The organism is Pseudovibrio sp. W64 (assembly GCF_001623145.1).
Classification (GTDB): Bacteria; Pseudomonadota; Alphaproteobacteria; order Rhizobiales; family Stappiaceae; genus Pseudovibrio.
This window is the reverse complement of sequence record NZ_LMCI01000006.1, coordinates 1-56,528: the sequence shown is the minus strand read 5'-3', so window position 1 is coordinate 56,528 and position 56,528 is coordinate 1. Positions and strand designations below refer to the sequence as shown.

Here is a 56,528-nt window from a genome sequence, read left to right as displayed (position 1 = left end):
TTTCGTGGCTGAGCTGGGTGATGGAACCGACGGCGTCTTCTGGCACATACACATCATAGCCAGCTGCTTCCGCTTCAATTGCAGGATAGGCGAGGCAGACATCCGTCCAGAGACCGCCCATGATGAGCTTCTTGCGTCCGGTTGCTTTCACCGCTTCAACAAACTCTGGCTCTTCCCAGGCGTTAACGCTTGTGCGGTCAATGAAAACGGCATTTGGAGCAAGCTTCTGCAGCTCTTCAATCATCGGGTCATACCCGTTCAACCCCACGGCAACGTGGCTGAAGATGATCGGGATATCGTAGATGACGGCGGTTTTGATGAGGCCGGTTGTGTTGTTGATCAGCGTATCATGATCAATGTTCTTAACCCCTGCCAGGATTGGTGGCTGGTAGTCGATGAGGATGAGTGCAGAGTTTGAGGGGGACAGAAATGGATCTTCATCCGCTGCCCGAACCGGAGTGCCCTGATACCCTTCCGGGTAAGACGCGACACCGTTGACGGTCTTAATCTTCGGTGCGTCGGCAAGGGCAGGCAAACTGGTTGAAAAGAGCGCGATCCCTACCGCTGCGATCACTGGCTTCAATGCTGAGAACATCTGGTGTTCCTCGTGGTTTGAGTTGTTCTTGTGTGATGAACTTGCTGTAGGGGAAAATTAGGCGGGAATTTATTGTTGCACAATCTGCACTAAATGCGTTTTACTGTTTCCTATATGAGTTAATGTGATGAGGCAGATATGGCTGATCTGAATGCAATCGCAGCCTTTGTAGCTGTCGCGGATGCGGGTACATTTTCCGGCGGGGCAGAGGTCATTGGCATCCCCAAAGGCAGCATTAGTCGCAAGATCAGTATTCTTGAGGAAAGTCTCGGTGTGCGCTTGTTTCACCGGACAACGCGCAAAGTCACCCTTACGGACATCGGGCGATCCTTTTATGAGCGGTGCAAGCGCGGCGTGGATGAGCTTTCCGCAGCAACCCAGCTGGTGGATGAGAGCACGGCAACGCCCTCAGGCATCTTGCGCATCGCGGCCCCGGCTGCATTTGGGGAGGGAGCCTTTGGTGATGTGGTGGCGACGTATCTTGCCCGCTATCCCAAAACCAGAGTGGAGTTGTTGCTGAGCGATGAATATGTAGACCTGATCGAGGAGCGGATTGATCTGGCGCTGCGCTTCGGCGAGTTGCAGGATTCATCGTTGATAGCCCGCAAGCTTTCCTCCACCCACCGCATTCTCTGTGCCAGTCCAAAGCTTCTGGAGGTTTTAGGAGAGCCGAAAAAACTGGAGGATCTGGCAGAGTTTCCTTCCATTGTTCACGGAGCCACATTGGGGCAGACCACATGGCGCATGGTGAACAGCAAAGGCACAGAGTTTTTTGCACGGCATAAACCAAGGTTGGCTGCCCAAAGCATCTCCATGGCATCCAGCGCTGCCGCTTTGGGAATTGGCGTCGCCCTACTTCCGGAAAGAGCAGCCGAGGAGGCTCTGCAAACTGGAGCGTTGACACACATCCTGAGAGGCTACACCACCCCAACACAAGGCCTTTACGCCATCTACCCCAGCAGCAAACAACTCTCCCTCAACGTCCGCACCTTCATGGACCTCCTAAGCACCTCCGACCTGCTGGCGAAGTAGGGGAGGTTTTGCAAAGGCTCATGTTCTCTACGTCTTCGCCTTGCGGAATACTGCGGGGGTGGCGCCGGTCCAGCGCTTGAAGGCGACGGAGAAGGCGGCTTGGTCGGCGAAGTCGAGCAGGAAGGCGACCTGTGCGATGCTGTCTGTTCCCACCAGCAAGCGTTTTGCCAGATCGCAACGGGCAGACTCCACCAGAGACTTAAAGTTTGTTCCTTCCTCGGAGAGTTTACGCGTCAGGGTCCGGCGGGTCATGCAGAGTTCTTTGGCAACCTCATCGCCGCTCGGCAGGCTGCCGGGTAAGCGGGAGCGCACCAGTTTGATGACTTTGGCAGACAGGCCGGTTCGGTTTTGCGGCAGCTGGCTCAGTCGTTCCTCTCCATGTTTGAGCAAATGCTCTCGCAAAGCTGTGTCGGAAGTCGCGATCTGAAACTCGAACCCACCAGTGGGCAACCTCACGCCGTTGATTGATTGAACGCCTGTAACCTCGCAGTCTGCCAACTCAGAAAGACGCGCGCAGTGCTCTGTGTCCTCACATTCCAACATGACGGACATCTTTCCAAAGCCATCACCTGCAATTTGCTCTGTGCGCTTGAGCAAGCCAAACACCAGGAACTCGCGATGTCTTGGGAATTGATGCGCGCTGAGAATGTCACTGCTCAGGCAAATGGTGGGCTCAGCTTCACTGCCATCCAGATCAAAGCGAAGATCCGGGTCTTCCAATGCGTAGTATTTTTGCGCGAAGCGAAACACTTGTCCGATGTTGTCACTGGCCTGAGCCAAATACGCCAGTAGTGTCTTCGCTCCCGGTGATGCGAGGCCAGCACGAGCCGCGAAGGTTGGGTCCTCCAAAGCCTCGCAGGCTGTTTCCAGCGCGGCGGCTTCTCGTTGCAGATCTATTCTTGCTGTTGCGTTGCTCAGCTCTTCCACTGAAACACCGACAGCCTCCAGGATCTTGTCAAAGCCGAGAGCCGCGTTTGGCTCCCGCCCATATACTTGCGCTGCATGGCGCAATCGGTAGGCGCTTATGCGTGTCATGCTGACTTCCACTCTGTCTGAGAGGGGCGCCTCAACATTCTTTTGCGTCGATTAGCCTCTCAAATGTCCAGAAATCAAAAATCGATGGCCAGAACTCTAAAGAACGTCCTTTGCTCATACGTTAATTTACGAACATCAACAAACGGTGCTGCCTAGGACGGTAGCTTTCTAATCAAAGCAAAGGACATTCACCGTGAAGTCGATCATCCTTTCAAGCGTCATGGTAGTTGGCGCATTAACCACCGAAGCCTCAGCGGCAGGTGGTGAACCACGCTGGTGGGTTCCACCAGGAGAATCTGACAGTTACTCCATTGTCAGTATTGTTGTTTTCTTTCTGGCCTTTCTTTTGATTGTGCATCTTTATTCCCGCTTTGACCGCTATGCGGAACACAAGGCAAAGGGAACACCGCTTCGCACAACAGTGCCAGTGATGCTGACTGTAGCCCTTGCCTATGAAGTTATGCCGGCCCTGTCTCATTTCAGCATCTTGCTTCCGGCCTCCCTGATCCTTACAGCGATCGCTCGCGATTTTATGCTGTGGTGGACTCCTAAAATGCAGGAGGCAAACAAATGATTGAGCTTCTTGTCACCTCTTTTCCTTTCGTGCTGCGGGTATGGTACCTGCGCTGGAAGGGCATGCCGATTACTCTCTACAACGTGCATTATGCCTTGGTTTTATGGGTGTTTATGGCTCTCGCCGTCTTCTTTGCGGTGTTCTATTACTACCCGAAGTCGTTTACAGGCATCGTTCCTTTTAAGACCGTTCCGGTTGTTGCCGAAAACGGTGGAACAGTCACAGAAGTCTTCGTCACTGGTGGCGACCGTGTCAAAGTTGGCGACCCGCTGTTCAGCACAGAAAGTGCAATGGAAAAGGCCAAAGTTGATCATGCAAACCGCAAGATTGACGAAATCAAAAGCGCTATCAAAACCGCACATCTGGAAGTGGAAACTGCAGATGCAGCGCTGGATGCAGCCAAAACAGGTCTGAATCAGGCTGAGATGACGTTGGCGGACCACGAAGAGCTTAAGATGAAAAACTCTGCAGCCTTCCAGCGAGCCCGATTGGAACGTGCGATTTCGCAGCGAGACACCAGTGTGGCAGATGTGAAAGCAGCGAAAGCAAAACTGGAAGCTGCAAAAGTGCAAGCGCACTCTACTCTTCCATCACAACTGGCAAGTGCCCAGTCCACACTTGAGCAGGCTGAAATAGAACTGAAAAAGACACGGGTTTACAGTCTGGTTGATGGTGTTGTTGAGCAAGTGACCCTGCATGTTGGAGCCCGAGCAGCACAGGCAGCAATGGCTCCGGCCATGGTGATCATCCCGGACCGAACCCAAAAGGAAGGTTCTCGTGTGGTTGCTGGTTTCTCTCAGGTTTCCCGCACTGAACTTTACGAAGGCATGGCAGCTGAGATCGCCTGTGAAAGTAACTTTAACATTGCGATGTTCCACACGGTTCTACCAGCACGGATCTCTCGCATTCAAAAGTCAATCTCCTCCGGCCAGATGGCACCATCCGGCAAGTTGATGGAACCTGGAGAACGCGCCAAACGTGGTCAGGTCGTCGCTCACCTCGATCTGGTCTACCCGGAACACCAGAAGTATCTGGTCCCAGGCAGTGGATGTGTTGTGCAGACCTATACAACAGACCTGAAAGGCGACATGTCAGGCGGTGTAACGGCCCACGTAATCTCAGCCCTCGGCGTCATCAAAGCAGTAGGCCTTCGAGTGAAAGCATGGCTTGGCCTTGCAATCGGAATTGGCCTTGCAGGATCCGCTCACTAAGAGCGATCAGATTAGAAAACCCAAAGAAAACAGTTTTCTCCCGAAGACGGAAAGTAAACCGATCAAGAACTCAAGGATCCGGACTGGTTCCGCTCGGGAGTACCACCGAAGAGAGCAGCCTAACTGGCAATCTGAGCACCTCGTTCTCTTCAAAGCAACCCAGTGGTCAGAGCAGTAAGGACCAGCGGCGAGAACCCTGAAAGCCGAAGCAAAACCTTACGACCACCATTAAAAGAAGAAGAAAAATGTCTATCAAAGCCCTGACAATCGCAGCAGTTGCCCTCTCCGTTGGTTACACAGTGGATTATAACCCAAGACCTTCGCAGCCTGGCACCAAATCCATCTCACCAATCTCCTTCAAAATCGGTGAGGCAAATGCCCAGACAGCAGAGCGCAATGCAGCTCGCCGGACCGCCCGTCGCACATCCCGCCGTGTCAACCGTCGCCAAGACATCGCAGGCTGCACACCTTACAGCGCTTACTACAACTGCGGTGGCGTCTATTATCAAGCCATCGTCGAAAACGGTGCAACAGTTTATGTGGTTGTAAATCCATAAGGGAGACTACCGTCCCTCCCAGATGTCCCACCGTCCTGGCATCATGGGTGACCAACCACAAAAGGCCTCTCATCGCGAGAGGCCTTTTTTCTGTTTGAGGAGCTGGGGCCAGTGTTTGTCATATGTGATCGGTTCTCCCACATTCCTGCTTTGACACCTTGGAATTGCTGGTTTTAGTATGGTTGGAGTGATTGGGTTTATGGAGCTCTGGGATGGTGGATATGGGTGATCTTGCGGGGCTTTGGGAGAGGCTTGGGGGTGAGGAACTCCGGGGCATCTTTATTGGGCTCAATCGGGAGCAGGTTGAGGAGTTGGTTGCGGCGGCGGATGCGCGGCGAGTGGCAGGGCAATCTCTGAGTGCAATTGATGGGCAGCTTGTTGCGATCAAAGGGAATATTGCGCTGAAAGGGCGGGCAACGACGGCTGGATCTGCTGTTTATGCCACCGAGATTGAGGCTGAAAATGCAGCGGTGGTGCAGCAGGTGATTGAGGCTGGGGGCATTCCCATCGGGCCTGCCAACATGACCGAGTTTGCGTTTTCTGGTATCGGGCTCAACCCCCATTATGGCAATGCGCCCAACGGGTTGGATGCTGCGCTTATTCCGGGCGGCTCGTCCTCTGGCAGTGCAGCAGCAATTTCCAACGGCATTTGTGATCTGGCGATTGGCAGTGACACCTCCGGTTCTACGCGGGTTCCTGCTGCCTTTCAGGGCATTTGCGGGTATCGGGCGACCATGGAGCGCTATCCCATGGAAGGCGTTGTGCCGCTTGGAGCGAGCCTTGATGTGCTGGGGCCGATGGCGCGAACGGTTGACGGTATCTGCGCGCTTGATGCGGTGATGAGTGGTAAAACCTTGCCTGAAAACAAGGATGTAGAGGAACGGGCCTTCCGTCTTGTGGTGCCGGATCTGGAAGGGCTGGGCATCTCCGCTGAGATTATGGAGATGTTTGAGCATTGCATCGATACGCTTGTTGCCGCTGGCATCCATATCGTCCGCCGCGATTTGCGGCCAATTTTGAAGGCGCATCTGCTGTTTTCTGAGCATGGAACGCTGGTCAGCGTGGAAGCGCGGGAGCAGATCTCGCAGTTTGTGGACCTGAGCAAAGATCAGATCGACCCGCAGATCAAAGCCCGTCTGGAACATGCTCTGCCCATGACGCCGAAGAAACTGGCCTATCTCAGACGTCAGCGGGCGGTGCTTCAGTCAGAGGTGGAAGCGCAGCTGAAAGAGGACCTGGTCCTGATGCCGACGGTACCGGATGTGCCGCCTCTTATCTCAGAGGTAGAGGAAAGCATTGAGGCGTTCCAGAAAGCCAACGCGCAGGCTTTGCGGCTGACCATGATCACCGCCTTCCTGAACATGCCATCGCTCACCTTGCCGGTTGACCCCGGCAAGCCATCGCACAGCATTTCCATCTGCGGGGCTGCGGTCCATGATGAGCAGGTGTTGGCAGCAGGACGAGCCGTGGAGCATGTGCTGCGATAGCGCTCAATCTATGAACCTCCATGCTCAGGCAGGCTGCTTTCTCACCTGAGCATGGAGACCAACTCTATACCGTTGTTTTCTGGTGTGATGACTTCCAGACTTCTACGGGCTCTTCCGAGCCATCGGAGACTTCGTAGAAGCTCTCTTTTATCTGCCCATCAATGCTCAGCGTAATCAGGGCGAACCCGTTGCGAACCCGAGGCTCCTTATTTTTCAAGGGAGTATGCGAATAATAGTCGATGTGCGGTTTGTCCTCCAAACCAGAGGGAGCTCCATTCGGGATCGCAGCATTGCCAGAACATCTTACTTTCGCAAAACGCCCATCAGTGCCTTTCGCGGTGGGCAGTTGGTCACCGTAGGCGACACCTAAATGCACATGACCCCAGTACCAATAGTCTGGGGTGCCGCCCAGATCTGCAACAGCCTCATCCCATAGTGGCTCTCTTTTCAGGCCGTCGAAACTGATTGGATTATGATGGGTCAGGAGAATAACATCCCTACCGTTTTTATCCCCGACGACCTGCTGTATCCAGTCTCTTTGCACGCTTGATTTGCTACCGCCCAGAGTGCCGTCCATGAAGAGTGTTGAGGCGGACGAGTAGTAAGCGCTGTCGAGGCCCAGCATCATCCAGTCACCAAACTTCAGCGCAAAAAAGCTGGCTTTCTGCTGCTTGTTGAAAGGTGTGTTTGCAGAATCCAGAGCAACATTAAAATAACCGTTCGCGCCGTCATACATTTCGTGGTTGGAATTGAGCGTGAAGGATGTTCCGGCCATTTTTCCATCCGAAAAGCGATCCTCCGGCCACATCTTCACGAGGTTGTCGCTCTCTTGACTGGCTTCTGTGCCAGCGTAGTAAACGTCTCCCACATGGATGATGTAGTCGGGGTTATCAAGCGCAGCGCATTTGCTGATCGCGTCCATCACGGCTTTGGCTGGGCCGCCATCGCTGGTGTAATCACCGGTGCCCCAATCTCCAAGAATTGCAATGCTGATTTCGTTTTTAGAAGTCCCCGCCGCCAGGTCGATGATGCCCGCTGGTGTGGTGTTGAAGGGGGCTTTTTTACTCGGAAAGAGCTTGTAGTAAGCAACATAAGCGAGGCAGGTGGTCCATCCGACATCACCCATCTCATATTTACCGAAGCCCAAAATCGAACCGTCGGACGTGACATAGGTGCCCAGCTCGATTTGCTGCGTGATGGTGCTGTAGTCACCCCGCAGGGGCGCCTGCAACGGTCCACCCGCTTCCCACTCCAGAAATTCTTTAACAACGGCAAGGACATCCGCGTGTTCTTCGGGTGGGTTAAAGATCCAATAGAGGGCCAGACCGAACTCGACATTGCCTCCCTCAAGATCTGTTTGTGGTGGGGCGGATTTCAAAAGGCCTTTTTGGTTGAGCTCGCCAAACAGCATGCGCTCGCTGGCTTGCAAGGCTTGGTTCAGGCTGGGCCCTGCGACGGCTTTCGGCTTTGTATCCGTCGTTTTCAGATGTTGCAGTTGCTCTCTGATCTGGCTGATCTTGTTTTGCAGGTCGGCATTTGGCGTGTTCATATTGTCCCCCAACTGAAGCTGATAGGTGCAGCGATCCCACGTCGAAACCGCTGCACATGAGCATCATTCCCGCAGGCATTAGGCGACCTATGTATCGAGGTTGCAATACCTGCATTCTCACAGCTCATCTGCACTTCTGGGGGATGAAGACAGTCTGAGGTGTGGGTTGGGTGCTCAGCTCGTTGCCTCTGTGAAGAAGATGAGTTTGTTGTGGTCGAGATCTCTCACATAGGCTGAAATGAACGGGCCTCGTTGGTTAGGATCACCCTCATTGGTGCCACCCAGGTCGATGGCCAGTTTGTGGAGCCTCTTGACCTCATCGACAGTGTCGACGCCAAAGCCAACCATTGCACCATTTCCATGTGTTGCGGGCTTTCCATCAATGGGCAGAGCCGTCGCAAAGGCGAAATTCTCATTTTGCCAGTAGGTCAGCCTTTCATTGGCCGCAACTTGCTTCGGTCCGCCTTGCTCGAAGAGTGAGTCATAGAACTTGGCAGAGGCTTCTCTGTTGTTCGTTCCGACAGTGAAATAGCCAATTTTCATCGTGTGATCTCCATGTGTTGAACTCGGGTCACCTCGGTTGTATTGACAAATAGGACATTTAATGTCCTATTTTTTTTATGGCGCGCACAAATTCAAATGGCAGATTAAGACGGATGGAATTGCTGGCTGTTCAGCTGAAGCAGGAAGAGCTTTGCACAGTCAAAGACCTGGCCCTTCAGCATGATGTCAGCGAACGCACGATCACTCGGGACCTTCAGCTGATGCGCGAGCAGGGCTTGCCCATTGATGCGGATCGTGGTCGCGGTGGAGGTGTCCGCCTTGATCGCAACTGGGGCGTCGGGCGCATGAATCTGGCGTATCCGGAAGCGGTCGATCTGCTGATCAGCATCGCAGTTTCTGAACAAATGGATTCGCCCATGTTTCTGGCAAGCCTCGGTTCGGTCAGACGGCAACTGGTAGCGTCGTTCTCGCCGGAAAAGCGGCATAAGGTAAACCGCCTGAAATCCCGCATCCTGATCGGGTCGACAGCCTCCACCTATGTGCAGCGGACGATCAATGCGCCTCCCAAAGATGTCGTGCAGGCACTGCATCAGGCCTTCATCGATCAGGTGACGCTCACGATCGGATATAAGCGAGAGGATGGTGCATCCTCTGAACGGCGGATCGAACCGCATTACCTCATGTTAAATTATCCGGTTTGGTACGTGATCGCATTTGATCATCTGCGCAATGCGCCGCGCACATTTCGGTGCGATCGAATTCTGACGGCGGACATGACGGGGGACCATTTCCGGCTGTTGCCGAAGGAAGAGTTTCAGGAGACTTTAGACAAAAACGGCCTTCTGATATGATTGCACCACCAACACTCATATGAACGCACCCAAAACGCAAGTAACGCAGATTTCACGTAAAAAACGCAAAATCGCGCAAGCTGTTCGTTCTGTCATGCATTCATGAGAAAATTTCCGCCTCAGATCAGCGGTAAGCTGATCCCCCTACTTGAAACACCTCACATACTCGATAAAATCTCTCAGCAATTTTAAGTATTTGTCGTTCCAGAGGATGATCCATGAAACTATTACACTCATGCGTGGCTGCTGCAGCTCTTGTCGCGTTTTCGTTTAGCGCTCAGGCGGAAACCCGCGTCACTTATAAATCAGCGAAAACCTCATCCTCTTATTACCAGATGGCAGTACAGATTGCGGAAGCAATGAAGGAAGCCTCAAACGGGGATATCATTGTTACCGTTGAAGAAAGTCAGGGTTCTGTTCAAAACGTAATGGAAGCTGCGGTGCGTTCGGGCAACTACGTTTTCACCACGCCGCCGGTACTGGTGAAGCTTGCCAAGGGCGGCAAGGCGATGTTCGAAAAACGGGCAAATCCCAAGTTTGGTGAAATCCGTGCACTGTTCCCGATCCCGTCTTTGACCATGCACTTTGTTGTTGGTGAAGACAGCGGTATTGAGAGCTTTGCGGACATGAAGGGTAAGAAAATCCTCATCGGCAAAGGCTCCTTTGGTGCGCGTGAAGGTGCTAAGTACCTGAAACTATTTGGCCTTGAAGGTGAAGTAGAGCTGGCAGATGTAGAACTTTCCAACGCTGTGCCTGCGCTGAAGAACGGCCAGATTGATGGTTTCGTGACCGCAGGTTCCTACCCGGCGCCAAACGTGATTGAGGCTGCTGCTGGGACAGGTGTTGATGTTCTGTCTCTTTCTGATGACCAGATCGCTCAGACCAAGCGCACCAAACTGGTGATCCCGGCTGGCACTTACGCTGGTCAAGACGCTGACATCACAACAACTTCTCTGCCAGTTGTGGCTTACACAACAACGCAGATGGATGATGCAACCGCGTATGCGCTGACCAAAAGCTTCTGGGACCAGAAGGAAAAAATGGGCAAGGGCGCAGCATGGTGGAACGGCGTGGACAAGGATCTGCTCGGCAACATCAGCGGCAAAATCCATCCGGGTGCACTGAAGTTTTATGATGAAGTCGGGTACACAATCACCGACGCGCAGCGCTAAGCGCATTCATCTTATCAAAAATTCAGGCCCGGAGTATATTCTTCGGGCCTTACTCATTCTGGGTTATTTCGTTGAATAGAATTCACCGTTCCGTCTGGCTGGTGCTCGGTCTGGCCACCGTGCTGGTTCATCTGGGTCTGATCTTTTCCGGTCTGGTTCCCAATCTGGTCAGCCGTCCTTTGCACATGGCGCTGGCCTTGCCTTGGGCGCTCATCCTGATGGCACGTAATCCCCTTGAAAAGGTGACGGGTTATGTGCTCACAGCCTTTGGTGTTTTTGCGGCTGGTTGGATTGCATGGAACCACTCGGACCTGTCGGATCAATACGGCTATCTTATTGATGAATTTCAGCTTTATCTTGCGTTTGGGTTGCTGATCACGGTGCTGGAAATGGCGCGTCGAGCCATTGGCTGGCCGCTGCCGCTGGTGGCTTTGATCGCGCTGGCCTATGGCATGTTTGGGCAACATATCCCCGGTGAGTTCGGCTATGCAGGTGTTCCGCTGGAAAGTTTTCTCGGCACCATGACCATTGCTGAAGGGGGATTATGGGGCAAGCTGACGGGAGTATCTGTTGGTGTTGTCGCAATCTTCGTGATCTTCGGCGCGTTTTTGAATGCCGGAGAAGCAGGCGCTGGTTTCATGAATGTGGCCGCTGCCGCAGCTGGCAAACTGAAAGGCGGAACGGCGAAAGTCTCAGTGATTTCATCGGCTTTGTTCGGCTCCATCTCCGGTTCGGCTTCTGCAAACGTGGCGTCTACCGGCGCGATTACGCTGCCGGCCATGACCAAACTGGGTTACCCGCGTGCACTTGCCGCCGCCGTGGAAGCTGTCGCCTCCTCAGGGGGACAAATCATGCCACCACTGATGGGAGCGGGCGCTTTTGTCATGGTGGAACTGACTGGCGTGCCCTACACCGGCATCATGGCAGCTGCGATTTTGCCCGCATTTCTGTACTTCTTCGCGGTCTGGATGGGTATCAATGCCTTTGCCCGGCGCTATGAGCTGAAGGGATTGGCGGCGGAAGACCAGCCGGATACCCGCTCGGTTATCATCACCTCGCTGTTTTTCCTCGTGCCGTTCACGGTGCTGCTCTGGGCTATGTTCGTGCTGGGTTATACCCCTCAGTATGCCGCCTGTCTGGCGATTATGGCTGCGGTTGTGCTGCTGCTGATCGACAAGAACTTCAAGGTAGACCTGCGGAAAATCGGTGGGCGCTTCGAGCAGGCGCTGATGAACTCCGGCAAGCAAGTGGCGATGATCGCGTCAATTATCCTCTGTGCGTCCATCATCATCGGTACCTTGGGGGTGACTGGCCTTGGGGTGAAGATTACCTCACTTATCCTCTCAGGCTCCGGCGGCATGTTGTGGCCAGCGCTGCTGTTGACAGCATTGGCTTGCATGGTGTTAGGCATGGAAGTGCCAACAACTGCGGCCTATGTCATCTGCGTTTCTGTTGCTGGTCCTGCGCTCATTGATATCGGGCTGGAGCCGCTTCAGGCACACCTGTTCGTGTTCTGGTTTGCGCTGCTCTCCACCATTACTCCCCCTGTGTGCGGAGCGGTGTTTATCGCTGCGGGCATGGTCAATGAGAACTGGTTGAAGGTCGCGTTGTTCGCTATGGCGCTGGGGATTGGGCTATACCTTATCCCGTTGGGAATGATAGCAAATCCGACGCTGATCACGCTTGTGAGTTCGCCAGTCTGGTCAATGCTGGCAACGGTGAAGGTGGGCCTTGCGCTCTCTGCAATTTCCTATGGTGTTATCGCACCGTTCTCACCACTTATCCGCGGTGGCCTGATCGCAGGTGGTGGCGTTTTGCTCTTCATCTGAGTGCATAAAAAAACAGGCGCTGCTCTGGGTGAACAGCGCCTGCAAGTGTGATCTAACCCGTTGTCTACTCGGGAGACTAGGCAAACTGGGTTAGATTTGTGAGGTCAAGAACCTCATCGAACACCTGTGGAGCAGCGCCCAAAACAGGATACGGGGCACTTGGGTTCTCAGCCATCGGAAATGGGAGAATTTTCCCGCCAGCTTCAGTGATAAGGCAGTATGCAGCCATGCAGTCCCAGGCAGACATGCGCGGCTCAACGTAGCCAACCAAGCGCCCCGCAGCGACCCATGCCAACATCAATGCACCGGAGCCATAACGAGTGTAGCTCACGCCTGCGGACATCAGGTCTTCGAACATTTTACCGACCTGCGCAGGAGCAACGCGATCATTCGCGCCAACGCCCAGCATGCCGGTCTGCAGGTTAAATCGATCAGTCACCCGAACTGGGGAACCGTTGAGAGTGGTGCCTTTGCCGCGCAGGGCCGCAAAGCGCTCCTTGAGGACCGGAACATCAATGATGCCGATGGCAGCACCGTCTTTGTCGGTCACGGCGATGCACACGCACCACCCCGGTAAGCCATTGAGAAAAGGGGCAGTTCCGTCAATCGGGTCGATGACCCAGGTGTAGCCGGTCGTCCCTTCCACAAAGCCAAATTCCTCTCCAAGCAACGCATCCTTTGGGAAGTGCTTGGCGATCAAACTGCGGATTTTCTGCTCTACAGCTTTGTCAGCTTCAGAAACGACATCCTGCGGATGCCGTTTTGTGTCGATGTTCAGATCATCGCGATTGGCGAAGTGCTCAAGGGCGAGAGCCGCTGCTTCATCCGCCATTTTTTGGGACGCGTTGAAGCGTTGCTCTAACTCGGCAGCTTGGTCCAGAACTGTTTCAGTGGTCATTTTTTACCGCCAATCAGTGCAAGACCGCGTGCATCAAAGTCGATGCCAACAGAGGTGCCGTTTTCCAGCAATTCGTCTGTGTGGTTGTCGATGACAAACAGCAGACCAAGGTCGCTCATAACTTCGTACTGGAAATGATCACCCAGATAAGCCGCGGATTTGATCTTGCCGGTTGGACCGCCATTGACCTCTCTGCTGAGCTTGATGGAGTTCGCACGAGCGGCCAGTTTGCCCTTGCCAATGCTGTGGTTACGGCTGCGCAAGTCAAAGCCTTTGCCGCCAATTTGAACGTTTGCGGTCTCTGCATTTACGTCGCTGATGTCACAGTCGAGGATGTTTGCTTCGCCGATGAAGTCCGCGATGAACTCGGAAGCCGGGCTCTCATAAAGCTCATAGGGCGTGCCATCCTGCTCAATGAGGCCATCACGCATCACAACAATGCGGTCGGAAACTGCGAGCGCTTCCTCCTGATCGTGGGTGACGTAAACTGCAGTGAAATCAAGTCGTTGCTGGATTTCACGGATTTCAGTACGCACCAAACGGCGCAAGCGGGCGTCGAGGTTGGAGAGCGGCTCGTCAAGCAGCAGAACCTGCGGCTCCAGAACCAACGCACGAGCAACAGCCACACGCTGCTGCTGACCACCGGACAGCTCGGAGGGAAGACGCGGTGCTTTTTCGCGCAGGCCGACAAGGTCGAGACCTTTCAGAGCCAGATCTTCCGCATCTTTGAAGCCACTGGATTCCAAGCCGTATTTCACGTTCTCAAGCACGCTCATGTGCGGGAACAGGGCATAAGACTGGAACACCATGGACACGTCACGCTCGTTCGGTGGAAGACGGGTGACATCATCTCCACCAATCATGATGCGGCCAGATGTTGGGGTCTCCAACCCTGCGATCATACGCAGGGTTGTTGTCTTGCCACACCCGGATGGCCCCAGCAGGGTAACCAGCTGACCCGGCTCAATCGTAAGATTGAGGTTCGGGATTGCGGTAAAGTCGCCGTAGTTTTTGCCGACATTTTCGAAGCGGACCTGACCAAATTTGGAATGTGTCATGCTGCGACTTCCTTCAGTTTACCCTGAGCAGGAGATTTTTGAGTGTTTTCCGGACGACGGAGTTTTCTTTCACCAACCAGCAGCTGGAAGATGAGAATGATGGTGACCATCACGAAGATGAGAACGGAGCTGTAGGCAATCGCCACGCCGTATTCGCCGTTCTCAACCAGACCGACCACATAGGCCGTCGCCATGTTGTATTTCGCGCTCACAAGGAAGATGACCGCAGAGATGGACGTGATCGCACGCACGAAGCTGTAGACCAGTGCCGCCTGAATGGCCGGACGCAGCAGCGGCAGGATCACTTTTTTCAGTGTACGCGCGCTGTTTGCACCCAGTGTCAGGGAGGCTTCATCCAGGTTCTTATCCAGCTGAGACATCGCTGCCACGCCGCCGCGCACACCCACTGGCATGTTGCGGAACACGAAGCAGAAAATCAGGATCAGAGCGGTCCCCGTCATCTGCAATGGTGGCAGGTTGAACGCCAGAATGTAGCTGATACCGATCACTGTGCCCGGAATTGCGAAGCTCATCATCAGGCCGAATTCAAAGGCGGATTTGCCCGGGAAGTCCTGACGAACGATGAGCCATGCGGACAGGATGCCAACCGCTGCCGTCAATGGGGCTGCGGCTAGAGCGATCCACATTGTGGTCCAGAAGCTGTTCCACGCAACGCCGGTAAAGGCAAAGCCGTTCTCAAATGAGATGGAGAACGCGGTGATGTAGTGCGCCAGCGTGACACTGTGGTCCAGACCCCAGACTTTCACGAAGCCACCGAACAGGATTAAGCCGTAAACAGCAACGGTGAACAAGCTCCAGAGGGCAACAATAGTGCCGACCGGGATTGCAATACGCCGTGGCAGTTTTGAGTAACGGCCACCATCACCCTTACCGGTAACGGTTGCGAAGTTCCGCTTGCCAAGCCACATACGCTGCGCAAAGAAGGCAGAGAGTGTGAAGCCGAGAAGGATCATTGCAAGAACGGCTGCACGGGATGGATCACTTTGAGCACCAACAACCGCGAAGAAGATCTCTGTTGAGAGCACGCCGCCGTTGCCACCCAGAACCATCGGGTTGCCGAAGTCAGCCATGGACTCGATGAAGCCGATCAGAAAGGCGTTTGCCAGACCCGGCGCCATCAAAGGCAATGACACTTTACGGAAGGTTCTCCAGCGGCCAGAGCGCATGGTCTGACTTGCTTCTTCCAGTGATGGGCTGATGCCTTCAACAACGCCAACCAGCACGAGGAAGGAGATTGGTGTGAAGCTGAGCATCTGTGCAATCCAGATCCCCGGAAGACCATAGATCCAGCGGCCCAGCTCAAGACCTGTTGCAGCTTCAATTGCCTCGGTGACAAAGCCTGTACGGCCCAGCATCAGGGTCAGAGAAAGACCAATCACGAAGGGAGGCGTGATGATTGGCAGGATGCTCAAGGTGCGCAGGCTTTTGCGGAATGGCATCTGCGTGCGGGTTACGATCAGCGCAAACGCAAGGCCCAGGAGGGTGGAGCCTGCCGCTGTTGCAATCGCGAGGAACATGGTGCGCCATGCAATGCCGCAACTTCCGCCAACCAGACAGTTCAGCTTCCAGATTTGCGGATCGGTGATGTTCCGCATGACACCTTCAGTGGTGAAGTTGCCGCGGAAATCCTGAAACGCGCCAGCGAACATGGACAGAATTGGGTAAAATACAAAGGTCGCTACAAGCAGGATCAAAAGCGAGACGGCGGTGAGGACAATTGCGTCGCCTTTGAGAGCGCCCTTTTCAGCCAGGCCAAATGAAATGAAGGTGGTGAATGTGAGTGCGAGCAACACGGCACCGGCGCCAAACGCGGGCTGACCATCGATACGGCCAAATGTTGCTTCCAGCAGGCTCCAGTTCCAGCCACGCAGGCCAATGGAGAGGCCTTCCAGCACCATCCAGAACAAGCCAAGAGCACCGATGATGGCAATCAGTTTGCCACGGTGGCCCGGCGCAGACTTCAGGCGCAGGTATCCGGCAGCACCAACAAGAGCAAACACGGGGAGCAGTTGCAGCTTTCCAAGGAAGAGCTGGAAAAAGCCCGGCCAATAACGCTCTTTGCTGAGAAGATCCAAGACCCATTCGCCGCCAAAAAAGCCGCTGCGAATGTGGAACCAAGGCAATATAAACAACCCAAGGACGCCGCATATAAGTGCGAGGTCCAGCCGACGATTTTCATTTGTCATTTGGAAAAACCAGATTTTTTGGGGAAACGGGGCGAGCGTTAACTCGCCCCGATCTCAATCAGTTTGCAGCAGCGCCAACTTCCATGTCCCAGCGTGCCAGCAGGTTTCTGCGGCGGTCACTGCTTCCGTATTCCGCGAAATCGTAGTCGATGAGACGTACGTTCTCGAGCTTGGGAGCAGCTTCTGGCTGGGTAGAACCCTTGTTGGATGGAATCTGGTAGGAACCAGTTTCCGCCATCAGGTTCTGTGCTTCTGGGGTTAGCACCCAATCGTAGAACACTTTTGCAGTGTCTGGGTTTGGCGCACCGTCAATGAGAGACATTGAACCGATTTCGTAACCGGTGCCTTCACATGGAGCGACAACCTCAATTGGGAAGCCTGCTTCAGCCTGTTTCACTGCATCGTGCATGAACACGATACCGAGACCTGCTTCACCGCGGGCCGCTGCCTTAACAGGAGCGGAACCGGACTTGGTGTACTGCGATACGTTCTTGCCCATAGCCAACAGGTATTCGAAGGCTTCTTCTTCACCCATCAACTGAACGAGAGTAGCAAGTGCGGTGTATGCGGTGCCTGAAGAGTTTGGATCTGCAATAGAGATTTCGCCCTTCAACGCAGGATTTAGCAGGTCAGACCAGCATTTAGGACCTTCGATGCCCTTTTCCGCGAGGATCTCTTTGTTGTAGCCCCAGCCTAGTGCGCCAGAGTACACACCTACTGTGCGGTAGCCAGAAGTTTCAGCCTGAGCAACAGCCCATGGCAGAAGTTCTTCCAGCATTGGCGATTTGTAAGCGACAGAGAGCTGATCGTTTGCTGCCTGCAGATGCGGATCTCCGGTTCCACCCCACCATACGTCCGTCTGCGGGTTGCGAGCTTCTGCACGGATCTTTGCATAAGCTTCGCCTGAAGAAAGACGGATCATGCTGACGTCAGCACCCGACTTTTCTTCAAACTTTGCTGCGAGCTTTTCGCACAGAGCGTTGTCAGCGGAGCAGATGACATTGAGTTCATCTGCAGACGCCGCGCTTGCACCAGCACCCACAATGAGGGTTGCACCCAACAAAGCTGTCTTAATGGATTTCATGTTTACTCCTCCCAAACACGTTGTGTACACGTGTACATAATATAGTCGGCTAAATTTTTGCAATGTCAACTTTATTCCAAGAAAGACTAATTTATTTTCTGGATATTTCCTGATATGCAGATGCAAACGTGTACAATAATCAGCGAAATTTGATGTCGGAAAAAGTGTCTTCAAGAAAGCAGCAGGTCAGGGCTGAGGACGTCGCGCGCCACGCTGGCGTGTCCCGTGTTTCTGTCTCCAGAACCTTTACTCCGGGGGCCAGTGTTTCTGACGCGACGCGCGCTAAAGTATTGAAATCCGCAGAAATACTAGGGTACCGCGTCAACCGCCTTGCGAGCAGTCTCAACCGCTCTGAAAGTGGTATCGTGGCGCTTGTTGCTGCTGAGATTGATACGCCGCACCGCGCTGCGATGATCGCTGAACTCTCCGAAAGGCTACAGGCTGCTGGTAAGGTAACAATGCTTATCAACACCAGTGGATATGAGGAGCGTGTGAAGGATGCACTGCTGCAGGCCATCAGTTTTCGCACAGAAGCCGCGATTATTTTGTCCGGTGCGCCCGATCCTTCCTTAGCCGACACATGTTTTAGCAATGGCATGAAGCTGGTCTTGATCAATCGTGAGGAAGATTTCCCGGGTTCTCTTCAGATTGGGCCGGATAACCGGGCTGCTGGCAAGACCGCGCTGAAGGCTCTTTTGCGTGCAGGATGTAAGCGAATCGCCGTTGCAAACTCTGCAAATGCGACCTGGAGCATTGTGGAACGACAGAAGGGTTTCCTTGCCGCCGCTGAAGACGCCGGGGTTGATGTTCTGTGTGAGGTGGATGGTTTCACATCCTATCAGGCAGGTCTGGAGCTGGGAACGGCACTGCTTGATCGTGAAGACCGTCCGGATGGCATCTTCTGTACCACAGACCTGATTGCGTGCGGTGTCATTGATGCTGCGCGTCAGCGATTTGGCTTGCGTACACCAGATGATCTTTCAGTGATTGGGTTTGACAATATTCAGCAGGCAGAATGGGAAGGATATGACCTGACCACCTTTGCGCAGCCGACGGATCAGATCATCGACAAGTGTCTTGAATGGTGCACCACGGAGCAGCCGTCCAGTGAAACGGTGAAGTTGCCCGCCAAGTTTGTGTGGCGTAACAGCGTGCAAAAAGCGCGTGTGCCGATGAAGTAGCAGAATATCAGGCTTGAGGAACGAGCCTGACCTGCTCATAGGCCTCATAGAATTCTGCAAACATCTCCTGGATGCCTCGTATGGGAACACCAAGGCTGTCGCGCTTGCTGAAGTCAAAGCGCGTTGGCGGTTCCGGGTCTTTGCCAAGTGGGGTCGGGAGCGCTTCTAGCGGCACGTACTCGGCAATCTCCTGGTAAATCCGGCGCCAAGTCCAACTGCCGCTCACAGCAAAGTAGCGTCCGGAGGCCTCTGACTGCTCTAAAGCGGCCAATGACATCCTTGCAAGATCCTGCGGGGAGGTGAGGGACATGGAGCCTGCTGGAACTGTGCTGTGCCAGCCTGTTTTGCCGTGCCGTAGTTTTGCAAGAAAGCTGAGAACGTGACCTTTCAAATGCGAAGGCAGGAGAGGGGCGCCGACCATCATACTTGGCAAGAAAGTGCAAAGCTTCATGCCATGTTGCTCGGTGAACTCTTCTGCCGCTGCTTCCATTACAGTCTTTTGTGCCTGCGCATATTTCCTCTGCTGAATCTGCATCTCGGCATCAGAAATGTCCTTGTCCTCCTGCTTTTCAAAGGAGGGTGTGGCTGGTTCTGCGGAGGCTGTGCTGGAACAGAGAATTGCTGTTTTAACACCTTGCCGATGTGCAGCTTTCAGGATGTTCAGAGAGGCTTGTTCTGCAGGTTGGATGATCTCTTTCAAGCCGCGCTCACGACCCAACTCCGCAGCGGGCGTCCCGTCTACACCGTGTTTGGTTGTTGGAATGCAGGCGATGAACACAGCCTTCGCTTGTGTCATTGGCGCATCGAACCTTTCAGAGTTGGATGTATCTGCTGAAAACAGGTGCAGCCTTTCCGCCGCGCCGGGCAAACGCATCAGGCCACTGACTTTATCAAGCTGGGAAATGTCGCGCATGGTGCCGTTGACACGGTAACCGCGGGCGAGGGCTTCTTTGACCATGTAAGCCCCTGCCAGCCCGCTGGCTCCTGCAACGCAAATGGTTTTGATTTCAGTACCCCTCATCAATCCCTCCAGTTCCAGCAGCCTGATGGCTCATCTGAATGGAACCATGCCAGCAGTACATTCTCATTGCACATCGGAAGTTCTGAGGCAGGTCCTCAGAAAATCTGAGAGGTTGTCCTCAGCAAACCTGAGGAGAGCATTTCAAAGAAACAATTGGAATGTGGGGCATGATTTGAGGTCATCTGGCGACCAGAAAAAGACACCGCGCGATGAGCGGGCCAAGGTGCAGTCAACAACCTCCCCTAGGGTTCCGTCGCTCATCCAAAGGCGCCAATCGCGCGGCACCTCCATCATCTTGAAATGGATTTTACAGAGAGGATTTTTCCATGGTCACCAACGACACTCCCGACAAAGCCCGCATTCTGATTGGGGCGAGTGCATCTCTGGATGCGACTCTGCTGCCCAACTATCTGCGCGAGATCAAGAATTCGATTGATTGCACTCTCACCGCCATGTTCACACCCAATGCCATCAACTTTGTGAACATGGACAGCATCGCGCTGTTCGTGGACCGGGTGATCTGCGGAGATGATCCGAAAGACTGGTCTACCGACAAACCGGGACGCATCGCAGCCGAGCACGATATTCTCGCTGTGATGCCAGCAACGGCGAATACGCTGTCTGGTGTTGCCAATGGATCTTCACTCAACCGACTGACCACCGTCATTCTGGCAGCTGAGTTTCCGGTGATCTTCTTCCCAGTCATGGGCGGACCCATGTGGAAGAAAGCCTCTGTCAGACGCAATGTGGCGCAGATCCGCGAGGATGGTTACGAGGTGTGTGATCCGGTGTGGCGTGAGAATTTTGACCCGCATATGGGCAAGATCCACGGTCACCAGTCCTTGCCAGACCCTGAGGTTGTGGTGGAGCAGATCAAGAAGCATCTGCCTCAATATCAGGTTCGCAGAGAGCTTGAGCTGAGCTAATTTAAGCAGGTTTCCCGACCAACAAAAAGCCCGCCGCTCAAAAGAACGGCGGGCTTTCTCGTGATCCTGAAACAATCAGGATGCGGAGGAAACCGGTGCTTCAATTGGTTTGAAGACCTTGGTCTGAACCCAAAGCGCGACATACATGCCCAGGCCAAATGAGAAGTGCGTCATGAGGCTTTTCAGGCGAGCGAAGTCCGGGTTCGGCCTGTTGGAGGCCATGACACCAGCGCCAAGAGATGGCTGCATAACGAAGAATGGGAACACGATCATCACAACACCAAACAAGATCGCAAGGATCAGGGATGGTTTTTGCAGCTGACGATTTCCAAAAATCATGACGAAGGCTGCAACGAAGATGATCCCGACCAGATAATGCACCGTCCAGCCAATGGCCGCTTCTCCTGCGATAGGTGCAGCGCGGCGGATGCTTTCGTGCGTGAATTGTCCGTCCAGCATATGACCCAGCCAGCGGCCAACCACTGAGAAATTGCTCTGCGGAATGCCAAAGAGGCTATCTGCTGCGATGGCCCAGATATCCATGAAGAGCGTTGCGCCAATGCCAACAAAGAGAATGCGGAGTGCTAAACCAGTTCGATTTTCCATAGTACCTGTTCCTTTAGATCTGCGGGTGCTTTGCCGGAAGTGGCGCTTGCAAGTGCTCCCTTTTCTGAGGTGATAAAAAAAGCAGGCCGCGAGGGGATTGGAGTGCGGCCTGCAAGTGCAAGCTAAGTCAGGAGGAGCTGACCTAGCGGCTGCCTGCACATTTCTTGATGTCGCTGATTTGCTTCAGAGGCTGCAAAGAGGTCTCTGCTACGTAAGAGCCGATCTGGTAGCCCAACATGTCGCCAACAGCGTTGGAACGGCGGTAATGAACGCCGCCGAGGACGCGGGATTCTGACTCTTCCTCGGCAAACTGCTGGAAGCTGACATAGTCTTTGGAAAGACCACCCTTGCCGTTGAAGGTGAAGGCCATTTTGCCGTCACCAAAGACGGATTCCATGATCTCCTGAGCCGCGCTGCCGCTGGTGCAATGCTGACATGGATATTCAGGATGCATTGGTGCTGGCACCAGAGAGCTCCACTCCATATCGGTTTTAAGGGTTGGGTGCTTATAGGTCTTGCCCAGAGCTTCCATTGCTGTTTGCGGACGCCACAACGCGTACTCATATTTTGCGTTGAAACCAGCAACCAATGCGTCTGTCAGGGCAAGGTTGAGAAGCGCCAGTGTGCGGGCTTCTTCCAGCATGGACAGATCACAGGACGCGCTGCTTTTGCGGGCGATCTGGTTCCATGCACCGGAGCCGGAGCCAGCATGAAGCTTGGCGATGAAGACGTTGTCCTCATTAGTCTGCGTTTCTTTGCCGCCCAACTTTACGACTTCACTCAGACCACGCTGATACTGCATGCTCTCCAGCGCTGGAGGTGGCGGCACACGGAAATGCGTTGCAGAGGACAGAACAAATGGTTTCATCTCACGAATTTTCGGCGCAACCATCTGGCGTTTAGACGTTGGCTGATACACACCCGCTTCTGCTGGACCCGGCGTGTAATCTACCGAGAAGTTAGCGTTGTCTGATGCGCGCGCTGCCAGAATTTGTTCCGCAACAGCCTGGCCCAGAGCAATGCCGGACTGGGGGCTCTTCAGGCTTGCAAGGCGCTCCTTTGCTGCAATTTCCAACTCCGCTTTACGCTCTGGCATAAGGGTCGACAGAACGTGTAGGGCGGCCTGAGTGACGGCTGCTTGCGCAGATGCATCCGGGTTGGTTGAGCCAGTGTAGGCGTAAGGAGCGTAGGTGCCGTCAACTGCGTTCGCGGCATCAAACATTGCAGTATGCAAAATTGTCAGGGCGCGCTGGCGTTTGGCACCTGGCCATTTTTCAGCGTTGAAAAGGCCCATGGCGGTGTCTTGCCAGTCAGCAGCCAATTCTGCTTTGGCGGCTCCACCAGTAATCACGAGCGCCAGAGCGCCGCTGTAAGCAATTGTCTTCAACCAAGTAAATCGGGTCGTCATACTAAAACCTCGCAATTTGAAAACGGCTATAGCTAGGGATGGAAATTCGCTTTGCACAAATCGAAAGAATGGAAGGCGGGCCTCAGAATTTGTGTGGGCCCGCCTGAAGGTGCTTAAAGAAATCCGAGCAGGTACCACCACAGCATGTCGATTGGGACAAGCAGGAACAGGCTGATCGCAAACAGCGTCAGACACAGTTTGATCACTGCTTTTGGTGGCAGGTTTCCAACCTGAATGGCGGCGACCAGTGGCGGCGCCTGAAACGGCAGAAACACATTGGAAAACGCCATAACCTGTGTCATCAAAACAGTCTGCAAGGGCAGGCCAGTGGCATCTGCCAGATCCCCGGCAACCGGTGTCATCACAGCTGGCACACCCGGCAGGTTTGTCGCCATGGCAACCAGTGTCGACAGGCCAGTGAGGACGGACAGGTTCCAGATTGGTGTGTCCTCGGCAAAACCGGCTTTGCCGCCAACAGCCTGAACCAAAGCCTCACCCAGTCCGGCAACTGAGATAACTGCCCCCAACCCCATGATGCCCGCAACGAACATCAGGGAGCCATAGCTCAGGTCCTGATTAATACAGGTTTTGGAGGTCAGCTTGGCATTGGGCCAGAAGCAGGCGAGAGCCGCCGCAAGGCCAACCCATGCCGGGCCAATTGGATGCAGGCTGTCCGTCAGCCAGAAGATGAGGCACAGGGCCAGAATGATCATCAGGCGTCGTTCAGGAGCACTAACTGGTGGTACATCCTCTGTGGTCTCATGCGCGTCCTGCGGAAGCTTGTCCGGGAACAGGACCAGCGTCAGACCGATAAGGATGAGTGATTTCAGGATGCCCAGAACCGGGAAGTTCAGACGCAAGTAATCCCAATAGGAAATACTGAGGTCATAGAGACTCTCGCTCATCCCCGCGAGGATCATGTTGGGGGCGTTGGCAGGCAAAATGGTGAATGCTGGAGCGAAGGTCGCAAAGGCCGCTGCACACAGCATACCTGTGCGCCCGTTGGAGCCGGGTTTGAAACCGATCTGTGCAGCAAGGGCGGAGATCACCGGTAGCAAAATCATGATGCGGCCAATGGAAGAGGGCACCACAAACGCCAGCGCCACACTGAAGGCAACAATGCTGGAGACCAACCCGGCATAGCTGTTGAGCGGCAAACGCATCAACAAAACGGCAGCGCGTTTGTCCAGCTTGGTGTGCTTGATGGAGGCGCCAAGCACAAGGCCTGCAAACAGCAGCCAGAAGGTTGACGTCTGGAAGCCGGAGAACACCACGTCCGGCGGGGCAATTCCTATCACGATGGCAACGAAGAAGAAGGCGAGCGCGGTCCAGTATTCCGGCACCACACCTGTTGCCCACAAGCCGAGGCAACCAACGGACAGGACCGCAGCAACGGCCATGCCAGCAGGCAGATAAGCTGAAGCCAAAAGGCCCGCGATTGTGGCAGCAATAGCCACTCCAAGAAACTGCCAGGTCTGTTTGGTGTTAAAGGAGGACTTTATTTTTTCGGGTGTGGGACTGAGCCCGGAGGCCGGAGCTGTGTCGTGCTGGGTGTGATCTGTCATAGCGACCTGTGATTCTGATTTTGAAAAATGAGGTGCCAGAACTATGATTTTTGCGCTTGCCAATAATCCAATCGATTTATCAGAGGCATAGCCTCAGCATTTTCGAATATGCTTATCAATGCGCCCTCAGGAAAGCTGAGGTAGCCTATCTGATAAATCGAATTTACTCGGATATCGTCTCCAAGTATCGATCTGTTGTTAAGGTAGGCTTTGGCTTTGGAGACGTTAAGTGTTTAATTTTGCAACCTATTACGGCTTCAGAAATGAATAATCTGCAGGAAACCACGGTGTCTTCAGGCATCATCATGAACCCGATTGGCTTTGTGCGCTCAGGCTTCTCAGAAACGCGCGAATGCCCGAAATCCAGTCGTCGCAACCCTGCCCAGAGCCAACTGGAAATTGCCTCTCCTTATGCGGATGCGCTTTTGAACATCACGATGGCCTCTCATCTTTGGGTGATGTACTGGCTGCACCACTCTGACGGAACCGCGCTTGTTAGGCGCGCCCGTGGAGAGGAAGCAGCACGTGGTGTTTTTGCCAGCCGTTCACCCAACCGGCCGAACCCGATTGGTTTGAGCTCGGTTGAATTAATCAAACGGGACGGCAACGTTTTGACAGTGAGTGGATTGGATTGCATCGATGGCACGCCAATTCTGGATATCAAACCCTATGTCCCTATAGAAGACCACCAGCCAACTGCGCAAATTGCGTGGCAGCCATGATCCGGAACCTGAGGATGCGCATGTTGCCGTGCGTCCCGCTCAGAAAGTCTGAGACATGCACATCTTTCACCAACCCCTTGTGCGCGCTGTAATTGCAGCTGTCGCGGCTCTGCTGCTGACAATAGCTGCGGGGATTTCTGGTCCCATAAACCAGCTTGTTATAACCGATGCCCGCGGAGACCGCGGGATGTTGGCGCCTTATGTTCATGGCAGAAACGGCATTGGTTACCTCTACACCACATACGTTTTTGATAGCCTGTTGAGCCAGTCGAAAGACGGCGAACTGGTCCCTGCACTGGCGCGGCGCTGGACTGTTTCCAAGGATGGCTTGACCTGTGATCTGTATTTGGATCTGCGTGCGTCCTGGCATGATGGGCAGCAGGTCACAGCGGCGGATGCTGCTTTTACTTTCAGCTACATGAAGGAACATCCGTACGTCTTTGTTTCCGTCGAGAATGTGAGAGAAGCCGAGGTTATCTCTCCTGATCACCTCAAGATCTTTCTCAAAAAGCCAGATGCAGGATTGCTGAACGGGCTCCTGCTTTCCATGCCAGTCCTGCCAAAACATGTCTATCAGGATGTGGTTGAACCACAGCGTTTTGCAGAACCGGATGCTGTTATTGGCAGCGGACCTTACCGCCTTGTTGAGTACAGCAAGGCACAAGGGCGCTATGTGCTGGAAGGCAATGCAGACTATTATCTGGGCAAGCCGAAATTCAAACGCATTGCGATTGTGAAAATGGCGACAGATGCGGCGTTGCGGGCGGCTCATGCTGGGGAGATCGACGTGATTTCCTATCTGCCTCCGGACCGTTTGGAACAGGCCGAAGCGATAGGTATGAACGTTGCCAAGGCGTTTAGCCACCATTCCCTGCGCCTTGGGTTCAACCATAACGGACGCTTCAACGATAAAGCGCTTCGCCACGCGATTGCCTATGCGATTGACCGGCCTGCCATCATCGAAACTGTTTTCCAAAAAACGGCGGATGTTGCAGATACCGGGTTCATTCAGGAGGAGTCGCCCTGGCATTCTGAAGACAAACATCCTGAGTATTCCTTTAATCCTCGGCAGGCCACTGATCTGCTGCTCTCCAAAGGGTGGGACCGAGAAGAAGATGGGCTGTGGTATCGTGATGGGGAGCGGGTTGTTTTACGCCTTCTTGCCAGCAGGCGTGAAAGCAAAACAGCGAAAGTCCTTGCAGAACAACTGGAAACCTTTGGCATAGAGCTGGAGGTTCGCATTTTAGAGCGAGCCGCGCTTCAGGACACTCTGGCTGAGGGCAATTATGATCTGGCCCTCTATGCCTCCGGTACTCTTGGCGATCCGAATGGAATCATGCGCCGGGTCTTTGGACGTAAATGGGCTAACGATGGCTATCAGGGTGAGCATCTGCAGTCGCTGGTGATTGCACAGTCTGTTGCAACCAATAAGACGGAGAGGCAGAAAATTCTGGGCGAATTTCAGAAGGCCTATTCTGAGGAACTACCAGCCTATGCCATCGCAAATCCTCACATGGTGACGGCTTACAACGATAAACTTTCATCCCTCCAGTTTATGCCAGGGGGAGTGGCGATAGGCGTCCCTTCAGCACTGCATAAATCCTATCTGGTTGATTGATCAGCTGGACACCCATTGTCAGCCGCCTCCGGGTGGCTGGCACGAGACAACCAAAAACAGGCAGGCCGTTCTTGTGGTACCTCCGATTATTTTAAACATGCTGTCTGGCCTTGGCGTTCGCCTCCTGGTGTTTGCACTGCTGGTTTTGCTGGTGTTCTTTTTACCGCGAATGCTTCCAGGGGATCCTGTTGAGGTGTTTCTTGCCTCTGATCTTTCGCGCAACCTCACTGGTGCAGAGAGTGCTGAACTCCGCGCTCAGTTCGGCCTGGCGGGGGATTGGCCGCAGCAGCTTGGCGTTTACCTTTGGGACCTTGTCAGGGGGGATCTGGGGTACTCGGTTCCGCATGCTGCCCCTGTCTCGGAACTGCTCAAAGCATCTATTCCCTGGACCTTGCTTTTGATCACCTGCGCTGCGCCGATTTTTCTTCTGGCAGGGGCTGCTGGTGGCATTGAAGCTGGCAAGGCGCCTGGGGCTTTCTTTGACAGGATTGCAACTGGTGTCGTGACAGTTGTCGCCAGCATTCCGCCATTCACCTCAGCCGTGCTGTTGCTGCTTGCTTTTGGCATTGTGTGGCCCGTGTTGCCCTCCGGTGGATCTGAGCCTTTGTTTCCCAGCAGCAATCCGATACAGCGGGATTTTGATATCGCCCGTCACGCAGTGTTGCCCGTGCTGGCACTGTCCTTGCACGAAATCTCCCGGTTTTATTTTTTGGCACGGGGAGAGGCGATCACGCTGTCTCAGCGGCCTTTCATTCTCAATGCCTGCGGGCGTGGCATCAAAGGCTGGCGCTTGCGCACGGCTTATTACGGGAGAAGCCTGTTTCCGGTTTTTCTGGCACGAATGAGTGACGCGCTGACTGGCTTGTTTGGTGCTGTCCTGTTCGTTGAGATTGTCTTCTCTTATCCCGGAACAGGGCACTTGATTTATAACGCTATTTTGGATCGTGACTACGTTTTGTTGCAGGGTGCGGTTATCGTTATGGCTGGTTTGGTTCTGCTGCTGAACTGGGTCATTGATGCTGTCGCAACAAGCCTGGCGCGTAGAGGGTGATCTCATGCTTGGTTATTGGTCACCTATCACACAAAGTGCCGGTTTCATTTCACGGGGAGCGATTGCTGCCTCGGCTGTGCTGGTTATGGCAGGCTTCGCGCTGTCAGAAAGTTTGCCTCATTACAAAACCAGCCCTGATGTTTTGCAGGCCCCGAGCATGGCGCACTGGCTTGGCACCAATGGGATTGGGCAGGATGTTTTTGTCGGCCTTGTAAGAGCTGCTCCAATCACGGTGTTTCTTGCTCTCATCACAGCTACTGCGGCGCTGGTGCTGGCTTTGGCTGCGTCCAGTCTGGCTGCGTTTGGCGGGCCGCGCATACGCAGTGCGGTCTTGCGACTGGTGGACGTGCTGCAGGTGATCCCGTCCATCCTGTTGCTGCTGTTGTTGGCGGCCTGGATACAACCCGGTTTCCTTGGGCTTGTCGTGCTTTTGTCGCTGACTGGCTGGCATGAGGATGTGCGCGTTGCCCTGCCGATTTTGCTGCGGGAGCTGACCCGCGAGAACGTGCATTTTGCGCGGCGGATGGGGGCCAGTCGTAGATACTGTCTGCGCCACCACATCCTACCCGCGATCTGGCCCGCAATCGTTGGTTTGTTTTTGCAAAATGTACGGCAGGCAGCCCTCAAAACTGCCGGTTTCGGGTTTTTAGGACTGACTGATCCAAGGCTGCTGACCTGGGGCAGTATGATACAGGATTCAATGGACTATCTTTATACGGATGCATGGCTCTGGCTCTTGCTTCCGCCAGCGGGTGCGCTTTCACTGTTTCTCGTTGGCATTTTGATTATTGGTGAAGGCTACATGTCAAACGGCAGCCTCAACGGAAGGGAACATCATGATCCGCGTTGAGCAGCTTAATCTTTACTACGGTCGACAGCCCTTGCTTGAAGATGTCTCTTTTGAGATCCACAAAGGGCAAACTCTGGCGGTCATCGGAGAACCCGGCGGTGGCAAGACGAGCCTCGCCCGCTCTCTCATGGGTCTCATTCAAGGGCGCCGGTTGGCAGAAGATGAACAGCCCTTAGCCTCCAGTTATTTCAGCTGGAATGGAGAGGCCTGGCTGGGAGACATGAATGTCCTGCGCTCGTCACGCGCACAATTGCAAGGCATGCGGGGATGTTCTGCAGGTCTGATCGTGCAAGCGCTGTCGGATGCATTAAACCCTCATTTGACCGTCCTGCAACATGTGCAGGAGATGCTGCAGGCACATGGGCTTTATGAGCGGGATGCACTTGAGGAATGTGCCAGAGGGAATATTCCAGAGCGTCTTTTACATCGTTATCCCTCAGCTCTGAGCGGCGGCGAAATTCAGCGTGTTCTGACGGTGCTTGCTCTGGCGAACTCGCCTGAGTTTTTGATCATGGACGAGCCGACCGCCGCGTTGGACAGTTTCAATCGGGAAATCGCCATTCGCTCGTTTCAGGCTGGGAGTGAGGACCGCTGCCAGATGCTGATCACGCACGATATTGAACTGGCACGCCGTCTGGCAAGCCATGTGGCTGTGCTGCGCAAAGGCAGATTGACTGAGATCGGGACAGCTGAAGAGGTGCTCGACAGACCACGCAGCATCTACACCCAGCAATTGCTGAAACTGAGGCGAAACGCGCATAACTCAGCCCCGATCCTGGCAAGTGGAGAAGGGGGGTATCCGGAGTTGGAGGCACGTAGTGGTCATGGATTGACCCTTGATAAACTGCATCACAGCTTTGATGGAAGAGCCTTGCTCTCCAACGTTTCAGCATTCGTGCCGGCAGGCCGGTGTCTTGCGATTTTGGGGGGAAGTGGGAGCGGAAAAACCACGCTTGCGCGGTTGTTGAGCGGTTATGAAACTGTGCAGGACGGCTTTGTTTATTGGCAGAACGAGGAAGGGCGCGCCAAGTCCGTGGTGGCGTTGATACCACAGCACCCGCACCGCGCCATGGCCTGTCATTTTACGGTCTATGAGGTCCTGAAAGAAGCGCTGATGCTGTCTGGTGGAGATCAGTCTGAACTCACGCGGTTGCTGGAGCGGGTTGGGTTGCCGACGGATTCAGACTTCCTGCGCCGCAAAACCAGAAAGCTCTCTGGCGGTGAAGCGCAGCGATTGGTGATTGCGCGGGCGTTGGCGACCCGACCTCAGTGTCTGGTGGCTGATGAACCCACCTCAGCGCTGGACATGCAGGCGCGCAGTCAGGTGCTGGAAATCCTGCGCAGTGTGATGCGCAACAAGAAGATGGCTCTGGTGCTTTTCACCCACGATCACGCCGCCGCCCGCTCGCTGGCAGACAAGGTCTGTCATTTGGAGCAGGGCGAACTCATCTGCACCCAAGCGCCGGAAACGAACGCTGCAAGCTGAAAAGAAGACCAGCACGTTTTGGCAACGTGCTGGTTTGCTTAGGCTGGGGCTGCTGCAGCAGACCGTATCGAGCGCACGCGGTCTGAGAGCCAGTCCAGGTCCGGGTCTGCGATGCCCAACTCTGTCAGGTGGTCTGCTGTGTTCCAGAGGTAGTCACAGTTCGGGCCGCGTTCGCCAGCAGCTGTCGCGATGATCTGAGCTTGTTCTTCGGCGTTAAACTGGCCGTATTGCTCATGCTCGCGGTTGACCACATAGGTGAGCGCCTCAACCTCGCGGCCATCCTGCAGTTTAAGTGTGGTGATGATTTCTCTATACGCGGGATTGAACAGCTCTCGTTTGCGTAAGTCTTCCAGCACCTTCTCTTGCCCATCACGGGGAATGCCCAAAGCCACACCGCTGCAATAAGCATCGGGTGCTGCATCCAACGCCAGAACCAGGCCGTGTTTTTCAAATGTGCCGCGGTAGCGCAGGGAGCACAGGCAGAACCGGCGTTTCCAGCCATCAAGACGGGCGGGCACTTGCTCAACAGGTTCAAAGCCGGGGTGCCAGATGAGTGAGCCGTAGCCGAAGACCCAGAGAATATCTTTCATTTCTTTTCCCTTTTCAGGAGACCATTGAAAAGCACAAAGGGCACCGTGAAAGGCGCCCTTCGTGACCAAATCTCAGCTGATCAATCCATAATCAATTGATAGGATGCCACGAGACTGGTGTAAGGCGGCAGGAACACTGATTTCGGTTCCCCGTTCAGCAACACCGTGTCTTTTGCATCAAAATGCAGATGGATTGGTAGCGGCCCAAGCCAGTTGTTGGAGATCTTGCCAATGCGGTTGCCGCGGACAATCTTGTCCATTGGCTTCACCTGCAGAGTGGCCATGTCTAAATGCACATAACGATACAACGTGCCGGTGGCGCTCTGGATGGTCACACCAAAACGACCTACATGGGCAACAATGCCGTCTTCTGCTGCAACGGCCCAGTGCTTGCTGGCTTCACATGATGCCGGGCGAATGTCTTGCCCCTGATGGCCGCCTGACGCGCAAACTGGCAGATCGGCCCTGCGGAACTCGCAAAAGTTATCGCGCCATGGGTAGGAATAGTTCACCGGATCACACTCGGACCCGCCATCAGCCTTGAAGCCACCCGGTGCATAAGCGTGAGAGTTGGCATAGGCTGGGCCGGATTCCACCGGAAACCGCATGTTTGGGAAAAAGATGGCATGGCTTGCAACACCCTTGCCGGTGTCTGCAATCAGGTCACCCGGCTGCATAAAGCGGGAGGCGTCTTCTGCCTGTGCGGAGAAGCCGAAGGTCAGGGCTAGACAGAGATAGATAAATCGCATCATTGGTTTGCTCCATTCACAACAAGGAGGGTCTGAACGACGCTTTGAAGAAAATCAGGCTTACGGCAGCGCGTGTCTTTGATCGGGTTGTCGCAGGTCAGGCGGATTGTGTAATGCGCCCCGTAGCGGTTCAGATTGTAGTCTGCCCCGTTGCCGATGGATTCATGCGCCGTCGCTTTATGATGCTCGGTGAGATCTTCCGTTCCGGTCAGCACACTGTGAGACCCCAAAATGCTGATCTGTGCGCCTTCCAGAGTGTAAAACGCAGCATAGGATGAGTTCTGGCTTCCGAACTGTGGTATCTCCATCTTCGCATCACTGCCGAAAATCAGGACAGGCAGCTCAATGTAACTGAGCTTGCCAGTTGTAGCGGTGACGAACTTTTCCACGGTGGCTGGGTCCCGCGCGAGTGACCGCTTTGCAGCGATTTTGGCTGCTTGCCAATCGATCTTGGTTGGCACACGCTCAACACCATTCTTTGCCAGAGTGGGAGCGGCGGTTGTTGCTGCCAGAAGAGTGGCCGCTAATGCGACTTTGGCGAATTCCATAAAAGTCTCCTGTAAATGCAAAAGAGTGCAAAGCCCCGGCAATATCGGGGCCTGCATCAAATCATGCTGTTTCAAGCAAGCGTTCTTCGCGCACGGGCGCTGCTTCTTTTGCCGCTTTCGCCTCCAGCCGTTTCATCTGGCTGATGATGTTGCGGCGGTGCATTTCCTCAGTGCCACCCACAGCGCAAAACGCCAGTGCATCGCGCAGGAAGGTCGAAACCTCACCCTGATGATAGCCTTTGGTGCCGTAGAGCTTGAGCAAGTCGATCGCACCACTGGTGATAGCTTCAGCCCCAACCAGCTTGGCAATGGAGCAGGTCATGCCGGCTTCCGGCGCACCGGACAGAAGCTGCTGGAGTGCGCCATAGGCCGTCCACTTGGCGGATTCTGCGGAGATGCGCATGTCGGTTAGCTTCTTCTGCACGTACTGGAACTCAAGCACCGGCACTTCGAAGGTCTGACGCTCCTGAGCGTAGCGCATCGCTTCCTTCAGCATCGGCTCAATCATCCATGCAGAAACCAAACCGTAATACAGCCTGCCGAGGGAGACGAAGGTGATCAGGTTGCGCAGGCCCTTGCCGGGAACGCCAAGCAGATCACCGTAATGCAGCGGGATATTGGTGAACTTCATCGGCCCGGTTGGCAAATCCAGATTGCCGAGCTTCTGGTCGTAGTCGCCAACTTCAAGGCCCTTGGTGCCTGCATCCAGTAAAATGAGCGAGATACCGTCACGCGCATGACCATCCAGCTTGCACACGACAAGCGTGAAATCCGCCACGGGCGCATGGGCAATGTTGTACTTGGCACCATTGAGCATGAACGTCTCATTTGGTCCCGGTGTCAGCACAGAGGAGGTAGAGCGCACATCTGTGCCCGTATCAGGGTCTGCAATCGCAGTGGCGCTGAGCTTCCCTTTCAGGATACGGCCAAGATAATCCTTCTTCTGCGCTTCTGTGCCGAACAGGTTGAGTGCATGAACCATGCCTGCCTGCGCGATGACAGAAAGCAGAATACCCGGCGTACGCACGGAGCATGCAAGACCTTCCAGAGCAGCGGTAAAGTCCCACCAGTCCGTGCCTGCACCGCCGTACTCAACCGGGACGATGATCTTCCAGAGACCGGCTTCTAAAAGCCGGTCCCATGTGTCCTGATCAAATGCTTGCTTGCCAGCGTGAAGCTCTGAGTGGTCAATCTGGCTGCCAATTTGAGCATACTTTGCTCGCAGAGCCTGTTGACGTTCATTCCATTGTAGATCCATCAGAGATCTCCAGATTTCAAAAGTGACGGATCTTAAGCTGGCTGATGATGAGCGGCAGGTTCTTGCAGAGCTGCAACCGCAGTCTTGAACTCATCCGGCACCGGATAGGTTGCCTGCTTTTCGTAATCAAACATCACGTGAGTGGAAGCTGCATTGGCAACCACGCGGCCATCTGCATCACCAAGACGCATTTCATGCTGCATCTCAAAGCTCTTGCCGCCAAACTTTGTCACACGGCTCAACACAACCAGATGGTCGCCGTAAAGAGCCTGAGAAACGTAGTCGCAAGAGGTCTTCACCATGATGTGCGGCAGCTTTTCAGACTTTGGCAGCTTGAGCAGATCATGCATGTATTCCAGATAAGCGGACTGCATGTAATCGTAGTAGATCGGGCTGCTCACATGACCCATTGAATCTGTATCGCGGTAGCGGATATCGATTGGTGTTTCATAAGCTTTCTGTGTCATGAAATTCCCTCCTGTTGGGGTTTTGAAAATCATTGGTGAATGAAGGTTGGGTCTGTGTTGCGGCCTGCAACGGACCATGAATGGTGAAGCCCATAGGCACGGGGCCGTGCTTTGTCAGGACTGTCAGAGAAAACTCGTTGGCGGCGCACAGCGTGGTGATGCAGCCATCAGCCTCGCCTTTGGCGCACACAGCCGCAGCTTGCGCGTTGCTGGTGACGTACTTGCGCTCAATAGAGGCTGGGATCAGCTTTTCCGGTGCCGGATGCGTTGCGCAAAGGGCTGGTGTTTTGCCGGTAGAAGAGGCCAGCACCATGTTGTCGGTGTTCATGATGAACACGTCCATCAGTTTCAGTTGGCCGATGTGCTCGTAAATAATTGAATGAAGATGCGGGTAGGCGACGACACTCAGCAAAACGGACTTGCGGCATTGAGCAACGGCTTCCGCTGCAATTTCCATGGTCGGGTGAAGAAAGACCTCGGCGTTTTTGCAGTGACGCTGTACCCATGTCAGAGCTGCTCTCTCGCAGTTCGTACCAGTCGGCCCCAGAGTGTGAACTTGCCGGACCCAATCAAAGGACAGTGGGGCTGTTCCTTTGGCCAAATAGTCCGAGGCTTCAATATGTGCATCCATAAATTCTCTGATCCTTCACTTGGGAAGAAAGACTGAAAAATGCCGATGCAGGATTTGCGCGAGGCGCTCCCCTGACAAACTGCGTTGGCTTGTCGTTGTTCTTATGCATGGGCAGAGCGGTAGCAGGCGCAGACTCCGATAAATCTCCGTTTGCTCTGCCGGTTTTGAGGTGAAATTTGTTCCTCGCGTCCAGTAATATTTTTTCGTGTGGCCCTATGGAGCCGGAAAGGTTTGCTTTGAACAAGCTGAAAAAACTGATGGCTTCCCTCAGGATAGATGAGGAATGCCTCTACGGAAGTTATCGCTTCTAAATTATTGATAATACAGGAGGTTGCATAAAAAGAAGGCACCGCAAAAAAATGCGATGCCTTCTGAAGGGCTTAGTAATTTGGAGTTGCGCGAAATATAGACAGCGCTAGGCGGCAACAGCTTCACTGAGAGCTTTGCGACCCATGTAATCATGAAGATCCAACATGCGTTCAAACCACAAATTGACAGGGTCACTTGGCGCAAGAATTGGATCTGGGCAGCACACTTTGCACCACTGCAAGGTGCCGAACAGTACATAATCTGCATGCATCGCTCTCTCACCGCCGAACCAATCCTGATTGGTGAGCAGGTCGCGCACAGGGTTCAACTTCTCCGGCAAAGTGCTCAGTTCAGCGTCTCTCCCTGCATAGACCTCTTCGAGAGGTTTTCCGAACCGTTTTTCGCGTGCAGGCCGGAAGTAGGTGCGGTCGGCATCATTCATGATGTTGTACATATCCATCACAGCAATCACCGCCAATGTCGGGTGCAGGACGGTTTTGCAGTAGCTCTCCACAAAGCGGGAAAGCTGAAGACCGCCAGCGCCATCAAACAGGCTGGGTGCGTCCTGATAGGTCTCTTCCAGATACTCGGCGATCTCAAAACTATCGCCTAAAAGCTTGCCTTGGTCGTTGAGCACAGGAACGCTGGTGAAAGATCCGTCTTCAATATTGGAAATGTCGCCAAAGAAAACCGGCTTCAGATCAAAATCGAGGCCCTTGTGCTTCAGGGACATCATAATTTTCCAGACATGCGGGGAGTAATGTTGCCCGGAGGCTCCGCTGAGGCTGTAAAGAAGTCTTTGCATGTGGCTTCTCCCGATGAGAATTAAACAATGGGTTTGCGCTAAAAAATTCCTCAGTATTCCGGATTGTTTTTGTCTTTAACGCCAACTGGGCAGAGCAGCCATCCGCCCAACTGGAAAGCAGGGTGCAGCGACTTCAGCCCATTGCTGAGCTGAAGTCTTGCAAATCTGGTTCTTTTGAAAGTGTCAGGAGGCGATAAGCGCCGCCTCTAGTGTTCGGTCGTCCTGAAACGAAAGGCTCGTGCAATTGTCTGTCGCCAGAATGGAGCGAACCGCTGCAATCACCGGGTCTTCTTTCCGGCAGGACAGGTGCGCAAACAACACGCGGGCTGATTTTTGCACCTGAGAGAGTAAGACGATATCACCCTGGTTCTCTTGTGGGTTTGTTGAGTTGGCATGAACGAGCCCGATACCAACACCGCTGGCAATCAAAGCACGTGTAACCCCCTCATCATCCACATTGATCACCCGCTTGGGCCTGATACCGTGCGTGTCCAGAAGATCCCTTGCCACACGCCCGCAACAGGAGTCGCCACTTGGGTAGATCCACGGCACGCTTTCAAGTGCCTTCCAGTTCACCTCAGCCGCAACGGGCACAAGATCCGCAGGGGCTGCGAGGTAAACGCAGAAATTGGAGATCTCCAAGGTAGACAGTCCGGCGTCATCCTCACCTGTTTCCGTGTAAAATCCGGCGTCGAGGCTGCCATTGCGAATGCCTTCCAGCACCTTCACAGAGGGGCGGTGTTGCAGCTCAACTTCAACCTCGGGGAACTCCTGAGACATAGCCGCAAGCAGATTGCTCACAACGCCTGTGCTGGAGTTGCGGCCAGCGCCGAGGGTCAGGCTACCGGCAAGACTGCCGCGCAAGCGGGATGCTTCTTCCAGAAATTTCTGGTGCCGATCCAGCAATTGATGTGCTTCCGTGAGGAGGCGTTGTCCGTCGGGGGTGACCGCCATTCCACGGGGTGTCCGTTGGAAGAGCGTTAATCCCAATGTTTCTTCCATGTTTTTGATATGCGCACTGACAGCTGGCTGGCTGCGAAAGAGCAATTCTGAAGCTTTGGTTATGCTGCCTTCGCGCGCGACCGTCACGAAGGTTTTGAGTTGATGAATGTCCATCCTTTTCCTTCCAATAAGAAAAGAGTTTCTTGAACGTATTCGGCTCTGAAAAGGACAATAACTATGCTCAGCCGTTGGCTTTGGGCTAGTGTACTGGCACCCGCTAAACGGGTATGCCCTGCTATCACCCTACGATATCTCTGCAGTCAGACCAAGCCTACTTTTGAAGGCCTTTCCTCCCGAGAGATGTATGTCCGGTCATGTTGCCGGGCTGGACGCTGAGCTCCTGATCTCTTTCGTATAGCGAAGTTCGATTCCGCCGCAATAAGTAAATTAATTTGCGGTTTGGATGAATAATTTGATTGCTCATCATCATAAAAGTAGTTTGTTTCCGTAATTTGATTTAGTGATTTTAATTTTGTTGTATTTATTGATGTGAAAATCTGTTTTATGATTATATGGGTTTTATCTATTTAATATGACAATACATAACCAGTAATTATTGTATAGTGCTAAAGTGAATTATTGATAATCACTTAAATGCAGCTCTTTGTTTGCTTGATGGTTTTTTGGGCAGACGGGAGGTCAAGTGACTACTTCCTTGGCACTTTGACGACAATAATGCGGGCAAACTGACAATATGTCGGGAGCATGAGTGTCAGCTTGACTATCTTATCCAGATGGTTTTGGGAGCAAGTTGCTTAGCGGATTTGCATCTTTGTCATCTCGTCACTCAGCCAGTTGATGAAATCCCAAACCGGGGCTGAGGGGATAGATGTTTCTGGCAAGACAAACTGAAAAGCCCGCTGGCAAGGGAGCGTCTCAGCAAACGGTTCAACAAGCGTGCCTGCATTCAATGCATCTATGACATAGAGATCTCTTAGAATGGCAAAGCCACGTCCGGCAATAGCGCTTTGCAGGATTAAGTCCGTGTTGTTGAACGTGAGCTGCTGCACCATCTGGCCGGAAAAGTCAGGCCAACTGGCTTCCAGATACTTCTGCCAGTGGAAGGCCTCGTCTTCATGAATGAAATCAGCTTTGGCAAAGAGCTCAACTGATGCTGAATGCGGTGCCAGACGCTCTCCTGCAATGGTCTCAAGATAGTTTGGTGAGCACACCACACGCATCCGCTCTTGTGGGAGGGGAATAAGCGGCGATGCGCCGAGATCGCCCTCAGGCTTGGGCAGCAAGCGCAGCGCCACATCGAGCTTTTCCTCCGCAAAATCAACGAAGCGATTGGCTGCACTGATCCGGATCGCCACATGAGGATGCGAGGCGGAGAACTGGGCCAGACGTGGTACCAGCATGATGGAGGCGAGAGAGGGCGCAATGCCGATTGTGAGCTGCTTTCGTGCGGTCTGGCTGGCGAGGAGGTATGAGAGGTTCTCTATACCATTGTTGATTGCTGAAACTTCCGAAAGGATATCCTGAACCAGCTCCGTTTGCTCCAGATTGCGCCCGTTCATACGGAACAGTTTGACGTCCCAGCGCTCTTCTAACTGCTTGATATGATAGGATATTGTTGGTTGTGAGACGTTCAGTTCCCGCGCGGCAGCGGAGATGGATTTGTGCCGTGCAACTGCCGCAAGTGCACGTAATTCCTGAAGGGTGGGGACGAAACGTCGGGAGATAGCCATGAATGATGTATAGAGTTTTTCTATACATGGATCAATCAGACTGATTTGTCTTGCTCTGACCCGCACTTATAAACTGCCCAAAACTTTGAGAAATATCCGTCATAATGACGAATTTGGGGGTTAGGATGTTTAAAAATACCGGAAAAGCCATCTTAGGGGCTGCACTATTTGTCTCTGCAAGCGTTGTTGGCATGAGCGCACAGGCGGGAGAGGCTCTGGATGCGATCATGAAGAGCAAGACGTTGCTCGTAGGCTCTAACTCAGATTATCGCCCGAACGCGTTTATGGGAGACGACAACCAGCTGCAGGGCTTTGACATTGACGTTTCCAAAGAGATCGCAAAGCGTCTTGGTGTTGAGGTGCAGTTTGTAACGCCGGGTTGGGAAATCATGACTGCGGGCCGCTGGTCTGGCAGATGGCATATGGTTGTCGGGTCCATGACCCCAACAAAAGCCCGCGCACAGGTGCTGGATTTTCCTGCCGTGTACTACTACACCCCGGCAGCTTTTGCGGTTCACAAAAACTCCAAGGCAACATCGCTTAAGGATCTGGACGGCAAGGTGATCGGCGTTGTGGGCTCGTCCACCTACCACAAGTACCTGGAGCACAAGCTTGAGATTGATGCGGTTGGCGCACCAGCGTTCGAATATGCTGTGACACCGGGTGAAATCAAACTTTACAGCGATATCAACGAGTTTGACGAGCTGTCTCTTGGTGATGGTGTGCGTCTTGACGCATTGGCGCAGTCCGTTCCTGTTATTCAGCAGGCGATGAAGAAAGGCTTGCCGATCAAACAGCTGGGTGATCCGATCTTTTATGAACCGCTGGCGATTGCGATTGATAAAGGCGACAAGGAGCTCAGCGACAAGCTGGCCTCCATTGTTGAGGACATGAAGAGTGACGGCACTTTAACCAAGCTCTCCGTGAAATGGCACGGCGCGGACCTCGTGAGCGTAAAGTAAGATCATGGTCACACTCACCAATGGCGCTTTCAGGCAGGGTCCGGCCCGCCTGAAAGCAGCAGCAACGCTCGGATCACTGGCCTTTGTGATCGCGTTTTATCTCGCGTTCAATCAAGGCGTGATCGGCTCATTCCTTCGCCCTGCGATGAGTGAAGAAACACTTGCCAGCTGGTGGGGGCGTTTTTCTGTATCCATGGTGATTTTCCTGCTGGCGTCAGGGCTGGGGTTTCTCATCCTCAGCCTGTCCCGGCGCGCTCAGCTGATCACTGTGTGGCTTCTGCTTGCTGCAGGTGCTTTCGGGTTCTTCCTGAGCTTTGAGCTGAGTTTTGAGTTTATCGGGCGCAAACTGCCCTTCCTGATAACGACAGGGGCGTTCACCACGCTCTATGTCTCTGCCATTGCGATCACACTGGCCTTCATCTTTGCCTTGCTGGGTGCTACCGCAAAGCTCTCTGGCATTGGGGTGGTTGAGGGTGTTGGGGCATTTTACACCTCGTATTTTCGCGGCGTGCCGTTGCTGGTGCAGCTCTTTTTGATCTATCTCGGCCTGCCGCAGATTGGCTATGTCATTTCGCCCGTTCCAGCAGCAATCATCGCGCTGTCGCTGGTGTATGGGGCGTACATGACCGAGATTTTCCGCTCTGGCATCCAGTCGATTTCGCTAGGGCAATGGGAAGCTGCGGATGCGTTGGGACTGCCGCGTTTGTTGACGTTTCGAAAAGTCATTCTGCCCCAAGCCATGCGGGTTATTGTGCCGCCAACGGGCAACCAGTTCATCGCGATGCTCAAGGATTCCTCGCTGGTTTCGGTTGTCGGCGTCTGGGACATCATGTTCATTGCACGAACGCAGGGACGATCTGACTTCAAGATTCTGGAGATGCTGATCACCGCCTCCATCATCTACTGGGTCATGTCGGTCATGCTGGAATTTGTGCAACAGCGAATTGAGACACATTACGCAAAATCGCTGAAGCGATAATTATTCTTCCATTGATTTTGAGCGCGTAGGTGCGCCGCGAGTTTTCGTGCCCTGAAGGGATACGCTTATGACAAGCAAGACTGGCAAAACCACGCCGCAGAGCGTGGCTGCTGATAAAAGAACCATTGTCGGAATTTTGGCGAATTCCTCAGAAGATGCGGGCCTTGGAACGCAAACCATTGATGATAAATACCTGACAGCCGCATTGCAGGCTGTTGGGGCAATCCCTCTCATCATCCCAACGCTTCTGAAGGACGCAGAACTGGCTCATGTACTGTCGCTAGTGGACGGGCTTATTCTGACAGGCGATGCCTCCAACATTCAGCCTGCGTATTACAACAATGACGGCACCTTTGAGAGCCATGGCCCTTTTGATGACAAGCGCGACACCTCTGCATTTGCGCTGATCCGTGCCGCTTTTGAAAATGACCTGCCACTGCTTGGAATTTGCCGCGGCATGCAGGAAATGAATGTGGCTTTCGGCGGCACAATCCGAAATGACCTTTATGCGAACCATGAGTTTTCGCTGCACCACCCCATCGACTACACGCTGCCACCAAAACAAAGATACGGGGCAGCTCATCAACTCATCCTTGAAGAGGATGGACTGCTGAACTCTATCCTTGGTAAAGGCGACCATCAGGTAAACTCTCTGCACGAACAAGCGGTTGAGATGCTTGGAGACGGGCTGGTGCTTGATGCTCTTTCCGAGGACGGCGTGATTGAAGCCTTTCACCATCCAGACAAAGCGTTCTTCCTTGGCATTCAGTGGCATGCGGAGTTTGAAGCCGTGAGCAATCCCGTTTCCACCCGCATTTTTGCGGCCTTTTCTAAGGCGATGCTGAGCGCAGAAGATGTGAAGGCGTTCCTGTAATTCTTCTCAATTCAAAACGGATTGCAGCTATTTACCTAGGAAAATTCGAACCAATCTCAACTAAGTGTCCTCTGATTATTCAATGGTTCCGCTGAGTGGTTGAGACAGGGTTGTATCATTGTGAAAAGGTTCATTGATGAATGGAAAGGCTATTTTGGAGACCTCCCTCCCTATAGCCATTACCTCCGTGATGTACTGCCCGAAAGGTGGGTCAGGTTCCATGCACTGCCGGATACAAGACGATACGCAGAAACGCCGGAAGAAGCCGCAATTGTCTTTAACAGAGGCAGAGTATTGGCCAATCGGATTTTAAAGGAGGGGCAGAATTGCCTCTTCATCTCGTATTTCCCGAATTTCGATAAGTATCCTCTCCCTTACAGTCACAAGCTTCTTGATCAGTTTCGTCTGAAATACTGGTTCAAATGGAAGTATGAGGATGACCCATGGGGCGAAGAGGAAACCATAGGCTTTTACGGCAACGAGGTTCGCTGGTTTCCTGAGGTCTATCGCGAAGCCCTTAAAGATGCAGCACAGGATGAAGAGCGTTTTCTGCTCATGAACCGGGAAACATCACGCATATTTGCGCCTTATGACGGCGGCTTCGATTGCTTCATGCAAAATGCAGAAGAAGTTGCCCGCCTTAAATGTGAGTTTGCAGAATGGCTTTCTCCCAGTGACTCTGGTCTATAATGTTTGAAAGCCTAGAGCGCGATATAGGGGACTGGACATATGAAGTTTATTGAAGCCGGGGTGCTGAACATCGCCTATATGGATGTTGGGCCGAAATCAGGTGTTCCAGCTGTTCTGCTTCATGGCTTTCCGTATGACGTGCGCAGCTATGACGAAGTCTCCGTCATTCTCGCCAATCGCGGTTTTCGATGCATCATCCCTTACTTGCGTGGCTACGGGCCTACCCAATATCTGTCTTCGCAAACGCCGCGCTCCGGTCAGCAAGGCGCATTGGCCTTTGATCTGCGGTCACTGATGGTGGCTTTGGAGCTGCCGCAGGCGATTGTTGCGGGCTATGACTGGGGTGGCCGGGCAGCCTGCATCGCTGCAGCCCTCTGGCCGGAAAAGGTGAGGGGGCTCGTGAGTGGCGGGGTGGCCTACAACATCCAGAACATCCCCGCAGCTTACCGACCTGCCTCGCCTGAGGAGGAACAGCTCTGGTGGTATCAGTACTATTTCCAGAGTGAACGTGGCCGCAATGGTTTGACTGAGAACCGCGAAGATCTGACAAAAATGCTCTGGCAGCAATGGTCACCCACCTGGGAGTTTTCTCGCCGAACCTTCCGCGAAACCGCCGAGAGCTTTGACAATCCTGATTTTGTTGAGACTGTCATCCACTCCTACAGACACCGTTTTGGGCTGGTTGAGGGAGATCCCGCTTTTGAGAAGATCGAGGTTCTGCTCACCGCGCAGCCGAAGATTAATGTGCCAGCCATTGCATTGCTTGGTGCCAATGATGGCGTAAGCCCACCGCGGCACAGCAAAGGGCACGAAACAAACTTCAACGGATATTATGAGGCGCGTCTCGTCGAGGGTACAGGACATAACCTGCCGCAAGAAAACCCTGAGGCCTTTGCCGCAGCGATTATTGAAATTGCTGACAAAACAGAATAGTCAGCCGCGTTCTCGTGGTGGGGAGAGAGGGATGGACCTCTCTCCAATCGCTGGATTAAGCGGCTGACAGGGTCAGCGCGTCCAGCTCTTCAAACGGCAAACCAACATACTCTTCTGCTAGCGCTCGTTGTTGGGTCTCGTTTTGCAGCAGAAGCTCATAGCTGTTCTGCTGGATTTTGGCATCGAACCCGTTCATGTCTGGGAAGACGTGCATCAACTGCGTCATCCGCCACGAGAAATTCTCAGAGCTCCACACACGGCGCAAAGCCAGCTCGGAATAACGCTCTAGATGTGCGGAGTGATTGCTCTTGATCTGTTCAATCAATCCGCGTGAGAGATAGAACACGTCAGAGGCTGCGAGATTGAGCCCCTTCGCTCCGGTTGGCGGCACAATGTGAGCAGCATCGCCTGCGAGGAACATACGTCCGTATTGCATTGGCTCAGCCACGAAGCTGCGGAGTGGCGCGATAGATTTTTCAATAGAGGGTCCGGTGACGATATCTGACGCCACATCCGCAGGGAAGCGGGCGATCAGCTCTTCCCAGAACCGCTCATCGGACCAATCCATAACACTGTCCGTCAACGGGCACTGAATGTAATAGCGGCTCAGCAGGCGGTTGCGTTGCGAAGCAAGTGCAAAGCCACGCTCATGATAGGCATAGACCAAATCCGGCAGGGGTGGCACTTCCGCCATGATGCCAAGCCAGCCAAACGGATAAGCCCGCTCATAGGTGCGTAAAATGTCGTCAGGAATAGTCTTGCGGCTGACACCGTGGAAGCCATCGCAGCCAGCAATGTAGTCGCAGTCCAGATGACAGGTCTGCCCGTCCTTCATGTAGGTCACAGAAGGCTTGTCAGAGGTCACATCATGAAGGGTCACATCAGTGGCTTCGTTGATGATGTTGCCGCCAGCGCGTTCGCGGGCGTCATACAGGTCTTCGGTGATGTCGGTCTGGCCGTAGACCATCATCTCCTTGCCAGTCCATTTGTGCGTATCAATGAAATGACTTTCAAAGCCCTGCCGCGTAATCCATGAGCCTTTTTTGCTCTTACCATTCTGATCCATACGCTCTGCAAGGCCATAATCGCGCAGCAGCTGCACAGTGCCGGTCTCTAAAAGACCAGCACGAATGCGCGAGAGAACATAGTCTTTGCTGCGCTGTTCCAGGACAACGCTGTCCACGCCGTTTTCGCTCAGGATGTGAGAGAGTAATAAACCAGCAGGACCGCCGCCGATAATCGCAACCTGAGTACGATCTCTATGGTGGGTCATGAAAAATTCCTTAGGTTCAAAACATCTGGCAGATCGCGGCAATGGGGTATGCGCTAAGTCAGAAGTAAAATGGATTGCGAATACACGTTTGAATAGTGTTCAGTGTTGCTGTTTATGATTGATATGTAAAATTGATTTATAGGCAGAAATTATAGCAAAATTGCTATCAGAGCGCTTTGATCCATTCGGTTGTCTCAGCAATGAATGCGGCCAAGACAACCTGTCGTTTTGCGTTTAGGAAAGGACTCTGGGCAGCCAAAGGGTTAGCGCTGGGAAGCTCACCAGAATTGCAACACGCACCAGCTCGGCGCCAAAGAACGGGGCAACACCTTTGAAGGTCTGGATCATCGGCGTGTCTTTTGCCAAAGCAGAAATCACGAAGACATTCATGCCCACTGGCGGTGTAATCAACCCAAGCTCGACGACGATCAGCGCCAGAATTCCGAACCAGATTTTCAGGTCTTCAGTGCTCATGCCGTACCCAGCGTCGTCAGCGCCCTGATACATGCCACCGTTCAGCTCCATGAGCACAGGCCAGAAGAACGGGATGACCAGCAACATCATGGACATGCTGTCCATCAGGCAGCCAAGCGCGATCAGAGCCAGCAGGATCAGCAGCATCACCGTCATCGGTTCCAGGCCAGAGCCTGCTATCCACGCCGCCGTCTCCTGCGGCAATCCAATGCGGGACATGAATATCTTGAGCAGTTCCGCACCCAGCAGGATCAGGTAAATCATGCCGGAAGTCGCTGCTGTCTCCTTCAGCGCCTCGATCATATCGCTGAGGGACAGATTGCGTTGGAGCAGCCCAAACAACATGACGAGAAACACACCCACAGCAGCTGCTGGTGTTGGATTGTAGAAGCCGAAATAAATGCCGCCGATGACAAGTCCGAAAACGGTCAGTACAGGCAGCACGCCGAGAGAGGCTGCGAGGAACTCTTCTCGCGTTCCAGCGCCACCTGCAGGGCCAGATGAGGGACTGACGAAAACGTAGAGCGCGATCACCGCGAGGAACAAAAGAACGGCCAAAATACCCGGAATAAACGCAGCAACGAACATAGTAACGATGTTCGCCTCCACGATCACCGCATAGATGATCAAAACGACGCTTGGTGGGATGAGAATGCCCAGAACTCCGCCAGCTGCGAGCGTGCCGGTGGCCAAAGCGCCTGAATAATTATAACGCTTCAGCTCTGGCAGAGCGACTTTACCCATGGTTGAGGCGGTCGCGAGTGATGATCCGCAAACAGCGCCAAACCCGGCACAGGAGGCAATCGCTGCCATGGCTGTGCCGCCCTTCATCCAGCCAAGCCATGCATTGGCCGCTCTGAACAGGGATTGGCTCAAGCCGGTTTTCGAGGCGAGCGCACCCATCAGAATAAACAGCGGAATGACAGAGAGATCGTAAATGGCGAACTGGCCATATGCCAATGTTTTCAACTGACTAAGCAGCAGCATTGGGCCATTGACGAGCGCAATCCCAACGCCGCCGACAAGTATCATCGCGTAGGCAATCGGGATACGGATGACAATGAGGAACACCAAAATGGCGAGGGCTCCAAAGCCCATGATAAGACTTTCCGCCATCAGGTTCTCCGAGTCAGATCTCTGGTGTTTTCACTCAGCGTAATAATCGCCCCAATGCTCAACAGAAAAAGCGAAATCAAAACAGGGACATACGCATACCAAACAGGGATTTGCAAAATTGCGGTGGTGTAATCGTACTCTCTTTGATCAGACATACCATGGTACATCCGCCACAACAGCAGCAACCCAAACCCAAACGCTATCAGCGATGCGATCAACGCCAGAAACGCTTTCAAACGAGGACCAGCCTTACTGGTAAAAATGTCCGCTGTGACATTGGCATCAGTGATTTGACAGAAGGGCAGGAAGGAAAAGACTGCAATAGCAACGCCGATCTCTGTGAGCTCGAAATCCCCGGGAAAGGGAGCTGCCCATATGTTGCCAAGGGTGGAGTAGATGTTTATCGCGACCACCGCCAGCAGAACCACTCCGCCGGTAAGTGCCCATGCTACAATAAGTTTTTCGAATGCACCGGCAATGCCGGTGCGTCCGAGTTTTTGAAAGGCGCCCATAGCTACTCGCTGTGCTTGGAAATCAATGCCTGTGCTTTTGCAACAATCGCGTTGCCATCAATGCCTTTTTTGGCGACTTCTGAGGTCCATTTGTCAACGACCGGAGCCAGAGCGTCTCTAAAGACAGCTGTTTCTTCTTCAGAAAGAGTGATGTGTTTGTTGCCTGACTTTACAGCGAGGCCGATGCCAAAGTCATCTGTCGCACGCCAAACTTCACCAACCTTTGCCCACCATTCAGGACCAGATGCATCACGGAAAGCCTTCTGAATGTCTTCAGGCAACCCTTCCCAGCGCTCTTTGTTCATGGATACCTGGAAGACAGAAGTACCAAAGCGCGCTTTGCCAGCACCTTCGATCTGATACTCAGTCTGTTCCTGAATTTTCAGCGGTGGAATGATTTCCCAAGGAATAAATGCCGCATCAATCACGCCCTTTTGCAGAGCTGTTGGCAGCTCAGGAACCGGCATAGCTGCAGGAGACGCGCCAAGCGCTTCAATCACCCATGCACCGGTGCGCGATGGCGTACGAATGCGCATACCTGCCATATCAGCCGGACTGCGGACTTCCTTGTCGCGTGTATGAAGGCCTGCACCTGCATGCACGTGCAAGAACATGACTTCCAAGCCCTTGTATTCAACTTCAAGATCGCTCTTGAACATGTCGTAAAGGGCAAGGTTTGCCGCGCGTGGATCATCCAGGAATACGAACGGAAGTTCCATGACTTCAGTGCGTGGAAACAAGCCCGGTGTGTAACCGTTCAGGGTCCAGACAAGATCAACAACGCCGTCACGAACCTGGTTAACCAGCTCTGGTGGACGACCACCAAGTGACATGGACGGGTAAATCTCGATTTTGACCTGGCCGCCGGAATTTTCTTCAACGGCCTTTGCCCATGGTTCCAGCATCTTGGTCTGCGCTGGCGCTTTGGGGCTTAGAAAGTGGTGGAGTTTAAATGTGTATTCTGCTGCATCTGCCATAGAAACACTGGCAAGCAAAAGTGCTGTAGAAGCGCAGAAGCCTTTGAAATTACCAAACATAAGTATGTGACCCTCCTGAAGAATGGTCGAAACCAGACAAGCCTTCCTGATCCTGCTACTTGGGGCAGTCTCATCTCCCAAAGGCCGTCAAATTCTTAATCACGATCCGGATGATCCGCCAAGGGAATTCTTAGGAATCACCACTGTGAAATCGGAGAATTACATATACTTTTCAAAATGAATAATGAAAAATACCGTGCTTCTCATGCCGTATTGGGTATCAATATGCACCTTGAATTTGCTCTGACTTAGTGAGCTGGAGCGCGAACTTCCTCCTGTTCGCTCAGTCCCATAAGGATCTCGGCAAAGCATTGGGCCGCCGTATCCAGCGTTTCGCCAGCGCGCATGTTGAGGCCGACAGAGCCGACCGTCGCACGTGTATCAATCGGCAACTCCACGAACTGGCCGCTTTCAATCTCACGCGCAATCACACCGCGCGAAATGATCCAGATCGCGTTGTATTCCTGTGTGAAGGCTCTGCCGAATGAGTCCGAGACGGTTTCGATTGCCTGCTCTGGTTCAGGAATACCATGCTCAATGAAAAGACGATCGACGAACGGGCGAATAATTGAGGCTGCAGAAGGGATTAGCACCGGATGAGCATCCAGCTCATTCACGCTGATCTGCGGTTTTCCTGCGAGGGGATGGTTCTTGTCGACGGCAAAAACGACACGCTCGCGGTAATGCGGTTCGAACACCAATCCCTGCATATTCTCTGGTGCTGGCAGGCGGCCCATAACAAGATCCAGCTCACCATTTCTCAGTTGATCCAGTAGGACGTGGTTCTCTCCGGTTACGATATGAAGCCTGTTTCGCAACCCTGTATCAAGGAAAGCCTTAACAGCCTGCGGAATGAGCGATGCAGCCACTGTTGGCAGAGCGCCAATGCGGACCATCGGGCCATCGCTATAGTTGAGCTGAGATAATGCATTGATGCCGTTACGGGCAGCGGCCAGACTGGTGCCTGCATGACGCAGGAACACCTCACCGTAATGAGTGATGCGGATACCGCGTCCGTCTTTTTCAATCAGAGGCTGCCCGCATATTTCTTCCAGTTCGCGAATAGTACGGGTGACGGCTGGCTGGGTGAGATGAAGCACCTCCGCAGCGCGACTCACGCTGTTTTGGCGAGACACTTCCACAAATGCTTCTAAATGCCTGAGCTTTAATCTGCGTAAGTTATTCATAACAATCTCAATATGATTAGTCTGGATAATATCATTATTCATTTTGAAACAGACATGCAATTGATCCGTTTAGGGGGATGCGCATGCACTTCATAGAATTAAACTCTACAACGCTTCACTTCAGTAAGACCAATTCAGAGTCAGCAGCACCAGCGCTTGTTCTGATTAATTCATTGGGAACGGACTTTCGCATTTGGGATGAATTTCTGGTTCATCTCGGGCATCAAGGCGAAGTTCTGACCTATGATAAACGTGGGCATGGTCTTTCTAGTGTTGGCGATGAGCGGTATTCGATTGACTTGCATATGCGTGACCTTGCTGCGCTCATGGACAGCCAGTCCATCAAGAATGCAGTGATTTGCGGTGTATCTGTAGGGGGCATGATCGCAATGGCGCTGCAGGCCGCCCGGCCTGATCTGGTGAGCGGGCTGATCCTGTGTGACACCGCACCGCGCATCGGTGACGCACAGACGTGGCAAGAGCGTATCAACGCAATTGAGGCCAACGGGATGGAGGGGATCGCTGATACAGTGATGTCTCGTTGGTTCTCAGCGGGCTTTCAGGCAAAATGGCCAGAAGCAGTTGCAGGATATCGGAATCTTTTGTGCCGAACACCTTTGGACGGATATATCGGCACATGTGCAGCCATTCGGGACGCTGATCTGACCTGTCAGGCCGCACAGATTGACGTGCCTGTTCTCTGCGTTGCTGGTGAGGACGACCAGTCTACACCGCCAGAACTGGTTGAGGAGATGGCAAGCCTCATTCCGAACGCTAAATATGAGCGGGTGGGAAACTGCGGACATCTGCCAAGTTTGGAGCAACCTGAGTATCTGGCGCATCTTGTTCGGCAGGCGATTTCTCGTTGGCCAAACAGGGTTGACCAGCGTGAACTGCGGCAAAGCGAAATTTACAAACAAGGCATGCAGACACGACGTAGAGTGTTGGGAGACACTCACGTGAATGCTGCTGAAGTTCAAAAGAGCAGTTTTGATGCGCCTTTTCAGGAGCTTATCACTGAAGCGGCTTGGGGGCATGTGTGGTCGCGGCACAACTGGACATTGCGAGAACGGTCCATTGTAACTATTGCGCTTCTCGCTGCGTTAGGGCACCTAGATGAGGTGGCCATGCATGTGCGGGCTGCAAGAAACACCGGGGCAACACGGGAAGATATAAGCGAAGCTCTGCTGCACACCGCAATTTATGCCGGTGTGCCAGCCGCAAACAGCGCCATCAAAGTCGTCAAAAATGTTTTCGCGCAGCTTGATGCGTCAGAGGAGTGAGATGAGCAAGCCAACGACCAATGCTGGTCCGTTCTTTCCGCGAGACCGGAACTGGCATCCTCCGGCATTGTCGCCTAACTACAAAACGAGCGTGTTGCGGTCTCCGCAAAAGGCGCTTTTGTCTCTCGGAAATACAATCAGCGAAACCACCGGACCAGTCTTCGGCCACAACATACTGGGTGAGCTGGATCACGATTTGGTGCAGAACTATGCCAAGCCTGGTGAAAGTGCGCAGGGAGAGCGCATCATCGTCCATGGTCATGTTCTGGATGAAGAAGCCAGACCAGTTCCGAATGCGCTGGTAGAAGTTTGGCAGGCCAACGCTGGTGGCCGCTACCGCCACAAGAAAGATGGCTATCTTGCGCCGCTTGACCCGAACTTCGGCGGATGTGGTCGCGTCATCACCGACGAGAATGGATACTATGCTTTTCGCACCGTTCGTCCCGGCCCGTATCCGTGGCCAAACGGGGTGAATGACTGGCGCCCGTCCCACATCCATTTTTCGCTTTTTGGCTCCGGTTTCGCACAGCGCCTGATCACGCAGATGTATTTTGAGGGCGATCCTCATATTCCGCTGTGTCCGATTGTGAGGACGATCAATGATCCGGCTGCGATTGAGATGCTGGTTGCTAAGCTGGACATGAACCATTGTGTGCCAATGGACGCCCGTGCTTACCGTTTTGATATCGTCCTGCGTGGCCGTCGCTCGACCATGTTTGAAAACCGTATGGAGGGCAATTGATATGACTAAGCTGGAGTATCTGAAAGAAAGCCCAAGCCAGACGGCTGGTCCGTACGTTCATATCGGCTGCACCCCGAACTTCATCGGGAACACAGGGATCTTCAAAGAAGACCTTGGCGCGCGCATGGTGAATGTGCAAACCAAAGGCCAGCGCATTACCATTAAAGGTCGTGTGTTTGACGGAACCGGAACGCCTTTGAAAGACGCTATGCTGGAAATCTGGCAGGCAGACAGTGAAGGTCTGTTCAACAGCCCGTCAGAAACGCGTGGTGAAGCTGATCCCAACTTTACTGGATGGGGGCGCCAGCCAGTCAATCTGGAAAGTGGTGAGTTCTGCTTTGAAACTGTGAAGCCGGGGTTTGTTCCATTTCCCGATGGCAGGCCGCAAGCGCCGCATATCAATTTCTGGATCGTCGCGCGCGGAATAAACATTGGTCTCAATACACGCATGTACTTCCCGGAAGAGGACGAAGCCAACACAGTTGATCCGGTGCTGGGCCGTATTGAACATCGCGTGCGCGTATCAACGCTGATCGCGAAGCAATCCGGCGACACCTACACCTTTGATATTTACATTCAAGGTGAAAACGAAACCGTCTTCTTTGATATCTGATTGATAAATATGGCTGAATTTCTGTCTTTAAAAGATGCGATCACGAAATACCTCAAAAGCGGCGACACTGCCGCTTTTGAGGGTTTTACGCATCTCATTCCCCACGCCGCTGCCCACGAAGTTATCCGGCAGGGCATTGATGAACTCACTGTCATTCGTATGACGCCTGATCTTATTTATGATCAGCTCATCGGTATGGGGCTGGTCAGGAAATTGATCTTCTCCTACGCGGGCAATCCGGGTGTTGGGTTGTTGCGACGCGTTCGTGATTCAATCGAAAACGGCTGGCCGCGATCCATCGAGATTGAAGAGCATTCCCACGCCGCTCTTGCCAATGCATATGAAGCTGGGGCTGCTGGCCTGCCATGCGCCGTGTTTCGTGGTTATATGGGCACAGAACTTCAGCGCGTAAATCCGAATATCAAAAAAATAAATTGCCCTTTCACGGGTGAGGAATTGGCTGCTGTTCCCTCCATTCGTCCTGATGTTGCTTTCATCCATGCTCTTAAAGCTGACCGCAAAGGCAACGTGCTGATTGAAGGAATTGTAGGTGTCCAAAAGGAAGCCGTGCTGGCTGCTACGCACTCCATTGTGACGGTTGAGGAAGTGGTTGATGAGCTGGATACGCATATGAACGCGTGCATCCTGCCACACTGGACCGTCTCCGCTATTTGCGAAGTGCGCGGCGGGGCACATCCGTCTTATGCGCAAGGGTATTACGGCAGAGACAACAAGACGTATATCGACTGGGATCCGATCGCAGCAGATCGTGAGATGTTTCAGGCATGGATGGAAGAACACGTGCTGAAGCAGGGACCAGAGGTGTTTGCTGACCGCATTAAAGGGCTGGAGGTAACTCCATGACAGCACAAGACTTTACCCCGGACGAGATGATGGCCATTGCGGCATCCCGCGCTTTGAGCAACACGGATGTGTGCTTTGTGGGCATCGGCCCGCCATCTGCTGCCTGTAACATCGCCCGTCTAACTCATGCACCAGATATTACGCTGATTTATGAGAGTGGAACGATCGGCACAGCACCAGACGTTCTGCCGCTTTCCATTGGAGATGGTGAGCTTTGTGATACAGCGTTGACGACGGTTTCAGTAACCGAGATGTTCCGCTACTGGCTGCAAGGTGGCAAGATCACAGTCGGTTTTCTGGGGGCAGCGCAGATTGATCGTTTCGCTAACATCAACACCACCGTGGTGGGAGACTACGACCATCCAAGGGTTAGGTTGCCGGGTGGCGGCGGAGCGCCTGAGATCTCCTCTTCCTCTCAGGAAACTTACATCACCATGAAGCAAAGCAAGCGTGGTTTTGTTGAGAAACTGGACTTTTTCACCTCCTTTGGACACGGCGAAGGAGGTGACCATCGCGCCCGCATGGGCATCACCACAAAAGGCCCAACCCTGCTGATAACCGACCTTGCCATCTGGAAACCTGACCCTGTTACCAAAGAGCTGACAGTGGTCTCGCTTCATCCGGGTACGACCAAAGAACGGGTGCAACAAACAGTGTCTTGGGCTGTACGGTTCTCGGATGATTTGCAGGAGACCCCTGCGCCGACTGAGGAGGAACTGTCTGTTCTGCGCGCATTAAAAGCGCGAACGGCGGCGGCACATGCGGGTAACAGAGTGGAGACGGCCTGATGTCTGAGGCATATATTTGCGATTATATTAGAACACCGATTGGTCGTTATGGGGGCGCGCTGTCTTCTGTTCGGGCGGACGATCTTGGCGCTTTGCCAATTAAAGCATTGATGGAACGAAACCCGTCAGTTGATTGGGAAGCCGTTGACGAAGTGTATTACGGCTGCGCCAACCAGGCTGGTGAGGACAACCGCAACGTGGCTCGCATGGTCGCGCTGCTGGCAGGTCTGCCTGAGGCTGTGCCTGGGACAACGCTGAACCGTTTGTGCGGGTCTGGCATGGATGCTGTCATTGCGGCCTCTCGTGCCATCAAGACAGGTGAATGCGACCTTGTGATTGCTGGCGGCGTGGAATCCATGTCCCGTGCGCCATTTGTGATGCCAAAGGCGACCACACCGTTTTCTCGTGCCAATGAAGTGTTCGACACCACCATTGGCTGGCGGTTTGTGAACCCTAAGATGAAGAAGCAGTTCGGTATCGACAGTATGCCTGAGACTGGCGAAAACGTTGCTGAAGACTTTGGCGTTTCTCGCGCAGATCAGGATGCTTTCGCTGCGGGCTCACAGGCAAAAGCGGCGGCTGCGCAAGAAAATGGCCGCCTCGCCAAGGAGATTATTGAAGTTGTAATCCCGCAGCGCAAAGGCGACCCGATCATTGTGTCCGCTGATGAGCATCCACGAGCAGGGACGACAGCAGAGAAACTTGCAAAGTTACCGACACCATTCCGTGAAAATGGCAGCGTGACTGCGGGCAATGCCTCAGGTGTCAACGATGGCGCTGCTGCGCTGATTGTTGCCTCTGCAGCAGCGGTCAAAAAATATGGTCTGACCCCGATTGCGCGCGTGCTTGGCGGAGCAACAGCCGGCGTTGCGCCGCGCATTATGGGCATTGGCCCTGCTCCTGCAGCGCAAAAACTATGCGCGCGGTTAAATTTGCAACCTTCTGATTTTGACGTCATTGAGCTCAATGAAGCCTTTGCAAGTCAGGGGATTGCAGTTCTGCGCGAACTGGGGTTGGATGCAGGTGCAGCTCATATCAACCCGAATGGCGGGGCGATTGCATTGGGCCACCCACTGGGCATGTCCGGCGCACGCATCACCGGAACCGCAGCGTTGGAACTGAGCCTGCAAGGCAAAAAACGCGCACTGGCTACTATGTGTATTGGAGTTGGTCAGGGCATCGCGATCGCGCTGGAAAGGGACTAATGTGAGTGTGAGCCTCTTCACCAACCCTATGTGGAGCGGATTGTTTGGAGATGAGGACGTGCAACGCGCCTTCGCTCTGGAAACAACTCTGGATCACTATCTGGCTTATGAAGTGGCTCTCACCAAGGCTTTGTTCGCACATTCTCTCGTTTCAGCCGAAGCAAAAGACGCTGTGCTTGCTGGCTGCAAAGGGTTTGCACCTGACATAACGCGGATCAAGGCAGGCGTTGCAAAAGATGGCCTGCCAATCCCGGCTTTCATCAAACAACTGCGCATGCGTGTTGGTGAGCCATATGCCGCTGAATGCCACAAAACATCCACCAGTCAGGATGTGATGGACACCGCACTGGCGTTAGCTCTACGAAAAACCTCTCAAATTCTGCAAAAGCGCTTGTCTGCGGTCATCGCTGCACTTGAGACTGTGAAATCAGCGAATAGCGATTATCCGTTGATGGGTAGAACGCGCATGCAAGCTGCGCTGCCAATAACGGCAGGTGACCGCATTTCCACATGGATTGAACCGCTGAAACGGCACTATCAACGGCTAAACGATGTTGTTGCGGAGGTTGCAGTGCTCCAGTTTGGCGGACCTGTAGGAACAAGCCATGCTCAGGGCGAACATGCAGTTGCTATTGCCGCGCATATGGCGGCAGAGCTGGACCTGAGAGTTCCGGAGCATTCATGGCATACGCAGCGGGACAACATGGTGGATTACGCCAATGTCCTTTCCATGATCTCTGGTAGCCTTGGTAAGATCGGTACGGACGTCGCCTTGATGGCCCAGCAGGGCCTTGAGGAAATTAAACTTTCCGGTGGTGGACGCTCCTCAGCCATGGCCCACAAACACAATCCGATCAACGCTGAATTACTGGTGACACTTGCCCGTTACAACAGCACCCAGGTCTCTGCGATGCATAGCGCTTTGGTGCATGAACAAGAGCGTTCTGGCTCAGCTTGGGCGTTGGAGTGGATGATCTTGCCCGGCATGTGCATTGCAACGGGTGCTGGTCTTCAGAGTGCATTAAAGCTGCTGAAACAAACAGAGTGGATTGGAACCCCCTTAAGTGATTAACTGCGCGCACCTAGTCTGAAAGGGAGAATGAGAATGTCCAGTCGCAATGAAGCCATCCAACGGGCGGAAACATATTTCGACAGCGGCGCATTCCTCACTGATCTGGCCCGATTAATCGCAATCCCGACGGAAAGCCAGGAACCCTACCAAAAACACCAATTGATGCGTTATCTGAAAGAGGAGATGCGACCACTTCTCGAGCGTCTTGGCTTCAAAACGCACATCTTCGACAATCCGAACCCGATTGGCGGCCCCTTCCTGTTCGGTGAACGCATCGAAGATCCAAGTTTTCCGACAGTTCTGACCTATGGGCACGGAGATGTGGTACGCGGACAAGCCGGTAACTGGATGGGGGGAAGAGACCCGTTCGTTCTGGAAGAAGACGGCGAGCGCATTTACGGGCGCGGTACCGCTGACAATAAGTGCCAGCATCTCATTAACCTTCAGGCCTTGGGTTGCCTTTTGCAGGAAAAGAAGCAACTTGGCTTCAACTGTAAGGTGATCATTGAGACTTCTGAAGAAACCGGCTCCGCTGGCCTGCAAGAGTTCTTCGATGAACACAAGCAGATGTTGGCAGCGGATGTGCTGATCGCCTCTGACGGGCCGCGCTTGCAATCGGATACACCAACAGTCTTCACCGGTGCGCGTGGTGCGCAAACATTCACACTACAAGTAAACCTGCGTGATGGTGCCAATCACTCAGGCAACTGGGGCGGGCTGCTTGCAGACCCCGCCATTATTCTCGCTAACGCTATCTCCTGCATTGCGGACAAGCGCGGTCAAATCCAGATTCCTAGTTGGCGCCCAACCAGCCTGACACCAGACATTAGGGAAGCTCTGAGTGATCTTCCCGTTGGTGATAGTCAAGGCCCGACCATAAACGAGAATTGGGGTGAGGAGGGTCTCACCCCTGCCGAGCGTGTGTTTGGCTGGAACTCCTTTGCTGTGCTCGCAATGAAGAGCGGCGCACCAGAAGCACCAGTAAACGCAATTGATGGTTATGCCTTCGCAGTTTGTCAGCTGCGCTATGTCGTGGGAACAGATGTACAGGGTCTCGTCCCATCCTTGCGTGCGCATCTGGATGCCAATGGATTTAATAATGTCGAGATAAGGCAGGAAGATCGCGGCTTCTTTCATGCAACGCGCCTTTCGCCAGATAATGCTTGGGTGCGCATGGTGATGACGTCCCTGGAAGAAACCAGTGGCAAGACACCCCATCTTTTGCCAAACCTTGCTGGCTCCTTGCCTAATGAGTGCTTTGCAGAAACATTGGGCCTGCCAACCGTTTGGGTTCCGCATTCTTATGCCGGGTGCTCGCAGCATGCGCCCAATGAGCATATTCTCAAGCCAGTTGCCCGCGATGCCATGCGGAATATGGTGGCGCTGTTTTGGGATATTTCGGAAAAAGGGGCTCCTACTTAGGCTATTCAATGACGCCGCGAGGCTCATTTTGAGATAAAACCCTCATGATTTAAGGCGCTTAAGAGAAAAAGGTGAGCAGGCAGTGGAGAAAACAGATTTCTTTGTAAAAAATGCATTTGCCTGCTGGACAGGAGAAATTTGGCACCCTATAAGACGCTCACCTTCGCAGGCCGGGAAACAAACCGCCCTAGCAGAATGTGCCCGGATAGCTCAGTTGGTAGAGCAGCGGATTGAAAATCCGCGTGTCGGTGGTTCGAATCCGCCTCCGGGCACCACTTATCTCCTTGAAGTTACTAGATAATAAACCGAGCATTCGCTCAACTTTCTCAAGGTTTGACACTTTTCTCAGTGTGGTTTGACACTTTTGCTCTAACT

General features: G+C 53.5%; 54 protein-coding genes and 1 tRNA gene (1 of these 55 running past the window's edge). 29 read left to right on the top strand and 26 right to left on the bottom strand.

The features are described from left to right. Nucleotides 1–595, bottom strand: the 5' portion of a protein-coding gene (locus tag PsW64_RS03665; protein ID WP_063302722.1) for a hydrolase. The gene continues 161 nt to the left of window position 1, outside the view; the window shows 595 of its 756 coding nt (coding positions 1–595); the start codon lies at nt 593–595; its stop codon lies off the left edge, out of view. Between the two features lie 138 nt (nt 596–733). On the opposite strand from PsW64_RS03665, the gene PsW64_RS03660 reads away from it, so the two are divergent. Next, nucleotides 734–1,627, top strand: a complete 894-nt coding sequence (locus PsW64_RS03660; RefSeq protein ID WP_063302721.1) for a LysR family transcriptional regulator — start codon at nt 734–736, stop codon at nt 1,625–1,627. A gap of 27 nt (nt 1,628–1,654) precedes the next feature. Here the strand turns inward: PsW64_RS03660 and PsW64_RS03655 are convergent, their stop codons facing one another. Then, nucleotides 1,655–2,662: a helix-turn-helix domain-containing protein gene (locus tag PsW64_RS03655; RefSeq protein WP_208980549.1), complete on the bottom strand. Its 1,008-nt coding sequence runs from the start codon at nt 2,660–2,662 to the stop codon at nt 1,655–1,657. 193 nt (nt 2,663–2,855) lie between these two features. Between PsW64_RS03655 and PsW64_RS03650 the strand changes: the two genes are divergently transcribed. The 4 genes from PsW64_RS03650 (at nt 2,856) to PsW64_RS03635 (ending at nt 6,491) form a co-directional block, all read left to right on the top strand. Then, entirely contained in the window at nt 2,856–3,236 is a 381-nt protein-coding gene (locus tag PsW64_RS03650) for a hypothetical protein (RefSeq protein ID WP_152986716.1), read from the top strand. Next, complete coding sequence (locus PsW64_RS03645) at nt 3,233–4,447, top strand: HlyD family secretion protein (protein WP_057463644.1); 1,215 nt, start codon at nt 3,233–3,235, stop codon at nt 4,445–4,447. The genes PsW64_RS03650 and PsW64_RS03645 overlap by 4 nt, the downstream gene beginning before the upstream one ends. A gap of 245 nt (nt 4,448–4,692) precedes the next feature. Continuing rightward, nucleotides 4,693–5,004, top strand: coding sequence for a hypothetical protein (locus PsW64_RS03640; RefSeq protein WP_063302720.1), 312 nt, complete (start codon nt 4,693–4,695; stop codon nt 5,002–5,004). A gap of 221 nt (nt 5,005–5,225) precedes the next feature. Continuing rightward, nucleotides 5,226–6,491: an amidase family protein gene (locus PsW64_RS03635; protein ID WP_208980548.1), complete on the top strand. Its 1,266-nt coding sequence runs from the start codon at nt 5,226–5,228 to the stop codon at nt 6,489–6,491. 64 nt (nt 6,492–6,555) lie between these two features. Here the strand turns inward: PsW64_RS03635 and PsW64_RS03630 are convergent, their stop codons facing one another. Together PsW64_RS03630 and PsW64_RS03625 are read right to left on the bottom strand one after the other, a co-directional pair. After that, entirely contained in the window at nt 6,556–8,040 is a 1,485-nt protein-coding gene (locus PsW64_RS03630) for a metallophosphoesterase family protein (protein WP_063302719.1), read from the bottom strand. 174 nt (nt 8,041–8,214) lie between these two features. Then, nucleotides 8,215–8,583, bottom strand: a complete 369-nt coding sequence (locus tag PsW64_RS03625; RefSeq protein ID WP_063302718.1) for a VOC family protein — start codon at nt 8,581–8,583, stop codon at nt 8,215–8,217. A gap of 113 nt (nt 8,584–8,696) precedes the next feature. On the opposite strand from PsW64_RS03625, the gene PsW64_RS03620 reads away from it, so the two are divergent. From PsW64_RS03620 to PsW64_RS03610, 3 genes are all read left to right on the top strand, one after another. Further along, nucleotides 8,697–9,395 carry a helix-turn-helix transcriptional regulator gene (locus PsW64_RS03620; RefSeq protein WP_057461520.1) on the top strand — a complete coding sequence of 233 codons (699 nt, stop codon included), beginning with the start codon at nt 8,697–8,699 and terminating at the stop codon, nt 9,393–9,395. Between the two features lie 218 nt (nt 9,396–9,613). Then, a complete protein-coding gene (locus PsW64_RS03615; protein WP_063302717.1) occupies nt 9,614–10,567 on the top strand; it encodes a TAXI family TRAP transporter solute-binding subunit in 954 nt (317 codons plus the stop codon). Nucleotides 10,568–10,638: 71 nt separating this feature from the next. After that, nucleotides 10,639–12,396 carry a TRAP transporter permease gene (locus PsW64_RS03610; protein ID WP_063302716.1) on the top strand — a complete coding sequence of 586 codons (1,758 nt, stop codon included), beginning with the start codon at nt 10,639–10,641 and terminating at the stop codon, nt 12,394–12,396. A gap of 76 nt (nt 12,397–12,472) precedes the next feature. Here the strand turns inward: PsW64_RS03610 and PsW64_RS03605 are convergent, their stop codons facing one another. Genes PsW64_RS03605 through PsW64_RS03590 form a run of 4 tightly spaced genes read right to left on the bottom strand, consistent with a single transcriptional unit; the run spans nt 12,473 to nt 17,643 of the window. Beyond that, nucleotides 12,473–13,294 (bottom strand): inositol monophosphatase family protein, encoded by an 822-nt coding sequence (locus PsW64_RS03605; protein ID WP_063302715.1) that lies wholly within the window; start codon nt 13,292–13,294, stop codon nt 12,473–12,475. Further along, nucleotides 13,291–14,352, bottom strand: a complete 1,062-nt coding sequence (locus PsW64_RS03600) for an ABC transporter ATP-binding protein (RefSeq protein WP_063302714.1) — start codon at nt 14,350–14,352, stop codon at nt 13,291–13,293. Before PsW64_RS03600 ends, PsW64_RS03605 begins: the two co-directional genes overlap by 4 nt. Then, entirely contained in the window at nt 14,349–16,559 is a 2,211-nt protein-coding gene (locus PsW64_RS03595) for an ABC transporter permease (protein WP_193757744.1), read from the bottom strand. Before PsW64_RS03595 ends, PsW64_RS03600 begins: the two co-directional genes overlap by 4 nt. 58 nt (nt 16,560–16,617) lie before the next feature. Next, nucleotides 16,618–17,643: an ABC transporter substrate-binding protein gene (locus PsW64_RS03590; protein WP_063296146.1), complete on the bottom strand. Its 1,026-nt coding sequence runs from the start codon at nt 17,641–17,643 to the stop codon at nt 16,618–16,620. Nucleotides 17,644–17,795: 152 nt separating this feature from the next. Between PsW64_RS03590 and PsW64_RS03585 the strand changes: the two genes are divergently transcribed. Continuing rightward, entirely contained in the window at nt 17,796–18,824 is a 1,029-nt protein-coding gene (locus PsW64_RS03585; protein WP_063302713.1) for a LacI family DNA-binding transcriptional regulator, read from the top strand. Nucleotides 18,825–18,831: 7 nt separating this feature from the next. Here the strand turns inward: PsW64_RS03585 and PsW64_RS03580 are convergent, their stop codons facing one another. Further along, nucleotides 18,832–19,845 carry an NAD-dependent epimerase/dehydratase family protein gene (locus tag PsW64_RS03580; protein ID WP_208980547.1) on the bottom strand — a complete coding sequence of 338 codons (1,014 nt, stop codon included), beginning with the start codon at nt 19,843–19,845 and terminating at the stop codon, nt 18,832–18,834. Between the two features lie 326 nt (nt 19,846–20,171). Between PsW64_RS03580 and PsW64_RS03575 the strand changes: the two genes are divergently transcribed. Continuing rightward, the gene (locus tag PsW64_RS03575; RefSeq protein WP_063302712.1) at nt 20,172–20,771 is read left to right on the top strand and encodes a flavoprotein; all 600 of its coding nucleotides are present in this window, start codon (nt 20,172–20,174) and stop codon (nt 20,769–20,771) included. A gap of 75 nt (nt 20,772–20,846) precedes the next feature. On the opposite strand, the gene PsW64_RS03570 is transcribed toward PsW64_RS03575, so the two are convergent. The 3 genes from PsW64_RS03570 to PsW64_RS03560 all read right to left on the bottom strand — a co-directional run bounded on the left by PsW64_RS03570 (nt 20,847) and on the right by PsW64_RS03560 (nt 24,350). Next, a complete protein-coding gene (locus tag PsW64_RS03570; protein ID WP_063288017.1) occupies nt 20,847–21,377 on the bottom strand; it encodes a DUF2938 domain-containing protein in 531 nt (176 codons plus the stop codon). A gap of 142 nt (nt 21,378–21,519) precedes the next feature. Next, the gene (locus PsW64_RS03565; protein WP_063302711.1) at nt 21,520–22,785 is read right to left on the bottom strand and encodes a vanadium-dependent haloperoxidase; all 1,266 of its coding nucleotides are present in this window, start codon (nt 22,783–22,785) and stop codon (nt 21,520–21,522) included. A 113-nt stretch (nt 22,786–22,898) separates the two neighbouring features. Continuing rightward, nucleotides 22,899–24,350 (bottom strand): SLC13 family permease, encoded by a 1,452-nt coding sequence (locus PsW64_RS03560; protein WP_063288019.1) that lies wholly within the window; start codon nt 24,348–24,350, stop codon nt 22,899–22,901. 263 nt (nt 24,351–24,613) lie between these two features. Here PsW64_RS03560 and tsaA point away from each other — a divergent pair, with 263 nt between their 5' ends. Genes tsaA through PsW64_RS03535 form a run of 5 tightly spaced genes read left to right on the top strand, consistent with a single transcriptional unit; the run spans nt 24,614 to nt 30,077 of the window. Continuing rightward, complete coding sequence (tsaA, locus tag PsW64_RS03555; protein WP_063302710.1) at nt 24,614–25,072, top strand: tRNA (N6-threonylcarbamoyladenosine(37)-N6)-methyltransferase TrmO; 459 nt, start codon at nt 24,614–24,616, stop codon at nt 25,070–25,072. Nucleotides 25,073–25,127: 55 nt separating this feature from the next. Continuing rightward, a complete protein-coding gene (locus PsW64_RS03550) occupies nt 25,128–26,690 on the top strand; it encodes an ABC transporter substrate-binding protein (RefSeq protein ID WP_063302709.1) in 1,563 nt (520 codons plus the stop codon). After that, the gene (locus tag PsW64_RS03545) at nt 26,683–27,741 is read left to right on the top strand and encodes an ABC transporter permease (protein WP_244277237.1); all 1,059 of its coding nucleotides are present in this window, start codon (nt 26,683–26,685) and stop codon (nt 27,739–27,741) included. Before PsW64_RS03550 ends, PsW64_RS03545 begins: the two co-directional genes overlap by 8 nt. Next, nucleotides 27,707–28,591, top strand: coding sequence for an ABC transporter permease (locus PsW64_RS03540; RefSeq protein ID WP_244277235.1), 885 nt, complete (start codon nt 27,707–27,709; stop codon nt 28,589–28,591). The genes PsW64_RS03545 and PsW64_RS03540 overlap by 35 nt, the downstream gene beginning before the upstream one ends. After that, nucleotides 28,578–30,077 carry an ABC transporter ATP-binding protein gene (locus PsW64_RS03535; protein ID WP_057461506.1) on the top strand — a complete coding sequence of 500 codons (1,500 nt, stop codon included), beginning with the start codon at nt 28,578–28,580 and terminating at the stop codon, nt 30,075–30,077. Before PsW64_RS03540 ends, PsW64_RS03535 begins: the two co-directional genes overlap by 14 nt. A gap of 38 nt (nt 30,078–30,115) precedes the next feature. On the opposite strand, the gene PsW64_RS03530 is transcribed toward PsW64_RS03535, so the two are convergent. The 9 genes from PsW64_RS03530 to PsW64_RS03490 all read right to left on the bottom strand — a co-directional run bounded on the left by PsW64_RS03530 (nt 30,116) and on the right by PsW64_RS03490 (nt 38,127). Continuing rightward, a complete protein-coding gene (locus PsW64_RS03530; protein WP_057461505.1) occupies nt 30,116–30,667 on the bottom strand; it encodes a gamma-glutamylcyclotransferase in 552 nt (183 codons plus the stop codon). 80 nt (nt 30,668–30,747) lie between these two features. Further along, nucleotides 30,748–31,419, bottom strand: a complete 672-nt coding sequence (locus tag PsW64_RS03525; protein WP_063302708.1) for a M23 family metallopeptidase — start codon at nt 31,417–31,419, stop codon at nt 30,748–30,750. Beyond that, a complete protein-coding gene (locus tag PsW64_RS03520) occupies nt 31,416–31,964 on the bottom strand; it encodes a hypothetical protein (protein WP_063302707.1) in 549 nt (182 codons plus the stop codon). Before PsW64_RS03520 ends, PsW64_RS03525 begins: the two co-directional genes overlap by 4 nt. Nucleotides 31,965–32,025: 61 nt before the next feature. Then, nucleotides 32,026–33,222 (bottom strand): acyl-CoA dehydrogenase family protein, encoded by a 1,197-nt coding sequence (locus tag PsW64_RS03515; RefSeq protein ID WP_063302706.1) that lies wholly within the window; start codon nt 33,220–33,222, stop codon nt 32,026–32,028. A gap of 32 nt (nt 33,223–33,254) precedes the next feature. Further along, nucleotides 33,255–33,689, bottom strand: a complete 435-nt coding sequence (locus PsW64_RS03510) for an acyl-CoA thioesterase (RefSeq protein ID WP_057461502.1) — start codon at nt 33,687–33,689, stop codon at nt 33,255–33,257. Beyond that, the gene (locus PsW64_RS03505; protein ID WP_057461501.1) at nt 33,670–34,320 is read right to left on the bottom strand and encodes a prephenate dehydratase; all 651 of its coding nucleotides are present in this window, start codon (nt 34,318–34,320) and stop codon (nt 33,670–33,672) included. Before PsW64_RS03505 ends, PsW64_RS03510 begins: the two co-directional genes overlap by 20 nt. Before the next feature lie 415 nt (nt 34,321–34,735). Continuing rightward, a complete protein-coding gene (locus tag PsW64_RS03500) occupies nt 34,736–35,434 on the bottom strand; it encodes a glutathione S-transferase family protein (RefSeq protein WP_063302705.1) in 699 nt (232 codons plus the stop codon). Nucleotides 35,435–35,617: 183 nt separating this feature from the next. Next, the gene (locus PsW64_RS03495) at nt 35,618–36,550 is read right to left on the bottom strand and encodes a LysR family transcriptional regulator (RefSeq protein WP_063288028.1); all 933 of its coding nucleotides are present in this window, start codon (nt 36,548–36,550) and stop codon (nt 35,618–35,620) included. A 641-nt stretch (nt 36,551–37,191) separates the two neighbouring features. After that, nucleotides 37,192–38,127, bottom strand: a complete 936-nt coding sequence (locus PsW64_RS03490) for a LysR substrate-binding domain-containing protein (RefSeq protein ID WP_063302704.1) — start codon at nt 38,125–38,127, stop codon at nt 37,192–37,194. 125 nt (nt 38,128–38,252) lie between these two features. Here PsW64_RS03490 and PsW64_RS03485 point away from each other — a divergent pair, with 125 nt between their 5' ends. The 5 genes from PsW64_RS03485 to PsW64_RS03465 all read left to right on the top strand — a co-directional run bounded on the left by PsW64_RS03485 (nt 38,253) and on the right by PsW64_RS03465 (nt 42,565). Then, nucleotides 38,253–39,089, top strand: coding sequence for a transporter substrate-binding domain-containing protein (locus PsW64_RS03485; RefSeq protein WP_063296161.1), 837 nt, complete (start codon nt 38,253–38,255; stop codon nt 39,087–39,089). A 4-nt stretch (nt 39,090–39,093) separates the two neighbouring features. Then, nucleotides 39,094–40,068, top strand: a complete 975-nt coding sequence (locus PsW64_RS03480; RefSeq protein ID WP_057461496.1) for an amino acid ABC transporter permease — start codon at nt 39,094–39,096, stop codon at nt 40,066–40,068. A 67-nt stretch (nt 40,069–40,135) separates the two neighbouring features. Further along, nucleotides 40,136–40,942, top strand: a complete 807-nt coding sequence (locus PsW64_RS03475; protein ID WP_063302703.1) for a gamma-glutamyl-gamma-aminobutyrate hydrolase family protein — start codon at nt 40,136–40,138, stop codon at nt 40,940–40,942. A 120-nt stretch (nt 40,943–41,062) separates the two neighbouring features. Next, entirely contained in the window at nt 41,063–41,632 is a 570-nt protein-coding gene (locus PsW64_RS03470; RefSeq protein WP_063302702.1) for a DUF3885 domain-containing protein, read from the top strand. A 39-nt stretch (nt 41,633–41,671) separates the two neighbouring features. Continuing rightward, the gene (locus PsW64_RS03465; protein WP_063302701.1) at nt 41,672–42,565 is read left to right on the top strand and encodes an alpha/beta fold hydrolase; all 894 of its coding nucleotides are present in this window, start codon (nt 41,672–41,674) and stop codon (nt 42,563–42,565) included. A gap of 55 nt (nt 42,566–42,620) precedes the next feature. On the opposite strand, the gene pobA is transcribed toward PsW64_RS03465, so the two are convergent. From pobA to pcaQ, 5 genes are all read right to left on the bottom strand, one after another. Further along, nucleotides 42,621–43,838 (bottom strand): 4-hydroxybenzoate 3-monooxygenase, encoded by a 1,218-nt coding sequence (gene pobA, locus PsW64_RS03460; RefSeq protein ID WP_063302700.1) that lies wholly within the window; start codon nt 43,836–43,838, stop codon nt 42,621–42,623. Nucleotides 43,839–44,072: 234 nt separating this feature from the next. Continuing rightward, nucleotides 44,073–45,428 (bottom strand): TRAP transporter large permease, encoded by a 1,356-nt coding sequence (locus tag PsW64_RS03455; RefSeq protein WP_063292850.1) that lies wholly within the window; start codon nt 45,426–45,428, stop codon nt 44,073–44,075. Continuing rightward, nucleotides 45,428–45,940, bottom strand: coding sequence for a TRAP transporter small permease (locus PsW64_RS03450; protein WP_057461489.1), 513 nt, complete (start codon nt 45,938–45,940; stop codon nt 45,428–45,430). Before PsW64_RS03450 ends, PsW64_RS03455 begins: the two co-directional genes overlap by 1 nt. 2 nt (nt 45,941–45,942) lie before the next feature. After that, entirely contained in the window at nt 45,943–46,977 is a 1,035-nt protein-coding gene (locus PsW64_RS03445; RefSeq protein ID WP_063302699.1) for a TRAP transporter substrate-binding protein, read from the bottom strand. Between the two features lie 248 nt (nt 46,978–47,225). Then, nucleotides 47,226–48,164, bottom strand: a complete 939-nt coding sequence (pcaQ, locus tag PsW64_RS03440; RefSeq protein ID WP_208980546.1) for a pca operon transcription factor PcaQ — start codon at nt 48,162–48,164, stop codon at nt 47,226–47,228. A gap of 83 nt (nt 48,165–48,247) precedes the next feature. Here pcaQ and pcaDC point away from each other — a divergent pair, with 83 nt between their 5' ends. From pcaDC to PsW64_RS03395, 9 genes are all read left to right on the top strand, one after another. After that, nucleotides 48,248–49,447, top strand: coding sequence for a bifunctional 3-oxoadipate enol-lactonase/4-carboxymuconolactone decarboxylase PcaDC (gene pcaDC, locus PsW64_RS28380; protein WP_063292847.1), 1,200 nt, complete (start codon nt 48,248–48,250; stop codon nt 49,445–49,447). After that, nucleotides 49,431–50,189 carry a protocatechuate 3,4-dioxygenase subunit beta gene (gene pcaH / locus PsW64_RS03430; protein WP_063293081.1) on the top strand — a complete coding sequence of 253 codons (759 nt, stop codon included), beginning with the start codon at nt 49,431–49,433 and terminating at the stop codon, nt 50,187–50,189. The genes pcaDC and pcaH overlap by 17 nt, the downstream gene beginning before the upstream one ends. A 1-nt stretch (nt 50,190) precedes the next feature. After that, nucleotides 50,191–50,802, top strand: a complete 612-nt coding sequence (gene pcaG, locus PsW64_RS03425) for a protocatechuate 3,4-dioxygenase subunit alpha (RefSeq protein WP_063302697.1) — start codon at nt 50,191–50,193, stop codon at nt 50,800–50,802. Nucleotides 50,803–50,811: 9 nt separating this feature from the next. Beyond that, entirely contained in the window at nt 50,812–51,666 is an 855-nt protein-coding gene (locus PsW64_RS03420; protein ID WP_063302696.1) for a CoA transferase subunit A, read from the top strand. After that, nucleotides 51,663–52,454, top strand: coding sequence for a CoA-transferase subunit beta (locus tag PsW64_RS03415; protein ID WP_063302695.1), 792 nt, complete (start codon nt 51,663–51,665; stop codon nt 52,452–52,454). Before PsW64_RS03420 ends, PsW64_RS03415 begins: the two co-directional genes overlap by 4 nt. Then, complete coding sequence (gene pcaF, locus PsW64_RS03410; protein WP_063302694.1) at nt 52,454–53,659, top strand: 3-oxoadipyl-CoA thiolase; 1,206 nt, start codon at nt 52,454–52,456, stop codon at nt 53,657–53,659. The genes PsW64_RS03415 and pcaF overlap by 1 nt, the downstream gene beginning before the upstream one ends. A 1-nt stretch (nt 53,660) precedes the next feature. Further along, complete coding sequence (locus PsW64_RS03405) at nt 53,661–54,731, top strand: 3-carboxy-cis,cis-muconate cycloisomerase (protein ID WP_063302693.1); 1,071 nt, start codon at nt 53,661–53,663, stop codon at nt 54,729–54,731. Nucleotides 54,732–54,764: 33 nt separating this feature from the next. After that, nucleotides 54,765–56,153 carry a M20 family metallopeptidase gene (locus PsW64_RS03400; RefSeq protein WP_063302692.1) on the top strand — a complete coding sequence of 463 codons (1,389 nt, stop codon included), beginning with the start codon at nt 54,765–54,767 and terminating at the stop codon, nt 56,151–56,153. A 199-nt stretch (nt 56,154–56,352) separates the two neighbouring features. Beyond that, a tRNA-Phe gene (locus tag PsW64_RS03395) sits at nt 56,353–56,428 on the top strand. The last annotated feature ends 100 nt before the right edge of the window (nt 56,429–56,528 follow it).

Excerpts from the sequence above, each read along its gene's own strand:
- PsW64_RS03660 (WP_063302721.1), top strand. The coding sequence starts at position 734 with ATGGCTGATCTGAATGCAATCGCAGCCTTTGTAGCTGTCGCGGATGCG.
- PsW64_RS03505 (WP_057461501.1), bottom strand. The coding sequence starts at position 34,320 with ATGGATGCACATATTGAAGCCTCGGACTATTTGGCCAAAGGAACAGCC.
- PsW64_RS03615 (WP_063302717.1), top strand. The coding sequence starts at position 9,614 with ATGAAACTATTACACTCATGCGTGGCTGCTGCAGCTCTTGTCGCGTTT.
- PsW64_RS03510 (WP_057461502.1), bottom strand. The coding sequence starts at position 33,689 with ATGACACAGAAAGCTTATGAAACACCAATCGATATCCGCTACCGCGAT.
- PsW64_RS03455 (WP_063292850.1), bottom strand. The coding sequence starts at position 45,428 with ATGGCGGAAAGTCTTATCATGGGCTTTGGAGCCCTCGCCATTTTGGTG.
- PsW64_RS03635 (WP_208980548.1), top strand. The coding sequence starts at position 5,226 with ATGGGTGATCTTGCGGGGCTTTGGGAGAGGCTTGGGGGTGAGGAACTC.
- pcaH (WP_063293081.1), top strand. The coding sequence starts at position 49,431 with ATGCGTCAGAGGAGTGAGATGAGCAAGCCAACGACCAATGCTGGTCCG.
- pcaQ (WP_208980546.1), bottom strand. The coding sequence starts at position 48,164 with ATGAATAACTTACGCAGATTAAAGCTCAGGCATTTAGAAGCATTTGTG.
- PsW64_RS03630 (WP_063302719.1), bottom strand. The coding sequence starts at position 8,040 with ATGAACACGCCAAATGCCGACCTGCAAAACAAGATCAGCCAGATCAGA.
- PsW64_RS03655 (WP_208980549.1), bottom strand. The coding sequence starts at position 2,662 with ATGACACGCATAAGCGCCTACCGATTGCGCCATGCAGCGCAAGTATAT.
- PsW64_RS03530 (WP_057461505.1), bottom strand. The coding sequence starts at position 30,667 with ATGAAAGATATTCTCTGGGTCTTCGGCTACGGCTCACTCATCTGGCAC.
- PsW64_RS03600 (WP_063302714.1), bottom strand. The coding sequence starts at position 14,352 with ATGACACATTCCAAATTTGGTCAGGTCCGCTTCGAAAATGTCGGCAAA.
- PsW64_RS03535 (WP_057461506.1), top strand. The coding sequence starts at position 28,578 with ATGATCCGCGTTGAGCAGCTTAATCTTTACTACGGTCGACAGCCCTTG.
- PsW64_RS03605 (WP_063302715.1), bottom strand. The coding sequence starts at position 13,294 with ATGACCACTGAAACAGTTCTGGACCAAGCTGCCGAGTTAGAGCAACGC.
- pobA (WP_063302700.1), bottom strand. The coding sequence starts at position 43,838 with ATGACCCACCATAGAGATCGTACTCAGGTTGCGATTATCGGCGGCGGT.
- PsW64_RS03525 (WP_063302708.1), bottom strand. The coding sequence starts at position 31,419 with ATGATGCGATTTATCTATCTCTGTCTAGCCCTGACCTTCGGCTTCTCC.
- PsW64_RS03490 (WP_063302704.1), bottom strand. The coding sequence starts at position 38,127 with ATGGCTATCTCCCGACGTTTCGTCCCCACCCTTCAGGAATTACGTGCA.
- PsW64_RS03495 (WP_063288028.1), bottom strand. The coding sequence starts at position 36,550 with ATGGACATTCATCAACTCAAAACCTTCGTGACGGTCGCGCGCGAAGGC.
- PsW64_RS03520 (WP_063302707.1), bottom strand. The coding sequence starts at position 31,964 with ATGGAATTCGCCAAAGTCGCATTAGCGGCCACTCTTCTGGCAGCAACA.
- tsaA (WP_063302710.1), top strand. The coding sequence starts at position 24,614 with ATGAATAATCTGCAGGAAACCACGGTGTCTTCAGGCATCATCATGAAC.
- PsW64_RS03475 (WP_063302703.1), top strand. The coding sequence starts at position 40,136 with ATGACAAGCAAGACTGGCAAAACCACGCCGCAGAGCGTGGCTGCTGAT.
- pcaG (WP_063302697.1), top strand. The coding sequence starts at position 50,191 with ATGACTAAGCTGGAGTATCTGAAAGAAAGCCCAAGCCAGACGGCTGGT.
- PsW64_RS03640 (WP_063302720.1), top strand. The coding sequence starts at position 4,693 with ATGTCTATCAAAGCCCTGACAATCGCAGCAGTTGCCCTCTCCGTTGGT.
- PsW64_RS03565 (WP_063302711.1), bottom strand. The coding sequence starts at position 22,785 with ATGACGACCCGATTTACTTGGTTGAAGACAATTGCTTACAGCGGCGCT.
- PsW64_RS03485 (WP_063296161.1), top strand. The coding sequence starts at position 38,253 with ATGTTTAAAAATACCGGAAAAGCCATCTTAGGGGCTGCACTATTTGTC.
- PsW64_RS03415 (WP_063302695.1), top strand. The coding sequence starts at position 51,663 with ATGACAGCACAAGACTTTACCCCGGACGAGATGATGGCCATTGCGGCA.
- PsW64_RS03590 (WP_063296146.1), bottom strand. The coding sequence starts at position 17,643 with ATGAAATCCATTAAGACAGCTTTGTTGGGTGCAACCCTCATTGTGGGT.
- PsW64_RS03480 (WP_057461496.1), top strand. The coding sequence starts at position 39,094 with ATGGTCACACTCACCAATGGCGCTTTCAGGCAGGGTCCGGCCCGCCTG.
- pcaF (WP_063302694.1), top strand. The coding sequence starts at position 52,454 with ATGTCTGAGGCATATATTTGCGATTATATTAGAACACCGATTGGTCGT.
- PsW64_RS03445 (WP_063302699.1), bottom strand. The coding sequence starts at position 46,977 with ATGTTTGGTAATTTCAAAGGCTTCTGCGCTTCTACAGCACTTTTGCTT.
- pcaDC (WP_063292847.1), top strand. The coding sequence starts at position 48,248 with ATGCACTTCATAGAATTAAACTCTACAACGCTTCACTTCAGTAAGACC.
- PsW64_RS03540 (WP_244277235.1), top strand. The coding sequence starts at position 27,707 with ATGCTGTCGCAACAAGCCTGGCGCGTAGAGGGTGATCTCATGCTTGGT.
- PsW64_RS03550 (WP_063302709.1), top strand. The coding sequence starts at position 25,128 with ATGCACATCTTTCACCAACCCCTTGTGCGCGCTGTAATTGCAGCTGTC.
- PsW64_RS03515 (WP_063302706.1), bottom strand. The coding sequence starts at position 33,222 with ATGGATCTACAATGGAATGAACGTCAACAGGCTCTGCGAGCAAAGTAT.
- PsW64_RS03570 (WP_063288017.1), bottom strand. The coding sequence starts at position 21,377 with ATGGAAAATCGAACTGGTTTAGCACTCCGCATTCTCTTTGTTGGCATT.
- PsW64_RS03585 (WP_063302713.1), top strand. The coding sequence starts at position 17,796 with ATGTCGGAAAAAGTGTCTTCAAGAAAGCAGCAGGTCAGGGCTGAGGAC.
- PsW64_RS03500 (WP_063302705.1), bottom strand. The coding sequence starts at position 35,434 with ATGCAAAGACTTCTTTACAGCCTCAGCGGAGCCTCCGGGCAACATTAC.
- PsW64_RS03580 (WP_208980547.1), bottom strand. The coding sequence starts at position 19,845 with ATGAGGGGTACTGAAATCAAAACCATTTGCGTTGCAGGAGCCAGCGGG.
- PsW64_RS03400 (WP_063302692.1), top strand. The coding sequence starts at position 54,765 with ATGTCCAGTCGCAATGAAGCCATCCAACGGGCGGAAACATATTTCGAC.
- PsW64_RS03645 (WP_057463644.1), top strand. The coding sequence starts at position 3,233 with ATGATTGAGCTTCTTGTCACCTCTTTTCCTTTCGTGCTGCGGGTATGG.
- PsW64_RS03465 (WP_063302701.1), top strand. The coding sequence starts at position 41,672 with ATGAAGTTTATTGAAGCCGGGGTGCTGAACATCGCCTATATGGATGTT.
- PsW64_RS03620 (WP_057461520.1), top strand. The coding sequence starts at position 8,697 with ATGGAATTGCTGGCTGTTCAGCTGAAGCAGGAAGAGCTTTGCACAGTC.
- PsW64_RS03450 (WP_057461489.1), bottom strand. The coding sequence starts at position 45,940 with ATGGGCGCCTTTCAAAAACTCGGACGCACCGGCATTGCCGGTGCATTC.
- PsW64_RS03575 (WP_063302712.1), top strand. The coding sequence starts at position 20,172 with ATGGTCACCAACGACACTCCCGACAAAGCCCGCATTCTGATTGGGGCG.
- PsW64_RS03625 (WP_063302718.1), bottom strand. The coding sequence starts at position 8,583 with ATGAAAATTGGCTATTTCACTGTCGGAACGAACAACAGAGAAGCCTCT.
- PsW64_RS03560 (WP_063288019.1), bottom strand. The coding sequence starts at position 24,350 with ATGACAGATCACACCCAGCACGACACAGCTCCGGCCTCCGGGCTCAGT.
- PsW64_RS03420 (WP_063302696.1), top strand. The coding sequence starts at position 50,812 with ATGGCTGAATTTCTGTCTTTAAAAGATGCGATCACGAAATACCTCAAA.
- PsW64_RS03595 (WP_193757744.1), bottom strand. The coding sequence starts at position 16,559 with ATGACAAATGAAAATCGTCGGCTGGACCTCGCACTTATATGCGGCGTC.